General features: G+C 66.3%; 29 protein-coding genes and 2 tRNA genes (2 of these 31 running past the window's edge). 20 read left to right on the top strand and 11 right to left on the bottom strand.

Annotated elements, in window-relative coordinates; translation table 11 throughout:
- The 3 genes from LVJ94_46690 to LVJ94_46680 form a co-directional block, all read left to right on the top strand.
- Window positions 1–134 carry the final stretch of an SUMF1/EgtB/PvdO family nonheme iron enzyme gene (locus LVJ94_46690; protein WXB04379.1) on the top strand. The gene continues 1,081 nt to the left of window position 1, outside the view, so only the last 134 of its 1,215 coding nucleotides appear in the window; its start codon lies beyond the left edge, outside the window; it ends in the stop codon at window positions 132–134.
- A 142-nt stretch (window positions 135–276) separates the two neighbouring features.
- Window positions 277–2,043 (top strand): HAMP domain-containing histidine kinase, encoded by a 1,767-nt coding sequence (locus tag LVJ94_46685; protein WXB04378.1) that lies wholly within the window; start codon window positions 277–279, stop codon window positions 2,041–2,043.
- Window positions 2,044–2,057: 14 nt separating this feature from the next.
- Entirely contained in the window at window positions 2,058–2,774 is a 717-nt protein-coding gene (locus tag LVJ94_46680) for a hypothetical protein (protein WXB04377.1), read from the top strand.
- A gap of 179 nt (window positions 2,775–2,953) precedes the next feature.
- Here the strand turns inward: LVJ94_46680 and LVJ94_46675 are convergent, their stop codons facing one another.
- The 3 genes from LVJ94_46675 to LVJ94_46665 form a co-directional block, all read right to left on the bottom strand.
- Window positions 2,954–5,101 (bottom strand): glucan 1,4-alpha-glucosidase, encoded by a 2,148-nt coding sequence (locus LVJ94_46675; protein ID WXB04376.1) that lies wholly within the window; start codon window positions 5,099–5,101, stop codon window positions 2,954–2,956.
- Window positions 5,102–5,163: 62 nt separating this feature from the next.
- Window positions 5,164–6,693: a Tim44-like domain-containing protein gene (locus LVJ94_46670; protein ID WXB04375.1), complete on the bottom strand. Its 1,530-nt coding sequence runs from the start codon at window positions 6,691–6,693 to the stop codon at window positions 5,164–5,166.
- 29 nt (window positions 6,694–6,722) lie between these two features.
- Window positions 6,723–7,343 (bottom strand): hypothetical protein, encoded by a 621-nt coding sequence (locus tag LVJ94_46665; protein WXB04374.1) that lies wholly within the window; start codon window positions 7,341–7,343, stop codon window positions 6,723–6,725.
- 288 nt (window positions 7,344–7,631) lie between these two features.
- On the opposite strand from LVJ94_46665, the gene LVJ94_46660 reads away from it, so the two are divergent.
- A complete protein-coding gene (locus LVJ94_46660; GenBank protein ID WXB04373.1) occupies window positions 7,632–8,702 on the top strand; it encodes a hypothetical protein in 1,071 nt (356 codons plus the stop codon).
- A gap of 54 nt (window positions 8,703–8,756) precedes the next feature.
- Window positions 8,757–9,392, top strand: a complete 636-nt coding sequence (gene gstA / locus LVJ94_46655) for a glutathione transferase GstA (GenBank protein ID WXB04372.1) — start codon at window positions 8,757–8,759, stop codon at window positions 9,390–9,392.
- Here gstA and LVJ94_46650 read toward each other — a convergent pair.
- The 3 genes from LVJ94_46650 to LVJ94_46640 all read right to left on the bottom strand — a co-directional run bounded on the left by LVJ94_46650 (window position 9,389) and on the right by LVJ94_46640 (window position 14,235).
- Window positions 9,389–10,759, bottom strand: coding sequence for a hypothetical protein (locus LVJ94_46650; GenBank protein ID WXB04371.1), 1,371 nt, complete (start codon window positions 10,757–10,759; stop codon window positions 9,389–9,391). The two genes, gstA and LVJ94_46650, sit on opposite strands and share 4 nt — an antisense overlap.
- Window positions 10,760–10,808: 49 nt before the next feature.
- A complete protein-coding gene (locus LVJ94_46645; protein WXB04370.1) occupies window positions 10,809–11,423 on the bottom strand; it encodes a hypothetical protein in 615 nt (204 codons plus the stop codon).
- Between the two features lie 217 nt (window positions 11,424–11,640).
- Complete coding sequence (locus LVJ94_46640; GenBank protein WXB04369.1) at window positions 11,641–14,235, bottom strand: protein kinase; 2,595 nt, start codon at window positions 14,233–14,235, stop codon at window positions 11,641–11,643.
- 95 nt (window positions 14,236–14,330) lie between these two features.
- On the opposite strand from LVJ94_46640, the gene LVJ94_46635 reads away from it, so the two are divergent.
- The 3 genes from LVJ94_46635 to LVJ94_46625 are packed head-to-tail and all read left to right on the top strand — an operon-like array spanning window position 14,331 to window position 19,549.
- Window positions 14,331–15,206 (top strand): TrmB family transcriptional regulator, encoded by an 876-nt coding sequence (locus LVJ94_46635; protein ID WXB04368.1) that lies wholly within the window; start codon window positions 14,331–14,333, stop codon window positions 15,204–15,206.
- Between the two features lie 6 nt (window positions 15,207–15,212).
- Entirely contained in the window at window positions 15,213–16,094 is an 882-nt protein-coding gene (locus tag LVJ94_46630) for an ATP-binding cassette domain-containing protein (protein ID WXB04367.1), read from the top strand.
- Window positions 16,091–19,549 carry a hypothetical protein gene (locus LVJ94_46625; GenBank protein WXB04366.1) on the top strand — a complete coding sequence of 1,153 codons (3,459 nt, stop codon included), beginning with the start codon at window positions 16,091–16,093 and terminating at the stop codon, window positions 19,547–19,549. Before LVJ94_46630 ends, LVJ94_46625 begins: the two co-directional genes overlap by 4 nt.
- Here LVJ94_46625 and LVJ94_46620 read toward each other — a convergent pair.
- Complete coding sequence (locus LVJ94_46620; protein ID WXB04365.1) at window positions 19,519–20,055, bottom strand: YceI family protein; 537 nt, start codon at window positions 20,053–20,055, stop codon at window positions 19,519–19,521. The two genes, LVJ94_46625 and LVJ94_46620, sit on opposite strands and share 31 nt — an antisense overlap.
- 72 nt (window positions 20,056–20,127) lie before the next feature.
- Window positions 20,128–21,036, bottom strand: coding sequence for a LysR family transcriptional regulator (locus LVJ94_46615; protein WXB04364.1), 909 nt, complete (start codon window positions 21,034–21,036; stop codon window positions 20,128–20,130).
- 52 nt (window positions 21,037–21,088) lie between these two features.
- Here LVJ94_46615 and LVJ94_46610 point away from each other — a divergent pair.
- The 3 genes from LVJ94_46610 to LVJ94_46600 all read left to right on the top strand — a co-directional run bounded on the left by LVJ94_46610 (window position 21,089) and on the right by LVJ94_46600 (window position 28,376).
- A tRNA-Leu gene (locus LVJ94_46610) sits at window positions 21,089–21,170 on the top strand.
- A 786-nt stretch (window positions 21,171–21,956) separates the two neighbouring features.
- A complete protein-coding gene (locus LVJ94_46605; GenBank protein ID WXB04363.1) occupies window positions 21,957–25,874 on the top strand; it encodes a protein kinase in 3,918 nt (1,305 codons plus the stop codon).
- Between the two features lie 312 nt (window positions 25,875–26,186).
- Window positions 26,187–28,376 carry a prolyl oligopeptidase family serine peptidase gene (locus LVJ94_46600; GenBank protein ID WXB04362.1) on the top strand — a complete coding sequence of 730 codons (2,190 nt, stop codon included), beginning with the start codon at window positions 26,187–26,189 and terminating at the stop codon, window positions 28,374–28,376.
- A 74-nt stretch (window positions 28,377–28,450) separates the two neighbouring features.
- Here LVJ94_46600 and LVJ94_46595 read toward each other — a convergent pair whose 3' ends face one another.
- Complete coding sequence (locus tag LVJ94_46595; protein WXB04361.1) at window positions 28,451–29,521, bottom strand: ecdysteroid 22-kinase family protein; 1,071 nt, start codon at window positions 29,519–29,521, stop codon at window positions 28,451–28,453.
- A 141-nt stretch (window positions 29,522–29,662) separates the two neighbouring features.
- Here LVJ94_46595 and LVJ94_46590 point away from each other — a divergent pair, with 141 nt between their 5' ends.
- From LVJ94_46590 to LVJ94_46575, 4 genes are all read left to right on the top strand, one after another.
- Window positions 29,663–30,277, top strand: coding sequence for a hypothetical protein (locus tag LVJ94_46590; GenBank protein ID WXB04360.1), 615 nt, complete (start codon window positions 29,663–29,665; stop codon window positions 30,275–30,277).
- A 270-nt stretch (window positions 30,278–30,547) separates the two neighbouring features.
- Window positions 30,548–32,233, top strand: a complete 1,686-nt coding sequence (locus tag LVJ94_46585; GenBank protein ID WXB04359.1) for a hypothetical protein — start codon at window positions 30,548–30,550, stop codon at window positions 32,231–32,233.
- A gap of 33 nt (window positions 32,234–32,266) precedes the next feature.
- Window positions 32,267–33,655, top strand: coding sequence for a cytochrome P450 (locus LVJ94_46580; protein WXB04358.1), 1,389 nt, complete (start codon window positions 32,267–32,269; stop codon window positions 33,653–33,655).
- A 99-nt stretch (window positions 33,656–33,754) separates the two neighbouring features.
- Window positions 33,755–33,836: transfer RNA gene (locus LVJ94_46575), tRNA-Leu, on the top strand.
- 160 nt (window positions 33,837–33,996) lie between these two features.
- On the opposite strand, the gene LVJ94_46570 is transcribed toward LVJ94_46575, so the two are convergent.
- Window positions 33,997–34,755, bottom strand: a complete 759-nt coding sequence (locus tag LVJ94_46570) for a class I SAM-dependent methyltransferase (GenBank protein WXB04357.1) — start codon at window positions 34,753–34,755, stop codon at window positions 33,997–33,999.
- A 99-nt stretch (window positions 34,756–34,854) separates the two neighbouring features.
- Window positions 34,855–35,565 (bottom strand): hypothetical protein, encoded by a 711-nt coding sequence (locus LVJ94_46565; GenBank protein ID WXB04356.1) that lies wholly within the window; start codon window positions 35,563–35,565, stop codon window positions 34,855–34,857.
- Between the two features lie 85 nt (window positions 35,566–35,650).
- Between LVJ94_46565 and LVJ94_46560 the strand changes: the two genes are divergently transcribed.
- From LVJ94_46560 to LVJ94_46540, 5 genes are all read left to right on the top strand, one after another.
- On the top strand, window positions 35,651–36,133 hold the full coding sequence (locus LVJ94_46560) for a transcriptional repressor (protein ID WXB04355.1): 483 nt from the start codon (window positions 35,651–35,653) through the stop codon (window positions 36,131–36,133).
- A 69-nt stretch (window positions 36,134–36,202) separates the two neighbouring features.
- The gene (locus LVJ94_46555) at window positions 36,203–38,353 is read left to right on the top strand and encodes a TonB-dependent receptor (protein WXB04354.1); all 2,151 of its coding nucleotides are present in this window, start codon (window positions 36,203–36,205) and stop codon (window positions 38,351–38,353) included.
- A 114-nt stretch (window positions 38,354–38,467) separates the two neighbouring features.
- Window positions 38,468–38,701, top strand: a complete 234-nt coding sequence (locus LVJ94_46550) for an MbtH family NRPS accessory protein (GenBank protein ID WXB04353.1) — start codon at window positions 38,468–38,470, stop codon at window positions 38,699–38,701.
- A gap of 1 nt (window position 38,702) precedes the next feature.
- A complete protein-coding gene (locus LVJ94_46545; GenBank protein WXB04352.1) occupies window positions 38,703–40,181 on the top strand; it encodes a hypothetical protein in 1,479 nt (492 codons plus the stop codon).
- An 83-nt stretch (window positions 40,182–40,264) separates the two neighbouring features.
- Window positions 40,265–57,671, top strand: partial view of a non-ribosomal peptide synthase/polyketide synthase gene (locus tag LVJ94_46540; GenBank protein ID WXB04351.1) — the 5' portion only. 3,443 nt of this gene lie beyond the right edge of the window; only the first 17,407 of its 20,850 coding nucleotides appear in the window; the start codon lies at window positions 40,265–40,267; its stop codon lies off the right edge, out of view.

Raw genomic sequence — 57,671 nt, 5'->3', positions numbered from 1 at the left:
GCGATGCGGCGGAGGTCGTGCTGTTCGGCGATGCGCGCCACCTGCGCATGCGAGGGCTCGATCTCAAGGGGAGTTTCCTGCGGGAGATCCTCTATGCGTACGGTCGGGTGGACGTCGGACCCGTGAAGCGCTGAGTCCGTTTGGTCTGCGCCGAATGGCGCGACCCATACGCCAACGTGGGATACATCTTTCGGGAAGGATGTCCGATCCCCACGCGTCGATCCGAGACGGTCGCCGCAGTGGTACGCTTCGATCTGGCACAGAGGGCATAGGCCAATGGCGGAGACCGTCCCCACACCGAATAGGGCGCGCTCCTTGGGGGAGATTCAACGACGTGGCCCCGAGCGGATCTCGGTTGCGCCCATTTCCCGGCGCCAGCCAAACCGCACCGAGGATCCCGAGTTCAACCTGCGCCTGATGTGGCCCCTCGCACGCTACCTCGAGGACCGCGGCGGGCGGGAGGAGCTGGAGACGTTCGCGCAATCGTGCGGGCTCGATGCGGCCGATTTCGAAGGGAAAAATAAGTGGATCTCGTGGGAGCGGCTGGAGCTTTTGCTCGCCAATGCCCGGGCGGTTTTGGGCGACGACGAGACGTTGAAGGTGGCGTGCACCCATCGCATGGCCGAGGTGTACGGACCGGCGCGCCTGTTTCTCTGGGCGCCGGCGCCCAGCCTGGTCTTTCGCACCCTGGAGATGTCGAATCGCCTCTACACCCGGGTGGGCGAGTTCAAGTTGATCTCCCGGGGACGCAACCACGCGCGTGTGCGTTGGACGTCGTCACGGCCCGAGAGCCGGCTGGTGTGCATCTCGCGTCAGGCGCAAACCTGCAAGTTGCCCACGCTCTGGGGCATGCCCGAGGCGATGGTGCGCGAGTACTCGTGCGTCGCGCGTGGCGACAAATGCTGCGAGTACCACTTCTATTGGTACAGCGGCCGGACGGGTCTTTTCGCCGTGACAACGTTCGCATTGGTGGCTTTCGTCACCTGGCTCGCATCGCCCGGGCTGCTCGGCACCCCCATCGGGTGGACGTTGCCCGTCCTGTCGGGCGCGCTGGCTCATATGTACGACATGTTTCGCGGCGATCGTGCCGATCGCACCACGCGCGAAGAGGTGACGGACGCCCTGCGCCGCGTGGCCAACGAAGAAGCCGAGGCGAGGCGCGAGATTGTCCTTTTGCACCAGCGGCAGCGCGAGTGGACGCGGATGCTCGAGGAAGAGAACGTGGAACGCTCCGCCACCTTGGCGCAAATTGCCGAGCGCGTGGAACACTTGCAAGATGCACGTGAAAAGACGCTGCTCGGATTTTCTCATGATTTGCGCAATCCGCTGACGGCGATTCAATTCTCCGCGGACTTCCTGCGCGAAAATACCGACTTTCTCGACGCCGAGGGCCAGCTGGTGGTTCAAGATTTGGAGAGCGCGATCGCGCACATGCGGAGCATGCTCGCGGAGCTCATGGTGGTGGCCACCGCCCAGCGCAACATGATGACCCTGGCCCCGACGACCATCGACGTTGCCGGCCTGGTGGAGCGCCTCCGCCGCCGCGTGCGCGCCTTGGTGCACGGTCGCGACGATGTGCGCGCCACCGTCGTGGCCACGCGGGAGGCCCCGGGCTCGATCGAGATGGACCCGCTGCTGCTCGACCGGGTGCTGGACAACCTTCTGACGAATGCTGCAAAGTACACGGACCGTGGGGCCATCACCGTCGAAGTCGACGGCGTGCGCGGTTTTCTCGTGATTCGCGTGAGCGACACGGGGCGCGGCATCAAGTCGGACGATCTCGAGCGGACGTTCCGCGCCGGTGGCTCGGATCCGCACACGCGCGCGAAAAACAGCTATGGCGTGGGGTTGTCGGTGGTGGTGCAGCTTCTGGGGCGCATCGGCGGCACCTTGGAGGTGATGTCGAAGCCGGGGAAGGGCACCACGTTCTGGGTGCGGTTCCCCGTGAAGTTCGAAACCGAGAGTGGCCCGCGCCCTGCGGAAAACGATACGGGCGAAATGATGAATCGCGTGGTGAAGATCCGAAAAACGTCGAATACGTAAGTATAGTGCGGCCGATGGGTAGACGGCCGTATGGCGTGTTGGTTGCGTTGTCGTTGGCGGCGGCCGGCTGTGGAAGTGATGGCGAGGGCGCGAGCGATGGCCCGTTTTGCAAAGGCCGAACGGCGGGGCATCTGCTGTGTGCGGACTTCGACGAAGGGCCGGTGGAAAGCGGCTGGGATTCACTGGATTTGCGCAGTGGTGGGACGATCGACACGGTGACGGAGCCGGTGCGTTCCTCGCCCAACGCGGCACTGGTGCGGGCGTCGGCGGATGCCCGGGCGGTGGCCTACCTGGTGAAGACGTTGCAAGGACCGGTGACGCAAGTGCACGTGGCCTTCGATCTGCGGGTCGAGTCGGCGGGAAATGGCGATTCGGGGGCGACGATTCTCAAGTTGGAAACGTCGGCTGGTCACCAGGTGACCTTCAACGTGAACAACGCGGGTGATGCCCTGGGCTGCAGTGGGGCGGAGTTCGTGGCGGGCGCCGAGCCCAGCTCCGTGGTGTGCGCGACGCCGCTTTCGATGGCGACATGGACGCGCGTCGATATCGAGGCCAACTACGCCGAGGGGAGCGGCTACGTGGTGATTCGCGTGGGAGGGCGAAGCGAGGCACTGGTGGAGCTTCCACTGCATGCCTCGCTCGGGACGACGTTTGGCGTCGCGCTGGGCGTGCGCACCTATGTGGGGGGTGGCAGGTGGCAGGTGGCGTTTGACAATGTGACCATCGATTGAGACAGCTGGTCGACTCTTCGAGCACGAGCGCGTGCACGACTCACGACCACGATCACGATCACGATCACGATCACGATCACGATCACGATCACGATCACGATTAACGTGCACGTGATCGTGAGCGTCAGTCGTGCACGTGATCGTGCACGCGCACGCGCTCGTGCTCGATCCTCTAGCCGTTACCGCGCGTACCGTGCCGCCACCACCGAGGGTGTCTCCACGTTTTTCCCCGCGCTGATCGATACCGCGAGGCGGACGAACTGCGCCATCGACCAGGCCAGCGGGGTCGCCGAATCGGTGCCTTTGCCAAAGACGAAGCCGTTGGCATCGGGGCGATCCCAGGCTTGCTCCGGAATGAGGTAGCCCTGGTTCGCGCTGCCGGCCATCGTGGCCAAGTACGACGTGGCGCTGCGGCCGTTGGCGATTTCGTATTCGCCGCGCTCCCCGGAGAAGATGGGCCAGAGTCGGCCTCGTCCCGTGCCGGTGTACGGGCCGCCGTCGTCGGCCTCGCCGTAGCCGTCGTGGTTGTAGCGGTACCACATGGCGCCCACGGGGGTGTTCACTCGGATGGAGCGGTCGACCACCGCGAGGGACGCGGCGATGTTCGCATCGCTCGGGCGCTTGACCCCGAGGCGAATCAACTCGAGAAAGCCCGCATCGACGACGTCGCGCTCGTCGTGGCATCCGCCGCCGTTGGCGATGCACAGATTGTGACCATCGTTGGGATTCCCGTTGTCGTCGATGCGCACGTAATACGGATTGCCATCGAGGTGCCCGCTTCGGGTGAGGGTCCACGCTTCCACGTTTTGCTGCCAGGCATCGGCCGTGGCGAGGAACGTGTTTGCCGCCGCCGTGTCACCGTTTTTCTGCGCGATGTCGGACGCGCAGACCAGGCCTGCGATTTCGGCGGCGAGCGTCGACGGCGAGTAGCCTCCGGCTTCCTCCCACCGCTCCTGCGGCGTCGACGGCCCGTGGGCCACCAGGAAATTCGCCGAGGCCTTGATCTTCGCGTACGCCGCCGCGTCCGTCCGTCCGAGCTGCCATGCGAGGATGCTCGGAAACGCCACCTCGTCGAGCTGTAGGCTTCCCCACACCGGCGTTCCATCGAGCCGCGTGTTCTGGGGATACGACCCATCGGGGCGCTGTTGCACGTTGAAGAGGTAATCGAGCGCACGATTCGCCGCGGCCCGATCGCCAATGGCGATTTCCGCCGTGCCCATTTCGTAAAGGTCGCGCGCCCACACCGCGTGGTAACCGGCGGTGTTGCTGTTGTCGGCGTTGATGGCCTGTCCCCACGGCACGGTGAGGGAGGCGACGAATGCACCGGTGTACGTTTTGTCCTCGTGGGCCTTCAAGGTCATAGCCGCCACGTGGAACTGCGTGGTCATGCCGGAGACGCTGGCCGGCGGGGCCGAAAGGGAGGCCAGGTAATTGCGCCATCCCGTCTTGTAGGACGATTCGACGGCGGAAAACCCGCGGTCGAGGGAAGCTTGTGCGGCCTGCGCGGCCTGCGTGCGGTCGGCGCCGAATGCCAGCGCCAAGGTGAAGCTCGTGTCGGTACCCACGGGGATCTGGGCCGTTTGGACGAGGTTTCCCGGGCTCGAGGCGGCATCGTAAATACCGGACAAGCGATGGTCGTCGTGGAGTTGGTTGTACCCGTCGCTCGAGGTGCCGCTGTATCCATTGGTGGCGCTGGAGAATCCCGTGGAGGCGGCGAGCGCGCTCGCCACCGGCCCGTCGCTCGCCACGAGCTTTCCGTTCACGGTCGCGCCGGTGTCGCCCATGCCGCTGTTGTTGAGCGATGGATTGAAAAGTACGTAGAGCTGGAGCGCCCCACCCGAGAGCACTTGAAAGCGTGTACGAATCAACATCGTGGCCCGTTCAGGGTCGGTCACGTACGTTTTCGTAATGCGGTATCGGCCGCTCTTGGCGGTATTGATTTGCCGATACTCTAGAGCCTTGGGATCGACCAATTGCACATCGTGCGTGGTGGCGTCGCGCTCCAGCTCCATGAACGACGAGCCATCGGTCACCACGTATTGCAGGTCTTGCACGTTCGCGGTGTCGACCTGCGGGTAATAGATCTCGTGGGTAATGCCTTGTCCAATCGTGTACCAAATCTTCGATGCGGCCGTAGTCGACGTGCCCAGTCCCTGTTTGGCGCCGGTGGTCCAGGCGGACGCGATGCCCGGCGCACCCGGCGCGGCCGCATCCGCGCGCAGCGCCTGCCCTTCGTCGCCCCCCGAATCGTGTGCGGCGCTGCTACAGCCCAAAAAGGCGAGGGTGACGAGTCCGAGCGAAATGCGAATTCGGGTGGCATGCGGCATGCGGGCAAATCCTCCATCGGCCAACCTTGACCAGGCGGACTCCGTCTTACGCCGATATCGTCTTACCCGGAATACGATTCGTCCTGCTCGATGCGGGAAAGGACCCAATCGAATTCACCGGCTGTCACTTTGGCGCGGCAGAACTGGCAATTTCCGACCATGCTGATGTCGAGTGGCGCGCCACAATTCGGACATGCCGCGTCGGTGCGTGCGGGACCCTGGCGCTGGCTTCCGCGGATGAACGTCCAATATTCGCTATAGGTTCGTTCGCGGGTTCGGCTTCCCGAGAGGACCTTGCCGTCGTCGGAAATCGTGTAGTCCGCGCCTGCGGCGAAGATGCGTACCGTGATGGCGTCGTACACCGTGTCCGAGAGGACGTTGGCCAGGTCGATGCGCAGGATGCGCGCGTTGTCGTTCATGTTGCGGCACTTGGCCTGCAGGTACAAATCGATCCAATAGACCATGGACTGGAACAGATTGTCCGAGACGTACGGGCGAATGCGCGCGGCTTCGCGCCCGGACCATGCGCCCTGCAGCGCACCGAAAATGTGGGCGGCGCGGCCGGTGAAGGCGTCCCAGTTGAAGGCGGGATCGCGCTGCTCGATGGCGTGGATGCGCGGTACGGCTTGCGGATCCACCAGGGTGGGGTCGTTGGTGCCGGTTTCCTGCACATCGCCGGTGAGCAAGGGGCCGCGGCGCTCCTTGGTCATGGTGGAGAGGTAGCCGACGTTCCAATCGAAGCGGCCGCCGCCCACGTCTTGTTGGCAATAAGCACATTGGGTGCCGCGCAGGTTTTCGAGCGGAGCGCCGCAGTTGGGGCAATCGAGGGTGCGGGCCCGGGCCGGCGGGCGCGATTTCGCGCCCTGCGCGCGAGAGAGCCCCATGCGATCCGTCACGTAGAAGCGTTGCTCGCCGCCTTGCCGGTTGACCTCGACGTAGTTCACCTCGAACTCGATTTCCACGGAGACGGTGGCGCTATGGCTTCCTGAAAAGCCGGTAAGTCGCATGGCCCCGATGACGATGCCGCGCACGTCGGCGAGGGCCGCGGCGCCTGCCGCCTCGGCTTGAATGTTCTGCGCGAGTTGCGGAGAGAGGAATGCGGCGATGCTGGCCAATCGGCCCGCGCCCGAGCGCGCGCGTTGGATTTCGGCATAGAGCAGGTAGACGAAGTCCTCGAACAGGACGACGGAGAACTCGGGATCGACGGCACGAAGCGCATCCAAGGCGGAACGCGGGATCGTGGACATTACCTGGGGAGGAGGAGAGGGTGCCTCGACGCGTTGGACGCGTTGGACGCTCTGCGGGGTGGCCGCAGTTGACCATTCCTGGACTTTGTTGCCGAGCATCGCGCGGCCGACGAAAAAGACGACCACGACGAGCACCACGGGAATACCGATTCCGGGGTGGCGAAATACGAGCCATACGAGCAGTTCGACGAGGAACCCGCCATCGCCACCGCCGCTGCCACTCCCACCACCAGACGACGACCGGCTGCGGCTTCCTCCGGAATACGATTGTCCCCCGCCGGGCCGAGCGAACGCCACGGCAACGACGCAGACGAGGCAGAGGACCGCCAGAGCGAATCCACTCATTAATAGAATGCTGCGGCGCGTGCGCGGCGTCATTGGACCTCGTCGGGGAGTTCGTTGACGTCGTCTTCGCGGCGCGGCATCGCCGTGCCCAAGATCGGGCCCAATTGCTCGAGGGCTATGAGAAACGCGTTGAAATCCATTTGGTAGGTGGCCCGTTGGAGGCGGTCGCACGCAAGCCTGTACTCTGCACCCAGTTGATCCGCCTGGATCCCAATGTCGGGGACGATGACGCAGGTGCGCTCGAACGCGGACACGAAGACGAGTATTCCGTTGCGTCCGCTCGTGTTGGAAATGCCTAATTCGTAAAAGGCTGCGCGGCCTGCGCGCAGGACGTTGTCCGCCAGGGTGTTCTTTCGAACCAGCCAACGGCGAACGGCGCTCACCTTCGCGGACAAAAGCGCACCGAGGGCAAAGGCGCAGACACCTTCCAACGCGATCGTCCCAAACGTGAAAACCGTAGGAGAGACGAGCATGTAGGCCACGAGAACGCCCATGATGGCGAATCCCGCGTGGTAGTCGGCCGCTCGGTAATGCCCCGAGGCACGCCGCGCTGCGACGACGATCTCCGCCGACGTCCAGGCCTCGACGGCTTTGACCGCGGCCGACGTTCGGGCCTTCGCGTCGTCTGAAAAGAACGAAGCAAGCGTCATGTGGTGAACTCTACTCTCTGCTCTTCTTTGACCTGAAACCAAAAAGCGATGATGAAATCACTTGCAAGATTTGATAAAAAAGTCGGATCGACTGGGCGATTTTTGTTCGCGCGCGCTATTCTAAGGGGGGTGGGTGATTCACAAGGAAGGTCCCGACACACAGTCGCACGTGCGTGTGCAACGAATCGCACGTTCATGGTGCCGCGTGTGTCTTGATGGGGGGTTCGGGGCTTGCAGGACCTCTCGTTGCCGAAGTGCTGCAGTCCGCTCGAGGGCGAAGTAATGAGCATGGCGAAGAAGAAGGAAGAAGGACTCGACACGCCTCGACCTCCCTCGGCAAAGGATGCTTCCGGCCGTGGGGTCGCGCCTCCGTTTCCCGACGGGGCTCGGTACCGTGAGTCCACGCCAAGTGGTGTGCAGATCTCCGCGGGAGTCGCGGCGAACGTGACGGCACGCCCATTGGCCGCGCCGCGGCGTTCGGGCGTTGCGGAATCCGAAGCGTCGTCCAAGTCCGGTATCACGAGGGCGGAAACATTGGCGAAACAGGAGGCCGCTGCAGGAGCGCCGTCGTCGGGTGGTTCCGCCAAACGAGCCTCGCGCAACATGCCGCCGGAGCGTCCGGAGCTTTCGGCGAGCGACGTCGAATGGTGGGCCGAGTCGTCGCTGAACTCGACGTTGAACAAGGCCGGCTCCGCAGACGTGCCCCCGGCTTGGGTCGAAACCTCGCAGATCGTCGCCATCGAAGATGCCGCGTCGATCGACGATCCGAACGATCCGAATTACGGCGACCGCATCACGCCCATATTCATGGAATCCATCACCCCGGTCTTTCCCGAGTCGAAAGTCCGCGAGGTAATGGCCCTTGCCGACCAGGTCGAGAAGGCCAGGGCGAGCGCGGCCAAGACGGCGCCGCCTCCCGCCACCCCGCGCGTGATGCCGCCACCGGTTCAAGAGCACGCTCGTCCAACCGTGCCCGCGGTCACGACGCACGCCGTGAAGTTCGCGGTCGAGGGTCCGGTTTGGGACGTGCCCGTGGTCGATGGGCCGAGGTCGTCTCCCTCGCCTTCGCATGCGCGTCCGGTCGCGCCGCCGCTGCCGCCTGCGCGCGCGGCGGCGCCGGTTGTGGTTCCCGCGGTCGTTCCGCCTCGGCCTCCCATGGCGGCGCCGGTTCCGTTCGCACCGTCGGCTGGCGCGCGAAAACTGCCATCGTTGCCCGGCGTTTTCGAGGACGAGGGCGCGGAAGACGAGCTCCATGCGGTGTCGCTCGCTTCGGCCGGCGCCCACGTGGGGATGGCCATTTGGGTCGCTATCGGCCTCATCCTCATCATGGTCGCGGCCACGATGGCGACCGTCGGGTAGCTTCTTTTTAGGAAGCTGCTTGACGAAAGAGAGGCCGCTCCCAAATTAGCGGTCATGAAACTCTACGTGTCTCCGGGTGCCTGTTCGCTTTCTCCGCACATCGTGTTTCGTGAGGCCGGCCTGAACGTCGAGGTTGAGGACGTGAGCCTCGCCAGCAAGAAGACGAAGTCGGGCGACGATTTCAAAGCCATCAATCCGAAGGGCAAGGTTCCGACCCTTCGCCTCGACGACGGGAGAGTCCTCACCGAGGGCGCGGCCATCGTTCAGTACCTCGCCGATCTCGCGCCGGCTTCGAACCTCGCCCCCAAGGCGGGCACGTTCGAGCGCGTGCGCGTTCAGGAGTGGCTCAATTACGTAGCCTCCGAGGTCCACAAAGGCTTTTCGCCGCTCTTCTATCCGACGACGCCCGAGCAAACGAAGCAGACGACCATCGCGAACCTCTCGCGTGCGTTCGACTTCCTCAGCACCTCGCTCGCCGAAGGGCCGTTCCTCCTCGGCTCCACGTTCACCGTGGCCGATGCGTACCTGTACACGATCCTTCTCTGGACGAAGCATTTCGGTGGCGATCTCGATTTGGCCAAATGGCCGGTGCTGCAAGGGTACGTCGCGCGCATCACCGAGCGCCCGGCCGTGCGCGCCACGCTCGACTTCGAGGCGGAGCTCAAGAAAGCCGGCGCCGCGAAGAGCTAGTGCGGGCACTCGACGGCGTGTGCCGTGATTTCGCCGCCATCCAACGTGATGGCGAGCACACGGCCCGCCGCCGGGTCGAGGTTGAGGAGCTTGACCGCCGCCGCCTTTCCGCTGCCCGGTACATCGAGCACGGGGGTGCGCGGCTTCAACGCCGCGTCGAGGACCACGAGCTTGACGCTCTTGGCATCTCCGCCGCCCCCCTTGGCTTCGACGAAGGCGAGCACCGAATCGGCGCCGCTCCGCACGAGGCTCAGCGAACTGCGTTCCCCCGCGCCGGCTTTGTCCGTCTCGACGTTGACGACGGCCGGCTTGGGCGACGTGGCCTCGATGGGGAAGGTCACGCCGTAGAGATCCGGCTTTCCCGCGATGGGAGCGAGGACCGTCACCGAGCGATCCGCCGCGGCCACCGCGGGCATGCCCGAGGCCGCGTTGAACCAGGACAGCGAGAGCTCCGATGCCGCGTCCGACTCCTCGCCGCGGCGGGTGAGGGCGAGGTTGCCATTGAAGCGCCCCGCGAACACGTAGCCCGCGTCCCCTTCGTGCACGCTCGCCGGAAGGTCGAAATTGTACCGTTCGAGCGTCGGATCGGGGACGTTGCGTGAGCCCAACGTGGTCTCGTGGACGGTGCCGTCGCTTCCCACGAGGTGAAAGGCCCAGCGGCTCGCGCGCTTGCTGCCGTCGGCCCCGGTCGAACCCCACGACGAAAGGGCCCACACGTTCTTCCCGTCGGTGAAGCTGCGGCAGTTGCGAATGAGGGACGAGCTGACGCCCGCCAACGCCGGATCGGCGGTGGACGAGCCGATGATCCGGTCCGCATCGGCGAATCCGCAACGGATACGTTTCGATTTGTCCTGCGCGGTGACCGAGGCGTCGACCAAGACGCGCATCTTCAATTCGGTGGCGGCAAAGGGCGTGACCCGGTGAAGGGATAACGTGCTCCCCTTTTCGATCGGACCGAGATCTTTCGTGACGGTGCTCGCGTCGACATCCACGGCGGTGGCGGTTTGGGCGCCCAGATCGACGACCGACGCGCGGGGTGAGGAGCCCACGGCATAGCCGACCACGATGCGCCCATCCGACAGGCGTGCGGGGGTGGCGCCCGTGTCCGAGCGGGCGCCTTTGGCGATGGAAATGCTGGGCCCGACGACGGAGCAGCCAACGGGACCAGCCGGGGAGGCGGACGGCGCCGCCGGCGCGGCGGAAACCGCGGGGGCTGGCGCCGGGGCCGCCGTCACCGTGTTGGACGACGCGGCGTGCGTGTCCGGCGCGGGGGTCGATTTGGACGGGCAGCCGGTGAGGATGCCAAAGCCCAATAAGGAAAGGGCAAAGAACGATGTGCGTGAGGCATCGAGCGGATGGGCGAACATGGTAGGGACCTCTCCTCCCTGTTCGGCCAAGCCCGCGGCCAGGTTGCGTTCAGGCCGTGTCGCCGAGAAGCGCGCGCGCTTCGGCGCGGAATTCCTCGTCGGTTGCGGTGATGGCCCGCAGCGAATCGAGGAGGACCCGCCGAAACTCGCGTCGCGCGAAGCCGAGGCGATTCGTGATCTCGGTGATGGATACCGCAAATTCCGTCGCCAGCTCGGCGTATGAGGGCGCGCCTGCCGGGTGCAGGTAGAAGCGCTCGAAGATGCGATAATGAAGGTTCTTGCCCTTGCTGGAACATTCGGTCTCCAGCTTCTCCACGGCCAAGCCAAGCAGGTGCCGCATCCACTCGCCGTCGAAGAAGACGTCGAACGGATCGTTCACTTCGGTGGCAAAGGTCAATTCTTCCTCGGCGCGCGCGAAGTCGACGGATAGCGGCGGCGTGTTGCCTCCGCGTTTCAAAGCATTGGCGATGCGCCCTCGGTCCACCACGAACCGATCGAGGCACACGCGCACGAACGTGCGAAAGCGACCCTTGTTGGGGTCGTACGTCGCAAATAGATCTCGCTCAACTACCTTGAGAAAGAAATCTTGCGTGATGTCTTGCGTCTCCTCCGGGCTGAATCGCCAGCGAAGTCGCAAGTATTTGTATACGGGCTTCCAATACACGAGGCAGATTTGCTCGTTGCTTCGTGTGCGTCTTTGGCCGTCGTGACTGCGGACGCCCAAAACGATCGATGCGCAGGTCGTCGGGAATCGATCGCCCTGTCCAAGTTGATTATCGGTCGGCATTCGTACCCGCATCGACCATAAGTCCTTTGCGGAGAGAGCACCATTGGATCACGGTGCGCCCGGTCGCCGTAAACGAATCGTTTACAGCTTGTTTTCAGCCGCGGCGATCGATGGCACAACCGAGGTCGCGGCTGCGTGCGCGGGCGGCCGCGGCCGTCGAGGATTCCGGTTTGGAATCGCCCCAATGGCGGAGGACGGTGCTGTAGGCATCGCAGGCACCGGCGATGTCGCCGGTGCGCTCTTTGGCCTCACCGAGCCATTGATGTGCGCGGATTTGCGCAAACGGAGCTTCGAGCATGCGACACGTTCTCGTTGCCGGTTCCAAGAGTGACATGGCCTCGTTGGCCTCGCCTGCGCGAAGTGCGATATGTCCCTCGCTCAGGCCCACGGGTGAGGCCATGCCCCATCCACCGGGCAAGCCGGCGTCGCTCGGCGGCGGGCGATTCCGCCAGGCTTCTTCCGCGATGCCGGGCCGATCGGCCACCGGTTCGAAGCGGTAGGCCCACGCATCGCGGGCGCCCATGATTTTCCGCGCGCGCTTGTCCCAGGCCTCCGTCGAGGGCTCCCAGGGATCGGCGGCCTCGCCGGCGCGGAAGAGCGCGGCGAGCATCGAGGGCTCGTGGCCAAAGCCCATGTCTTGATTTTCCGACCGCGTATCCAGATCGGCACCGGTCCAGGCATCTTTCAAATGGAGGAACGTTTGCGCCGTGGTTGCGGCCTGGGCTTGGCGCCCGGTTTCCGCATAGAGCTCGACCAAGGTTTCGGCGGCGCGCTGGTGCGGGGCCAGGGACGGATCCGAGGCCACCTCGCGGGCCAGCTCGGTGGCGAAGTTCTCCGCGTCGTCGAAGCGGCCGTACGACACGGAGAGGCGCGCGAGATCGTGAAGGCGCGCGGCCTTGCGCGAGGCCTCGGGCAGGAGCATCCAGTAATCGCGGAGCGCCGCGTGCACGTCGTCCTCGGGCGCGCCGGCTGCGGCGAGCGCATAGGCGAGCTGCCGGTGCGCGCGGCGGCTGGTGAGAACCTTGGAAATCGCATGGCGTGCTTCGTCGGCGGCCTCGGTGCATTCTCCGGCGCTGGAGAGCAGGCTGCTGCGATCGGCGATGCAATCGGCCGAGCCGGGCGACAGCTCGAGGCACTTGTCCAAGGCCACGCGCGCTTCGTCGACGCGGCGAAGCCGCCACGCGGCCGCGCTTTGCACCTGCCAGGCATTGGCGCTTTTCGGATCGATGGCACTGGCCTGGCGCGCGAGCGCGAGCCCCCGCTCGACGGAGATCGCATCGCTCCCGGAATGCACGCGGACCGCGGCCGCCAAGGCGAGAAGCTCGGCGTCGTGCGGAAACTGGCGCACACCCTCGTCCAGCGCGCGCACGGCGGCCTCGCGATCCGGCGGCTCGGACACGACGATGGATGTCCACGCATCGAGCACGAGCGCTTCGCGTTCGCTCAAGGCCTCGCGAAGGCGCTGCGCGCGCTGCACTTGCTCACGTTCCTCGACGATGGGGTAATACGCCTCGCCGGTGACCACGAGGTAAAGGCGCGCCGGGGCGCACGAGGGATCGGCCGCCACGGCCTTTTCGAACGCGTCGTGCGCCGGACCCCAATTGGCGTCGCGCATGGACGAGAGGCCTTCAGCGACGAGCTCGTGCGCGCCACGCGTGCACGCCGACGGCGTGGCCACGCGCCGTGCCGCCGTGGGGGCGGGCGGTTTTCGCAGAAGGCCGAGGCCGTGGACGAGCACCATGACGACCAGCAGCGCCATGAGCGAGCGCGTTGGATCGCGGCGCTTGGGCGCGCGGGGGCGCGGCGCCGGCACGGGCGCCTCCAACGCGGCCAAGAGATCGCGCATCGAGGCGAATCGCTCCGCCGGGCGCATGGACAGCGCGCGGTCGAGTACGGCGGCGATGTGCGGCGGCACGGCGTCACCCAGGGGCTTCGGTGCGCCGTAATCGGTGTCTTGGTCGCCCGGCACCTTCTTCCAGGGCATCTCGCCGGAAAAGGCCTCGTAGGCCGTCACCGCCCAAGCGAATTGATCGGCGCGCGCGTCGATCCATTCGCCGCGATTCTGCTCCGGCGGCATGTAGCCCGGCGTGCCCACGATCCACGTGCTCGTCTCGTCTTCGCCGTAACGCGCAATGCCGAAGTCGAGCACTTTGACCTCGCCCTGGCGCGTGATCATCACGTTTTCCGGCTTGATGTCGCGGTGGATCAACCCGCGCGCATGAGCGGCCTCGAGCACCTGGGCGACGTGCTTCATCCAGCGCAAACGCACCTCGAAGGGCGCCAGGTTCTTGCGCACGGAAGCCGCCAGCGAGTCGCCGGGCACGTACTCCATGGCCATGAAGGCGATCCCATCGTGTTCGCCCACGTCGTGGATGGTCACCACGTTCCAGTGCGTGAGGGCGGCGGCCGCGCGGGCCTCGCGCAAGATGCGCGTTCGCGGGTTCGACTCGAGGCTCCACCCGGTGTCGGTGTGCAAAATCTTCAGCGCGATCTGCCGTTCGAGGTGCATGTCGAAGGCGCGGAACAACAGCCCCATGCCGCCCTTGCCCAGGCAACCCTGGATGACGTAGCGGTCTGCGAACACCGTACCGGGCTCGAGCGATTCGTCGTGTGCGGCCGCCCGCAAACGGAGAACGGCATCCTCGCGCAATATGGGCACTTCCCTTCGTGTCGTGCGCTCCGGCGCCATGTCTCTCTGCCCTTAAGTGTTCGCACCGGGCCGTTCCGATCACGAAATGCACCAAAGGTGGACGTATTAGTAGCTCATGCTACTAACACGATGCGATGACGCGGGATCTCTGCATCGAGGCGCTGGTCGACTTGGGTTTCACTGCATTGGAGGCGGAGGTGTACGTCACCTTGGTGGAGCACTCGCCGGCGACGGCCTACAAGGTGGCCCAGGAGGTCGGAAAGGCCGCAGCCAACGTCTACAAGGCCGTCGAGTCGCTTCAACGCAAAGGCGCCATCCTGGTGGAGGAGAGCTCGGGGCGGCTTTGCCGTGCGGTGCCGCCGGCGGAGTTGATCGGGCAACTGCAGCACCAGTTCGCCCAGGCGCGCACGCGGGCCGAGCAGGCGCTGGCCAAGCTTCGAGGCCCGGCGCCGGACGAGCGCGTGTACCAACTCGCCGCGCGCGATCAGGTGCTTGCGCGCGCACGGGCGATGCTCGAGCGCGGGAAGAAGGTGCTGCTCTGCGACTTGTTTCCCGAGTCGGTCGAGGCCCTGCGGCCCGATTTGGAGCGGGCCGCCCGGCGCGGGGTCACGGTGTGCGTGCAGACCTATGCGCCGGCAACGTTCCCCGCGGGCATTCACGTCTTCGAGAACCCCGAGGGCGTGCGCCAGCTCGAAGCCTGGCCGGGCGGACAATGGCTCAACGTGGTGGCCGATGCGCGCGAGTACCTGTTCGCGTTGCTCCGCACGGGCGGCGATGGGCTGCACCAAGCCGTGTGGAGCGAGAGCCCGTGCCTCGCCGTCGTGCACCATAGCGGCATCAAAGCCGAGATGACCGTGGTGGCCTTTCAGCGCCTTATCGAGGCCAAGGCCGATGCGGCGGCGTTCGCCGAAGCGTTCACGCGGACGCAGCAACTCTTGGGGGCGGCGGATCTACCGGGCTACGCCGCGCTCCGTCAACGTTTGGGTCCGGGCTTGGATTCGGGAGGCTAACGGAACATGTTGCGCATCGAATCGCTGACCAAGATTCACCCCGGCGGCGTGGCCGCGCTCACCGACGTGTCGCTCGAGATCGGGCGGGGCATGTTCGGTCTTCTCGGCCCCAACGGCGCGGGCAAGTCCACCTTGATGAAGATCCTCACCGGCTTGCTCGCGCCCAGCGCCGGCTCCGTGCACCTGGACGACGTGGACATCGTGGCGCGGCCGGAGTTCGTGCGCGAGAAACTCGGGTACCTACCGCAGGAATTCGGGCTCTATCCGCACCTCACCGGGCGGCAGATGCTTCAATTCTTCCTCGACCTGAAAGGCATTGCCGGCGCCGGCGTCGCCGATGCGCTGCTCGCCGAGGTGAACTTGTTGGCGGTGGCCGATCGCAAGGTGGGCACGTACTCCGGGGGCATGCGGCAGCGCCTCGGGCTTGCGCAGGCCATGGCGGGCGAGCCTCGTTTGGTCGTGGTCGACGAGCCGACGGCCGGACTCGACCCGCAAGAGCGGCAGCGCGTGTATCGGCTTTTGTCCGAGCTGGGAAAGAAGAGCACCGTCCTTCTCTCGACGCACCTCGTGGAGGACGTGGCCGTCCTCTGCCCGCGCTTTGCGGTGCTGCGGCAAGGGCGCGTGGTGCGTGTCACCAGCCCGGGCGAGGCACGGCGTGCGCTCGCGGGGTGCATCTTCGAAGGGCGCATGCACGAGGAGGAGCTGGAGAACGCAGGGGATCGCTTCACGGTGACGCAGGCGTTCCTCGTCGAGGGTGCGATGCACGTGCGCTTGTTCACGCATGCCGGCGAGGCGCCGGAGCCGCGCTTTCAATCGGTGCCGCCGACCCTCGAGGATGCCTTCGTGCTGATGATGAACGACACGACCGACGTCACGAGGGCCGCGTGAGCCCCAGCGTCCGCCGGATGGGTATCTTGATGCGCGCAGACTTCGCCGAGTACCGGCGCCGCCCGCTGTTTTGGATTTGGGGCGCGGTGCTCCTGGTCATCTCCTGGCTTTATGGGCGCGGGGCACTGGCCATCAGTGCGGGTGATGGCTCTGCGGGGGTGACCAAAGCCTGGGTGACGTCGGAGTTCGCCACCGCGCACTTCTTCGGCATCGGCACCTTGCTGGCCCACGGGTTTTTCGTGGCGATTGCCTGCGGAATGCCGCTGGTGCGCGAAGAACGGGCGCGCATCGGGGACATGCTGGCCACGACGCCGCTCCGCCGCCACGAGCACGTCTGGGCCAAATACGGTGCGGCCGTCCTCGCGTGTTTGCTCCTGTTGGCCTTGCACACCGTGCTCGTGATGGCCTGCAATCACCTTGGGCCCGCGCCGGCTTCGGGCATTCGCGGTCCCTTTTCGGTGAGCCAATACGCCATTCCTATTTCGGTATTGGCCCTGCCCACCGTCGTGTTCCTCTCTGGTGTGGCCTTCGCGCTGGGGTCGTGGTCGGGGCGAGCCCTCGCCGTGTTCGTGCTTCCGGTGGCGCTGCTGTTGCTTTGCAATTTCGTGCTCTGGGAGTGGTACCCGTCGAATCTCGGCCCCGGCGTGCGCGCGTGGCTGATGGTGCTCGACCCCACCGGGTTTCGCTGGCTGGAGCAGACGTACCTCGACGTGGACCGCGGGGCGGCGTTTTACAATGGAGCGCGGGTGGTGTGGGGCGCGGATTTTCTCGCCTCGCGCATGGCGTGGAGCGCTCTGGGCCTCGCCGCGGTGGCGTGGGTGGCACGGCGGCCCCGCGCCCCGCGGCGCGAGAAAGCACGCACCGAGGAGACGGCCGCCGTGGCGCCGTCCAAGATGGCGCTGCGGGAAATGCGGCAGGTGCGTCGTCCCGTGGCCTGGATGCTCGGGCGTCTCGTTCGGACGGAGCTTTCTGCGCTGGTTCGGCAGGCGGGGCTTTACCTGTTCGTGCCGGTCATCTTGATAGCCATCGTGCCGGGCGTGCTCGATGCCACGGGGCCGTTCGAGAGCAACCTGCTGCCCACGCCCGGGATGCTCGCACGCAAATGCGGCCCGGGTTTGCTCCTGGGCACCGCGGCGATGCTCTTCTTCTACACGGTGGAATCGATGGGCCGCGACGCGCGCACGCGCATCGCGGACATCGTGAGCACCACGCCGGTCTCCGCGGGCACGCGCATGCTGGGCGCGGTGCTGGCCAACCTCGTGCTGGGGGCGTTGATCCTGGCGGTGGCCTGGCTGGTCTGCCTGTTGGTGCTCGTGGTGCGCGGCGCACCCTCGCTGGCGATGGGGCCGTTCGTGCTGTCGTGGTTCGTCTTGGGCATGCCCACGCTCGCCTTCTTCTGTGCTTTCGCCACCATGGTGTACGGCCGCACGCGCAGCCGATCGATCACCTACGTTGCGGGCGTTCTCTTGCTCGCCGCCACCGCGTGGCTCGGTGTCAAAGGCTACATGACCTGGACGACGAATTGGCTACTTTGGAAAAGCGTTCCCTGGAGCGATATCAGCGTTCTGGAATGGGACCGCACGGTGCTGATTCTCAATCGGCTTTTCGTCGTGTCTCTGACCCTTCTGTTCTTGCGCGTGGCGGTGGGGTTGCGTGGCCGCTTTTACCTTGCACCGTATTGGGCGCCGGCGCTCGGGCTTGGCCTGGCCGTGTGGGCGTGCGTGGCGTCGGGCTACCAAGGTGATGCCACCAAGCGGGCCGACAAGGACTATTGGAAGCAAAACGTCGCCACGTACCGCGACGTGCCGCTTCCCGATATGACCTTCGTGGACCTCGACATCGAGCTTACGCCTGCCACGAGCTCGATGCGCGTGCGCGGAACGTACGAGCTGGAGAATCACACGGAGGCGCCGATCCGGCGCATTCCGCTGACCACGGCGTGGCACATGCACGATCTGGAGTTCACCTTGAACGGGGCGCCCTACGCGCCGGAGAATCGCTCGAACCTGCGCATTTTTACGCCGGATGCCCCGCTGATGCCGCAGGCAACGGCGAAAATCGGCTTTTCGTACACGGCGCGCGTGCCCGATGGGGCGAGTGCCAACGGCGGGCGCGTGCACCAATTCATCTTGCCCTCGAGCGTGGTGCTCTCCAACCTGGACGCCACCTTCGTTCCGGCGCTCGGATTCCGCGATGACATCGGCATCACCGACGACAACCGCGCCGAGGCGCGCGTCTACGAACCGGACTTCTACGCGGGGACGACGAAAGCGGCCATGCCCGGAGCCAATCGACCCTTTCGAACGCGCATCCGCGTGACCACGCCTGAGGACTTCATGGCCAATTCGGTGGGAACGAAAACGGCCGAATCGACCGCGGGCGGAAAGCGAATGGCGATTTGGGAAAGCGACGAACCCCTTTACTACTTCAATATCGTGGGGGGCCGCTGGAAGGTGGAACATGCGGGCGATACCGAAGTGTATTATTCGCCCGAACATGCCACGAACGTCGCGGAGGTGGCGCTGGCCCTGCAGAGTGCGAAGAAATATTACTCGGAGTGGTTTTACCCGTATCCGTGGCAAAGCTTGAAGCTCAGCGAATTTGCCGGGCTCGATGGGTACGCGGAAGGCTTCTCCACGAACATCTCGTTTTCGGAGAGCATCGGTTTTCTCGCCGAGCCGGGCGGGCGCGATCCTTTGCCGTTTTGGATCACGGCGCACGAGGTAGCGCACCAATGGTGGCCGGGGTTGGTCATGTTCGGCGATGGACCGGGCGCCAATGTGCTGGCCGAAGGCCTTTCGCACTTCAGCGCGATGCTGTTGCTCGAGGCGGTCAAGGGCAAGGAGGCGCGCATCGCCTTCGCCGATCGCATCGAGCGCCACTACGCGCGCACGCGCCGCGCCGATTCGGAGCAGCCGCTGGTGCGCTCCGACACGGTGGAGGGGCGGCAGGGACTCGCGGCGGTGTGGTACGCGCGCGGCGGTTGGGCCTTTTGGATGCTCATGAACACGACGGGGCGCGAGGAGTTCCTTCGCGGGCTGCATGCCTTCGTGGCGAAGTACCGCGGCCACGCCGACCATCCGGCGCTTCACGATCTTTTCGAGACGATGCGCCCGTTTGCCAAGGACGCCGGCGCGTTCGACGCCTTCGTGGCCGAGTGGTTCGAAGCGGTCACCCTACCGCGCTTTCGCGTGGCCTCGGTGCAATGCAAGGGTGCGGGGGCGCGCTGGCGCGTGCATGGCACCCTCGAAAATGTGGGTACGGGTCGGGTGCTGGTCGACGTGGCGGTGACCTCGGCCCAAGGAAGCGCACGGGTGCAGGTGCATGCCACCCCCGATGCACCTGCCGAGTTCGAGATCGACACGGACTTCCCGCCGGAGCGGATCGTCGTCGATCCCGATCGGATGGTGCTGCAGTTGGAACGTCAGGCCGCTGCCGCTGCCTGCACGACTTGAACCTCGGCCTCGATCTCGACCTTGTCGCTGACCAACACGCCGCCGGCCTCGAGCGCCTGGTTCCATTTCAAGCCAAAATCGCTGCGCAAAATGGTCGTCTTGGCGTTGAAGCCGAGACGGTCGTTGCCCCACGGATCTTTGCCCTGGCCGGTCTGCTCCACCTCCAAGGTCACTTCGTTGGTCACGCCGTGGATGGTGAGATCGCCGGCGAGCTTGTAGCGGCCCTTGCCGCTCGACTCGATGCGCTTGCTGGCAAAGGTGATCTTGGCGAACTTCTCGGTATCGAGGAAGTCGCCGGAGCGAAGGTGACCGTCGCGCTGGGCTTCGTGCGTGTCGATGCTGGCAGCGTCGATCTCGACCTGGACCTTCGAGGCTGCCGGACTCCCTGCATCGTACGTGAGCGTCGCACTCCAGGTTCTGAATTGGCCCCGCACCTTGGCGAACATCATGTGACGGACGGTGAATGCAATTTCCGAGTGGGTCGTATCAATCGAGTACGTGGCCATGGGAAGAGACCTCCTGCGCCAGAGGTTAGGGGCCGGTTTCCATCGATGTAACCGACGAAAAATCGATACGTATCATCTGTTTCGTCGATGCTCCTGGATCAGGCTTGCGAGCCGATCCAGGACCCAGCGGTGTGCCGGTCCGAACATGGATCCCGGCCGATACACCGCATGAAAGGTGACGCGGAGATCGATGCCGACCCACGCCTGGGGGCGGATGCGCACGAGCTTTCGGGAACGAAGGTCGTTGCGCACCAGATGTTCGGGCATGTTGCCCCACCCCAAGTTGGCGCGCAAAAGGGCGTGCTTGGTGTGCAAATCGGCGACGCGCCAGGTGCGCGGCGAGAGGACGGCCTGATCCGCGATGCCGGCGTCGCGTCGCTCGGAGAGGACGACTTGCACGGCGTCCGCCAAGCGCGCCGCGGGAATCGGTCCGCGGAGGGAAGCAAGCGGATGTTTCGGTCCGGTGACCGGGATCATCTCGATGCGGCCGAGAAAGGTGCGTTCCAGATCGCCGGCGACGGCGGGCGGTGCGACGACGCCGATGGTCGCGGCGCCGGAGACGACCCGCTCGGTGACGGCCGAGAGCACCTGGATGTCGACCCGCAGGTCGACGGAGGGGAATTCCTTGGCGAACCCCTCGCAAAGCGAGACAAGGGCACTCAGGGGAAAGAGGGCATCGACGCAGAGCGAGACCTGCGCTTCGAGGCCCATGACCATGTCGCTTGTGAGCCGTTTGAGCGAATCGACCTCGAGCAGCACCCTGCGGGCTGCGGCCAGCACGGCGTGCCCCTGCTCGGTGAGCCGCGCCACCTTCGTGGAGCGATCCCAGAGGGGGACGCCGAGCTGGTTTTCCAGATTGCTCATGGCGGTGCTCACGGCCGACTGCACCCGCCGCAGTTTGCGCGCAGCTGCGGAAAAGCTGCCTTCCTCCACGACGGTCACGAGCGCACGGAGCTGGTCGAGCGTGATGGGGTCGAACATGGGGCGCTCTAGTTTCGCCGACGAAGGCCCGCTATAGTAGGCCGTCAACCGAGCACGGGTGGCGAAACTGGCAGACGCACCGGATTTAGGTTCCGGCGCCGCAAGGCGTAGGGGTTCGACTCCCCTCCCGTGCACCCCGGTGGTTAGGGCTCGCCGTAACGGCGGTTCCCAACTGCTTTGCCCACCGTCGCCGTGACTGTACTGCGCTCGCTGGGGCTCGCTTCGTACAGTAACGGTCGACCGCTTCGCGTGGACGGCCGCGCCGATCCTTTGGTCGCGTAAACCCGGCATGCCTCGGGCAGGAACGGATACTGCGACGTTGCATGAGCAACATCGGGCGTTGCAGCGCTATTCCACTCCGCTCGTTCCGCGCAGGCCCCAACTGAATACCGAATCACCCACCGCCTCTGCGATTCAATCCTCGTTGCGGAATTGAGATGCCCTGCCTGTCGGATTGTGTCTGCAGCAGACGATTCAATCGAGATGTACACCTACATTCGTGACCAGCCGAATGCGGAATATCTGCAGGTAGGGAGCCCGCTGCACATAGACCCGAGGAGCATCGAGCAGAATGTGTGCGACGGTTACTTCAAGGTGAACAATCCGTCCCCCGGAGAGGTAATCCGTCTTCTCAATCCATGGCGCTGCGCTACATGCGGCGCATACAACTGCGGTTTTGGGGCCACTTCTCGAATACCAAGTAGTCGCATGTTCGCCCAAAAGGCCACGTTGCGAATCTCACGTGGCCGCGGTCGAGCTCACCGAGGTTGAGCTCAGCCATGTTGCGGGCGGCTTCGCGGGCCATGGTTGCGTCAGCCACGAGGGATTCGCGCGCGGGTTCACGATTTGTTCGCCGGGGCCTCCCACGGCTCGTACGATCCTAACTCGAGAGCACAGATCATACGGACTCGAGAGGTGGCATGAGCGAGGAGACGCTCGCACTCAAGAAGATCTTCGCCGACCGATTCGTCGTGGAAGAGGTGGCAGGTTCCGGTGGGATGGCCATTGTCTACCGTGCCAGCGACCTAAAGCGTGACGGCGCGACGGTGGCACTCAAGGTGCTTCGCCGGCTCGTCCACGTGCACGACATTCACGAGCGGTTCACGCGGGAGGCGCTCGTCCTGTCGCAGTTGCGGCATCCGGGAATCGTGTCGTATATCGATCATGGCATCACCCCACAAGGGGATGCATTTCTCGTCATGGAATGGCTCGAGGGCGAGGACCTTGGCCATCGTATGGACCGAGAAGGCTTGTCGCTCGCTGAAACGGTGACCCTGTTTCGAGCGGTCGCCGAAGCCCTTTCGGTCGCGCACAGGCACGGGATCGTGCACCGCGACCTCAAGCCCGAAAACATCTTCCTTCTCGAGGGCCGACCGGATCGCGTGTCGTTGCTCGACTTCGGCGTGGCACGGCTGATCTCGTCCGAGCTCACGGCGGCTGGCTTGGCGCTCGGCACGCCTCGCTACATGGCGCCCGAGCAGGCGCGCGGGGAGGCCATCGGTGCGACCGCCGATGTGTTCGCGCTCGGGTGCGTGATGTTCCGATGCCTGACCGGACGAGTGCTCTTCGATGGATCGCACCCGACCATCGTCATGGCAGGCATTCTGTTCCAAGAGGCTCCGAAGCTGCGCACGCTGCGACCGACGATGCCGAAAGACGTGGAGGCGCTGCTCGCACGGATGCTCGAGAAGGATCCGCAGCGGCGTCCCAAGGATGCGGGCGCGCTCCTCGATGCGCTGAATCAGCTCGCCTCGCTCTCGGACGAACCCGCCCCCGACGACGTCATGGTCCACTCTGCCCCCCTCTCCGAAGAGCAACAACTCGCGAGCGTCATCTTGTCGATTGCGGACGGCACCGATGAGGACGAGCATGACAAGGCGTCTCGCCAGACCCTTGGGGACGCACTGCGAGGCCGCTTTGGCGTGCGGGTCGAACGGCTCGTGGACGGATCGATGGTTGCGACGCTCGCGCAGACCGGGAGCATGACCGCGACCGACCAAGCCATCCAGGCAGCACGGTGCGCACTCTTCCTCCGCAACGACACTCCTTCGCAGCGCGTCGTGCTTGCGACCGGCCGAGGCATCGTGGGCGAGCATCTGCCGGACGGAGAGGTCATGGATCGCGCGGGCAAGTTGGTGCAGGCGTCCAAGACCTCGGAACGGACACTGGCCACCGGTGGCGTATGGATCGACGACATTACGGCGCAACTGCTCGACGCGCGCTTTCACATGCGTCGACCGGAGTCCGGGATCTGCATCTTGGAGGAGGAGCTCCAAACCGAGGAGAGGCGGCTATTGCTCGGCAAACCGACGCCTTGTGTCGGTCGTCATCGGGAGCTCGCACAGCTGCAAATGATTCTAGACGAGTGCTGCGAGGATTCGATCGCTCGCGCCATCGTGGTGCTCGCACTGCCCGGAATCGGTAAATCGCACCTGCGGCGCGAATTCGTCCGGCAGGTGCAGCACGACGCCGCGAGGACCGTCGAGGTGTGGCTTGGGCGCGGTGATCCCACGCGATCGGGTGCGCCCTACGGCCTGCTCTGGGATGCCTTGCGCAGGCTCATCGACGTGCATGATGGCGAGGAACTCGCCGTGCAGCAGCGCCACCTCCAGGAGCGGGTGTCGCTCCATGTGCCTGCGAGCGAAGCACCCTTTGTCACCGAATTCCTCGGCGAGCTCTGTAGGATCCCTTTCCCATCGGATACCCGGCCAAAGCCCCGGAACGCGCGCGCCGAGTCGCCCACCATGGCCGATCAGGTGAGCGCTGCATTCGTCTCCTTCTTACGCGCAGAATCCAGCGCGCACCCGGTGCTGCTCGTCCTCGAGGATCTTCATTGGGGTGACGGGCTAACGGTGCGTCTGGTCGACGACCTGCTGCGCGAGTGCAGCGACAAGCCGATCATGGTTCTGGCCACCGCGCGCCCCGAGGTCGAAGAACGCCACCCGAAGCTTTGGGCCGGACGCAAACGCGAGGTCCTCAGGCTCCATGGGTTGACGAAAAAGGCAAGCACCCAGCTCGTGACCCATGTCCTCGGCACGCAGGTCGCGCCCGTGGTCGTGGAACGAATCGTCGACCAGGCGGAGGGCAATGCGCTCTTTTTGGAGGAGCTGATTCGTTTCGTTGCCGAAGACGCGTCCGGGGTCATGCCGGACACCGTGATCGCGATGTTGCAAGCACGGCTCCAGCGCCTCGAGCCGGGACTGCGCCGGGTGCTGCGCGCCGCCAGCGTTTACGGTGCAACCTTTTGGCGTGCGGGGCTGCTCGCGCTGCTCGGGGAGCATGATTCGGCGGCGAGCCTCGACGACCGGCTGGAGGCGCTGCTCGATCAGGAGCTCGTCTCGCGAAATGCCGCAAGCCGCTTTCTCGGAGATATTCAGTATTCGTTCCGGCACGCGCTATTGCGGGAGGCCGCTCACAGCACCCTGACCGACGCGGATCGCTCGGTGGGACACCGCGCGGCCGCCACCTTCCTCGAATCGATGGGCGAATGCGATCCCGGCGTTCTCGCCGAACATTTCGCCCTCGGTGGCGACATGGGGCGCGCGGCGGTCTACTACGCACGGGCGGCCGCCGAGGCGCTCAATCACAATGAGCTTGCGACCTTGGCGAGCCTGACCGAGCGAGGCATCGCGTGCGGGGCGAAAAGCGAAGTCCTCGGCGCGCTCCTGACTGCCCGCGCGCGCGGGAGTTTTTTCCTTTATCAGTATGCGGACGCCCACGCCCTCCTCCAAGAGGCACTGCCTCTGCTCCGCCGCGGGAGCGCCGACTGGTGGCTCGCCGCGGGCACCTTGGTGCTGGTCGCGGCGTGCCTCCTTCGTTGGGACGAGGTTCTCCAGTGGGGGGAGAAGCTGCGAACCGCGCCTTTCGAGCGGAAAGCCGCGGGGATGCGCATGCGAGCCCTGTCGCTCACCGTGATGCGGTTGGTCTGGTCCGGACGGCCTTCGCAGATTACGCCCTACCTCACGGAAATGGACGACATGCTTCTCCCCGTCGAGGATGTCCATGGAAAGGCCTGGTGGGAATTCGGGCACTTCGTCGTCGCCTTGTGGTCTCAGCCGAATCCTTGGCGCGCCTTGATGGCGGCTGCGCGCGCCGAAACGTTGTTCGAGCAATCCGATTACCCGCGTCTCCTTGCGCTCGTAAGGACCTATCAGGGCTATACGCTCGTTCACCTCGGTTGTTTCGCCGCGGGCGAGTCGAAATTGCGCGCCAGCTTCGAGGTGGCTCGGCGCACCCGAGAATGGCTCTTATCGTTCGCGGCGCCGTACCTCGCGGTGACGCTCGTCGACAAGGGAGATGTCGCGTCGCTCGACGAAGCCGAGGGCATTCTGCGCGAATATTTGGAAGTACCGGCCGACCCCAGCATGCAAGGCCTTGCGAATGCGGTGCTGGGCCAGATTTACCTCACACGCGGCGAACTCGAACCTGCAGAGCGACAGGCTCGACTCGCCCTCCGCACGATTACGGATCTCTTGGTGCTCCGGTCGTATGCGGACACCGTACTGACGACCGTCCTCTGGCGCGCCGGTCGCCATGCCGAAGCCTGCGAGCACGCCGATGCCGCGCTCGATTGGGTCGTTTCGGTTGGGGCGTGCGGCATCTTCGAGGTGCGACTTCGCGTCGCGGCGTTCGAGGCCCACGTTGCGGCAGGCAGCCCGGCGGCTCCCCGCATTTTGGAGGGCGCCATCGAACAAATCCGCATTCGCGCCGAAGGCATCCCCGATGCGGGCCTTCGCGCGCGCTTCCTCATGAAAAACCCGACGAACCGACGCGCGCTCGAGGAAGCGCGAAAGCGGCTGCCCGCCTCGGCCCTCGCGTTTTGCGAGTTGATCACCTAGTTCGCGGACTGGCGGTGACCATGAGCCCGCACGCCGGCGCTCCCTATCGGCCTCGAGCGCGAATGCGATCGGAGCCGCCGTTCACGTCCAGCCTGTCCGCGTCCATGACGAGAACCGTTGAAACGTTTCTTTGTGTGCAACGCATGCATCGAGCATCCATATGTCACCGATGCATGGGGTCGAGTAACGACCAGTCGTACCACGCGGAGAAAGCGCGATCGTTTGTCTCGCGACGGCCCCGTGGATCCAGCTAAATAGCTAAAGTCAGAGGTCAACCGTTTCAACGCACTTCGATGTGCTTCATGGAGATCCATGGAACGATCCACGTTGGTGAATGAATGGACGTGCATCCGCGCGTGCCTCCTATTCATCGCGCTTGGCAGCGCGGTGGCGTGCAGTTCGGAGAGCGATCGCCCTTCGGACGACTCACGCGACGATGCCGGCAATGCGTATCCGGCCAGTCGGCGCGAAAATGTCGCCGACACGTATTGGGGTGTTCAAGTTCCGGATCCGTACCGATGGCTCGAGGATGCGTCGAGTTCGGAGGTCCAGTCATGGATGAGCGCGCAAGATGGTTATGCGCGGCAAAGACTCGCGGCCATTCCGAATCGCGACGCATGGCTCGATCGGCTACGGCCCCTTTTTCGGACCAATGCCGACGATGCGCCGATACGGCGCCAGGAGCGCTACTTTTGGAACCGACGTCTCGCCGACAGGAACAAAGCGATCGTGTATTGGAAAGACGGCAGAAATGGCGCCGAGAAGGTGCTGTTCGACCCCAATGCATGGAGCGCCGATGGCTCGGCAGCCCTTGGACTGTGGACCCCGAGCCCGAATGGGAAATTCGTGGCCTACCAGGTCCACGAAAACAACGGTGACGATGGCGTGATGCACATGTTCGATGTGGAGAACGGCAGGGAAACCGGCGACGTGATCCCGGGGACGGGGTACAGCGGGGACGCGGGGTGGACGCCTGACAACAGCGGATTCTATTACACCTGGATGCCACCCATCGGCGGAGAGGTCACGGCGCCCACGCGCTTTGGCTTCGCGGAAATAAGGTTTCATCGACTCGGCACCGATCCGACCAACGATGCCATCGTTCATCCCGCGACGCACGATCCGGAGACAGGGCTCGGGGCCGACCTATCGCCAGACGGCCGTTGGCTCGCCGCGTTTATTTTTCATGGCGCCTCGGGGGCCTCCGAAGTGTTCATTCAGGACCGCACGGCGGCCGCGAGGGTATGGACGCCCATCACGGGGCCGAGTGATGGGCAGACGCTATTCCCCCAGGGGCTCGTCCAGAACGACGGCGTGTACCTGCGGACGAACCTCGATGCGCCGCGCTTCCGCATCGTGAAGGTGGATCCGCTGCATCCCGAACGAGCAAACTGGAAAGAGGTCGTGCCCCAGGATCCTGAAGCCACGATCCACACGTTCGCTGTCCTCGGCGGGCATCTGGTGGTCAATTCCATGCGCAAGGCCACGACGGAGCTCACGGTGCGCAGGCTCGATGGCACGTTCGTCCGCAACATCGCCTTGCCGGACCGGGGGTCGTCCGACATCCTCGTGGGAGCGGCGGACGACGATACCGCGTATTTCAACTTCGAATCGTTCACCACGCCCGAGGTCCAGTTCGAGACGTCGATTGCTCAAGGGACCGTTCGCGAATATTCGCGCAACACAGCCCCCTTCGACGCGTCAGCGTACGTCACGGACCAAGTCACGTATCCGTCCAAGGACGGCACACCGGTCACCATGTTCGTCGCCCACCGCAGGGACGTCACCCCGAATGGGCACAATCCTACGATTCTCTATGGCTACGGCGGATTCAACCAGAACATGACACCATCGTTTAGCCGATCGATGGCGGCCTGGATGGCATCGGGCGGTGTGTACGCGCTCCCGAACCTTCGCGGCGGCGGCGAATATGGAGAGCCCTGGCACCAAGCGGGAATGCTCCTGCAGAAGCAAAACGTGTTCGATGACTTCATTGCCGCCGCACGCTGGCTCATCGACAACCAATGGACGAATGCCAACCAGTTGGCCATTCGTGGAGGTTCGAACGGTGGCCTGCTGGTCGGAGCGACCATGACCCAGGCGCCCGAGCTTTTCGATGCCGTGATCTGCGAAGTCCCTCTGCTCGATATGCTGCGCTATCACCGATTCGGCTTGGGGCGGCTGTGGATTCCCGAGTACGGGTCGGTCGACGACGCGCAGCAGTTCAACGCGCTTTATGCGTATTCACCCTACCATCGCGTCGAACGACGTGAATACCCTGCGCTGCTGATGCTCTCCAGCGACAGCGACGACCGCGTCGACCCGTTGCATGCACGCAAATTCATCGCCGAGATGCAATGGGCCAACACATCGAATGCGCCCGCCTGGCTCCGCATCGAGAGGAATGCAGGTCATGGCGGGGCGGACTCGGTGCAAGCCTCCCTCGAGCAGGCGGCCGACATTCTCCAATTCGTGTCCGCGCAGTTCGCCGATCCACGGTGAGCCCTCGAGATCGAGCCCGTGCCAGAAAACGGGCACGGGCTCGATCGTCCGATTTTAGAACGAGGGACAGGCCCCTAGCGCAGCACTTCGAGTGCTCCGGAGTCTTCGATGGCCGCGATGGAACGGTCGAGCATCCCTTGCAGGAGCTGAAGCTGGCGTTCGGTCTTGATCTCGGCCGATCCCACCACAGCCACCGGGTAGAGGAAGCACCACGCCACCGTCCGCTTGTAATCCCGCATCAATTGGTCGCGTGGATACTCGACGCCGTGGGCGGCGAGCCCGTGGGTGTATCGGTCGATCAGCCGTTTCTCGTTCGCACGCCGGTCCTCCGCCGTGAGACTCTGGCTGATGAAGTACCCGAGATCGTACGCGCCCCGGCCGCGAAAGCAGATCGGCCAGTCCACGATCGTCATCGGCGCGTGCTCTTTCTTCGTCCTGAAGAGGAAGTTGTCGAGCCGGAAATCGCCGTGACAGAACGTCACGGGCTCCGCCGAGATCTCGTCCAGATAGGGCTGGACGATACGCTCGAAGTGGTCACCGAAATCGCGAATCGGCTCGGGCATGCGGGCCCCGAAGATTTCGCGCGCGCGCGGCCATCCCCGCTCGAACATTCCGCCCCAGGCCTGCGGATAGGGTGAGTCACAATACTTCGGCAACCACGGATAGGTGGAAGCCTGCAGCGCCGCCCAAGAATGCGCATGAAGCGCGACCATCGCGTCGATCGCGGTGTCGGCGTCGGCGTTCGAACAGCCGGCGATCTGGTCCGCCATCCGTCGGTCGCTGCAGTCCTCGAATACGAGCACGAAGTCATCGGTCGCCGGATCGAACTCTGCGAAGTGAACCTTGGGGGTGGCGACGGGAACGGCGCGGGCCGCCTCCTGGTAGAAGCTGACTTCCCTTTCGTAGAAGTGCATGGGCTTCATGATGTTCGCGCGTGCGCGTTGGTCGAGCGTCGGCATCTTCAAGACGACGCTCGAGGGCGTGCTTGCGTCACCGCTCAACGTCAACCGGTACATGCGTCCCAGAAGACCGACGCCCATCCCAATCTGTTCGACCTCGAAGGCCGACACCGGTGCACCGACGGCATCCGCCAGCCAACCTGTCGTGATTCCCTCCGGCCCCCTCGGAAATGTTCCCCGCCCCATCTCGCCTCATCCCCCTGCACGAGCACCGTTTGCAACGCGCGACGTTAAGGGTAAGGCGGATTCGGGGGCGCGGAAGCTCAAATTCGCAAGCGCGACGGTGGAGCGGAGAGGATTGGCGGACTGATGTAGTATGGCAAACGCATGCTCCTCGTCATGGCCATTTTCGCGGTCGTTGCGTTGACCACGGGGTATGTCGTGGCCCCTCGCTGGTGGTGGCGACAATCCGTTCTGCACGCGCCACCGCGTGCCTTGTTCGCCAACTGGCGCATCTTCTCGCGCGCGCATGGACTTCGCTTGGAGGAGCCTGGGATGCGTGTCGAGACCCGTATGCCCTTCATGCATGGTCGATTGGGCGACTGCGAAATTGGGCTGGCCGTCATTCCCGGTAGTGGGAGCGGTTTCGAAACGCGGCTCACCGCCCGTGGGTCGAACACCCTCGAAGTGTGCCTTTACCTCGAGGGGCGCAATGCGCCGAGCAGCTCGGCATTTCCTCCTTTCGACACTGCGGACGTCGCCTTCGACAGCGTCTTTCGCGCGACCGCCGACAATGCTGCGTGCGCAGGAAGACTTCTCGATGAAACCGTGCGCGGTGCCCTCCTCGCCGTCGCGGGATATCCGGGTATCGAGATCAAATACGAAAAAGGTGAAATCGAAATGACGTGGGATGGGGGAGAGGGCGATCCGGAGGCTCTCGGTGCCGCACTCTCCGCAGGCGTCGCATTGAGCACTTGGCGTGCAGCAGTGGGCTATCGCTGAAGATCGGATAACCCAGGTCGTAATTCACCCGGGTCACGTGTCGACCCCGTGTTGCCGGCGGGGCGATGGATTCGGGAGCGACATCCATTGATGAATTGCGCGCGACGCAAGCACTCTTTCGTGGCTGCCGTCGATTGACTCTGGAACTGCCCCGACCCAGGTTCCTTGCGCCTAATTGGGAATCATAGGCGCGTTTCCCGATGTCGATTGCGAATCAATCCCGACGTTGACGACGAACGGCCATCGAAACCGGTGGCGGAGGGTGGAGCTATGGCGATGTTGGAGCCGCTGAAGAATTTGCTCGATAAAGGGCCGGACCTGCCCGCGCCCGCGGATCTCGCGGAGGCACTTCGGAAGAGGTTCATGTCCGTCATGCCGGCTGGGTCCGAGAAGTATCTCGATCAGATGAGAAGGGAATACCCCGAGGAGATGGCTTGGGTGGATCCCACTCCTCTGGATGGTGGCCCCTTGATGCTGCGCGAGCTCTACTGGCGAAAAGTGACGGCTGCGGTCGTTCGGAAGAACAACGTCATCCAGGCGCGACGTGAACCATCGGATGCCGATCGCGTCACGCCCATGCTGATTGGAAAACGCTACCCAGGGCTCACCGGGGCGAAGGTCTTCGTCTCCGAGAACACGCCGGCGGGGGAGGCTCAGAGTCCGATTGCTCAGTTGGTTTTGAAGTGGGTTCTGTTTCAAAAAGAAATCATCGGCATGAGTCAGTTCTACAAGGATCCGTGGAAGGGCACGGGCGTGCCTTATCCACCGGAGTTTCAGGCGCTGAAGCCAGCGCCGGAGGTGCCCGAAGACTTCCGCCGGGGCGCGGACAAATTGGCCGGTGTTGCACGACGGGGGCCCTTCTCCATCTATACGAAGAAGGACGGGCAGGATTACATCGTCGATCTGCGGAAGATCGAAGCGCTCGAGACGCGCTCTCCCTTCGTTCGGACGGGCGGGCTGGCTCGGTTCTCCCGCGGCAGCAACGGTGGCCTTTCCACCGTGAGCGTCGAGTTTCAAGGAAAGACGTATCGCCCGGGCGGGAACGCCGAGTGGGCGATGGCCGAAAAGCGCTTTCTCGTGGGGCTCAACTCGTTCGGCACCTTGGCCGATCACCTCACGCACATGCACATCGTCGGAGCGGGCACGTGGACGATTTGCACGCGTCTCGCGCTCCCGGCGCGGCATGCACTGCGCGTCGTTCTGGAGCCCTTCGTCGTCGAGACGATGAGGGTGAACAACGACAACATCGATGGCTTGATCCTCAGCGAAAATAGCAATGTCCCATCGTATACTGGGTATACGCTCGCGACGGTTCATGGCGCCATGCGCGACGTGATATCCAACTTCGATATTCGCTGGCTCGATGCCGAATATCGCGCCAAAGAGCAAGGCCTGCTCGATGATCCCGCGTTTCCCACCATGCAGAGTGCCGTCGATCTCTTTCGCATCTTCCGGAGATTTACCAGCGCGTGGTGCAAGGAATTCGTCCCCACGGTCGATACGGATTCGCGGAATTTTTGCCAGGAACTGCATAGCCGCGTTCCGAACGGCGTGTTCAAGCTCCTTGGGATCGACGGCATCGAGCAGCTCATGCCCGAGCACGTCGCCCATCTGGTCGCGATTGGTATGTTCAGTGAATCGATATGGCACTGCATCGTGGCCAACATGGTTCGCGACTACGAAATGCAGTTCGATATCATGCCGCCGGCCATCAACGCCGAAGGCCATCCGACGCTCGGCCTCGTCCTCGAAAAGCGAAACTCGATCACCATCGCCGATCTGCTTCGGTACAAGCTCGTGGACGATCGCGTTCCCCTCCCGACGGAGGCGATGAAGCAGTGTTGGGCAAAGTTCCAGTCCGACCTGAAGAGCTACGAGGCGGACGTCCGCAAGGACGCCTCGACGCAACGTTACCGCGTGATCCCCAGCGAGGTGCCCGGATCCATTCACGCCTGAAATATCGCTTTTGCCATCGCCAAGGAGTGGGGAATGAAAAATCCGATGATGCAAACGAAGGCGTTTTCACATCCGTCCAACGCGGTTTCGTCGGGGCCGACGTGTCCGTTTCCCCATGCCGCCGATGGCATGACGCAAACGCCGGATGCGGTGGCGCGAGCGGCAGGGGTCGCCCCTTCTGCGTACGGGACGCGTCGGCCCGTGCGCAAGGAGGGCGGCCTCGTTCGCCGTGCCATCAATGCCGGCTCGTATTTGGGAATACTCGCGCTCAAGCCGCTCAAGATTTACGCGTACCGAACGCGCTTCACGTTCATCAAGCGTGCGATTCTGGAGGTGACCACGCCCATCGATTGGTCCCTCATTTTTCTCAATATTCAGAATCCGACGATGCTCCTTCACGAGAAAGCGTATGGCGGAAATTTCCTTTTCGGGAAGGGCGTCATGGTGATCGACCACCGCCAGACCGAGGAGGAGATCGCGAAACCGGCGCCGCGCTGCAACGACTTCATGGGCGTGAGCTTCGCCACCAGCGACAGCATCACCTTTGCGACCAACACGGCCAGCGTGAACCAGTGTCCGCCGGCTCGCTCGGTCACCCGCGACTACATCGAGACGAAGATCTTCAAGCCGGAGGTGCGCGCGATCGAGCTCGACTATGGAAAAATTCGCGCGGATTGTGCGGAAATCCTCAGCGAGTGGAAGCGGGCCGACGATATGGCGACCATGTTCGGCATTCGCGGGGCGGCGACCCGTATCCTGCTGAAGGTCCTCTCCGGCAAGACCATTCCGAAGAAGGAGGCCGACGAGGTTACGCACGAATACATCCGCCGATTCCTCGAGGCGTCGCTGTTCAGCCGATATGCGACGTTCATGAATGGGCTTTTGGGGACGCACGAAAGCATGCGGCGCAACGTCTACCAGAGGCTGAGGGATGACGGTTTCGACGGCATCCTCATCGAGATGGTCATGTTTGCCGGCATGTTCAGCGTCGGGTCGATCGTGATGCGCTGCGTGGAAGACATCCAGCGATTCGAGATTCGCTACGACGAGCTGACCTACGAGGAGAAGCGAAACTTCGTCATCGAGGCGCAGCGCCTCTTTCCCACGGTCACCACGGTTCACCGCATCTTGGAAAAGGACGAAGTCGTCAAAATTGGACGCAAACCGATCAAGCTCCAGGTCGGCGATCAGATCGTGTACCCGTTCGCGTGCTCGAATCGGGATCCGAGTCAGTTCCACGATCCTGAAATGCTTCGCCTCGATCGACCACGGGAAGAATACGACAAGGTCCTGAGCTGGTCGAAAGGCCCCCACGGGTGTCCGGCGAGGGATCTCTCGATCACGGTGGTGGTCAATATGCTCGACACCCTGGCCGAGAGGTACGACCTGTCGGAGTTGAAAATCTTCAACATGCAAATCTAGCCTCCATCCGCCCCTGCGGCTCGCGCACGCCCGGACTCGGCGGACCGTGCGCGAGCGGCTGGTTTCGCGGCCGAAGGCCCGCTATAGTGCTCCGTCCGAGCACGGGTGGCGAAACTGGCAGACGCACCGGATTTAGGTTCCGGCGCCGCAAGGCGTAGGGGTTCAACTCCCCTCCCGTGCACCCCCAGCGGTTAGATCTCGTCGTAAGGGCGGTTTCTAACTGCTTCGCCCACCGTTGCCGTTACTGTACTGCGCTCGCTGGGCTCGCTTTGTACAGTAACGGTCGACGGCTTCCATCGCGGGCTTTGACGTAGGGCGCGCTGTCGAGCTCGGGCTTGAAACTAGGGGAGGGGGCGTTTTTTGGCGACGAGGAGGACGTTGTAGGCGTACGACTCGCCGAAGTCCTTCGAGTACTCCCACTGATTGATCTTGGCGAGGGTGCGGTAGACGGGATGGTCGTAGCGACTGCGCCGGGAGAAGGGGAAGCTGAGGATGTCGCAGACCGGTGCGAGCACGGCCGCGCGCCATCGCACCGTGGTGATTTCGAAGTACGGCTCGAAGAGGGCGCGTAGCTCCTCGAGCGAAAAGTGATGGTGCCAAACGATGCCGTGCTTTTGACCTTCGAAGCCCCGGTCGCGCCCGGGGCCGCCGATCCGCGAGGAAACGACGGCGAAGAGGCCTTGGAAGCGGAGTCGCAGGTTGGCCGGATCCAGCGCGGCGAACATGCCGGCAGCCGGAACGGTGAAAACGAGGGTGCCGTCGTCGCGCAGAACACGGTGGATTTCGCGCACGACGTTGGGACGCAGCTCGCTGGGCACGTGTTCCATTACCTCGGTGCAGATGGCCACATCGGCGATGTCCGCCTCGAAGGGCAGCTTGTCGATCGAACCGTGCGCGAGGGTGCAATCGGGGTCGCCGGCGAACTTCTTGCGTGCCGCGTCCACCGCATGCTGGTTGATGTCGATGCCGTACAGGCGCTTGGCGCCGAGCGAGCGCGCAGCCACGAGCGCGTCGCCGACATTGCACCCGACGTCGATCACCGCCTCCGAAGTGGAAGGAACGAAGTGCATCGGATGCCAATTCGGAAAGGTCTGGTTCATATCGTCGACTCCGGAGAATAGCCCTCCGCCTCGGTCGTCGTTTGCGGGAGCGCTCGGTAGGGAATTCGGCAGGATAGCCGAAACCGCCACCCTCGATCGTTACAAGGCCGAGATCGCAAAATTGTCAACGTGGATGTCGCTGGGGGTTCCCGGATCGGGGAAGGCGGCGCCGAGGTAGAACACGCCCCGCTCGAAGGTGGAGCGCGGAACGGGCTGGGCGTTGGCGATGCGTCGGTTCCCGTCGACGAAAACGTCGATGTGGCCGGCGTCACCGAAGATGACGTCCACGCGCACGTGTTGGAAGCTGCTCGTGGCGGTGCCGATGGATCCGTCGGCCCAGCACCCCGAGCGGGCGCAGATGGCGAATTCCATGTGATCGGCCAGGTGCCTCACCTCGATGGATTCGTCGCTTTGATCGAAGCTGAAAGACCAGATGGTGCGCGGCACCGGCGGTGCGGTCACCAGCAGGACATCGAACTCGATGCGCATGCGGTCGATCTTCGGCAGCGTCTTTTGCAGATGGCAGACCCGATCCTTGCCGCACTGCAGGCGCAACGAGTTCGGCGAAGAGACCGACTTCGTCGTGTCGATCGAGATGGCCGACCCGGGCGGGGGCGGTGCATCGTCCCACTTCACATAGGGTTGTGCGCCGTCGAAGTCGTCGCAGAAAATCGACGCCTTGCACCCCGGTGCGCCGTCCGAGCCCGCGTCCGCCACGGGGTCACGACCGAACTCGGCGGAGAACTGGGAGAGGGAGCACGCCGCCGCCGCCATCGCGCTTGCCAAGCTGATAACTGCGAAGCGACGCATCCCGGTCGGACTTTAACACGGTTTCCCGCGGCGTTCGCCTCGAGTGGGCTTGACCCGCGCGAGGGGCAGGCTAGATCCTCGGGTTGTGGCTCACGTCGTAACAGCGAGCTGCCCGGAAGAACGCATCGTCCGTGCGGTGGAGCGCTTTCGGGCGGTGCTCTACGGGCGCGACCTTCGTATGACGTCGGTGCGCGAAGCGATCGTGCGGGCCGCGCTGGAATACGACGGCCACTTTCACGTGCAGGAGCTTGCGCGGGTGCTGCAGGAGCGCGGTCTGCGCGATGCCTCCGTGGCCACGGTCTATCGCGCGATGCCCCTGCTGGTGGAAGCTGGCATCGTGCAGCCGGCGCTGGTGTCCGCCGGCGACGAACAGCGCTACGAGGCCGCCTTCGAGCGTCCGCACCATGACCATTTGGTGTGCACGCAATGCGGGGACGTCGTCGAGTTTCACGACGAGGTGCTCGAGACGCTTCAACGGGTCATCGCCGAGAGATACGGCTACGAGCTCACCGGCCACGTCCACGAGCTGCTCGGCTGTTGCCCGAAGTGCCGCAAAAAGAAGCGCTGAGCGCACGCTGAGTACAACGAGGGTGCATCCGCGCCCGGATTGTGCTGGAACGCCTCCTCAAGCACGCGAATGAGATCGAAACGGCGCCTCGCGCTCGTCCTGCACCTGCTCGTCGCACTCGCCGCACGCCATGCTGCGGCGCAGACCGCGTCGTCGCAAGAGCAGGAGCCGCCGAAGGAACCGAAGGAAAAAGCGCCGACGGACGTCACGGTGCGCGGAAAGGGCAGCCCCGCCCAACGGCTCGTGCGCTCCGCCGAGTCGGTCACCGTGGTCGATCTGCGCCGCGCGAAAGAGCAGACCGTGGACATGGGCGAGGTGCTCGCGCGCACGCAGGGCGTCGCCATCGCGCGCGATGGCGGCCTGGGAAGCAGCACGCGCTTTTCGCTGAATGGCCTCGCGGACGAGCAAATCCGTTTCTTCCTCGACGGTGTTCCTCTCGCCTCGGCGGGCTTTCCGTTCGGCATTGCCAACGTTCCCGTGAACCTGATCGAGCGCGTCGAAGTCTATCGCGGGGTCGTGCCCCTTCGCTTCGGGGCCGATGCGCTGGGCGGCGCCCTCAACCTGGTGACCCTCGATTCGAACTACGCCCCGCGCCTCGCGGCGAGCTACCAAACCGGCTCGAATGGCATCCATCGGCTCTCGGTCGATGGCCGCACCCGCGACGTAGACTCCGGGCTCGTGTTCGGCGCCACGGCGTTTCTCGACCGGGCGAAGAACAACTACGACGTCGACGTTACCGTGGACAACGCGGTCGGGACCCCGCAGCCGGTCACCGTTCCCCGCTTTCACGATGGCTATTGGGCCCTCGGTGGCGCCGTCGAGGCGGGCGTCGTCGATCGACCCTGGGCGCGGCGTCTCACCGCGCGCCTTTTCGCGACGGGCTTCGACAAGGACGTCCAGAGCAACCTCGTCATGTCCAACCCGCCTTACGGCGATGTCACGCGCAAGGAACGCGTGTACGGCGGCACCTTGCGCTACGAGCAACCCCTCGCGAAGAACCTGGAGCTCGAGACCCTGGCGAACTACGCGCGCCGGTTCATGCATTTCACCGACGTGGGGACGTCGGTTTACGACTGGTACGGCCGGCGCATCCGAACGCGTCTGCCGTCGTCCGGCGAGGTGGACAACACCCCGCGCGATCAGGCCTTCTGGCAGGACACCGTCTACACGCGCGCGTTGATGACATGGGCCGTGGCCAAGGACCATGTGCTGCGCTTCGCCGTGACGCCCTCCTATACGGTGCGCCCCGGCGAAGCGCGCGCCCGGTCGGAGCGCCGAGACATCGCGACCGGCAAGCTCTTCGCCATGAACAGCGGCGTCGAGTACGAGATGAACCTGCTCGAGGGACGCTTTCAGAACATCTTCTTCGTGAAGGACTACCTGTACCGCGCCTCGTCCGCCGACGACCTTGGACGGATCTTCGACGTCGACCAGCACCGTTTCGGCATCGGCAATGCGGTTCGCTACCGCGTAAACGACTGGCTCTACGCCAAGGCCTCCTACGAGCGGACCACCCGTCTACCCAGTGCCGACGAGACGTTCGGCGACGGCGCGCTCATCGGACCGAACCCGCAGCTCGAGCCCGAGTCGAGCCACAACGTCAACGTCGGACCGCACATCGAGGTGCGCCGCAAGCGCATCGGCGATGTCACCCTGGACGTGAACGGCTTCTTCCGCGACACCGACAACCTGATCAACGTGTTCCCGGCGACGAATCGAAGCACGTACCAAAACATCTTCCGTGCGCGCTCGATCGGCGTCGAAGCCGGGGGCGCGTGGACGGTGCCGGGCCGGTTCCTCACGCTCGATGGCAGCGTCACGTACAACGACTTTCGCAACACGGCCACCGAAGAACCGTACGCCCGGTACAACGGCGATCGCGTACCCGCCCGGCCGTACCTCTTCGGAAGTTGGGGGGCGCGCTTTCGCGTCCGCGGCCTTCCGGGACCCAACGACTCCCTCGAGCCGTACTACTTCGGTCGCTACGTGCACTCCTTCTTCGTCGGGTGGGAGAGCCAGGGTGTCACGGCCCTCAAGCAGGTCGTCGATGCGCAGGTCACGCATGCGGCGGGGATCACCTGGGCCGTCTTCGCAGGAGACACTCGCGTGGCGAGCACGTTCGAAATCGACAACCTGACCGATGCGCGTGTGTTTGACATCTTCGGGGCGCAGAGACCCGGGCGGCAATTCTTCGTCAAAGTTGCGGCGGAGATGCGCTGACCAAGCGGTCCAGGCCTTACACGCGGGTCAACACAACCGAAAAGAAGTTGAGAATCATTATCAGGAAGAGGTAAAAGGACACTTCCACGTCCGGATAAGTGTGGGAGGTCTGACATGAGCTGGGGTGACGACGACACGACGTTCGACGTCGTGATCAACGACGAAGAGCAGTATTCGATTTGGCCGAGCTACAAGGCGATCCCCGCGGGCTGGAAGGCCGTCGGCAAGCAGGGAAAAAAGGCCGAATGCCTTGCGTACATCGATGTGACTTGGACGGACATGCGCCCTCTGAGTCTGCGAAAAGCGTTGGCCCAAGAGGAAGCCGAACGTCAGAGCAGGATGTCCTGACGTGGGCGCCGTAGATCCGCAAAGTCCGAAGAGGACGTTCGCGTTCGACGACTGGGATGGACACGCGCGCGGTGCGACCGAGGGGATCCGTCAATTTGCTGCACACGAGGCGCTTCGCAGCGCCATGGTGGAAGAGCTGGAGCTCGACGACGAGTTTCACCGCCGCGCCGCGCGGCCCGAGGATCTCGCGTTCATCAAGTTTTCGCGGCCCGTCACCCCCGACACGGTGACGCAGCTCCCGTTTCTCGCTTCGCAGCGCATCCTGCTCTCGCTCCACGAGTTGAGCATCGCCGGCCTGCCGCGTGACGGCTCCGCCGAAAGCTTCGATCGCGTCGCGCGCTTCTACGACGAAGAGCACCGCATGCTCGGGGCGCAGATTCTGCCCTTCTTGGAGGCATTCTCCTTCGACTTTCTCGAGCGCGGATCCTCGAGCGCCCCGAGCACGGGCGCGGCCCGCAAGGACGAGCTTCTGAACCGCGTGCGCGTGCTGGTGCGCACCGAGGCGGCGTTCTGGGGCTCGGTGTTCGAGCGGTTCGCCGAGATGGGCTACGTCGAAGAAGGCACGCGCTTCGCGCTGATTCAAACGTGGGCGCTCGCGCCTTCGAAGCGGGCCGCCTTGGCGCGGGCCACCGCGTCGCGCTTCTTCGAGCCCCTCGGCCCGAGCCTCGCGCCGCGCTTGGTCACGCATGCGCCGTCCGATGCGGACGTGCGCCGCCTCGCCCACCGCGTCGGCGTCAAACGGCAGCAGCACTCGTACTGGCAATTCTACCTGTCGACGAGCCTCGCCTCGTGCAACTTTCTCCACGCGCTCGCCCGGCGCCCCGACCGCGCCCTTCGCCTCTACGGCGCAGCCTTCGCGGCGGAGGCCGAGTGGCTCGCCTTCGGATGCTTCACGGGCATGGCCGGCGCCAAGCTTGGGTTGGAGGGCGCGAATGACGTCAACGATGACGGAATGACGCGTTCGCTGGTCGACGACCTGGCGCACCGTTTCGAGCAGACCTTGGACATCGTCGAACGCCGGTGGGGCGCGCGCGGACTCGACGAGGTCGAGCGCGGGCTGGGCATGGCGGAGGCTCTCGGCACCTCGGTGCGACGCAACCTCGGCGAGCAGTTCCGCTGGCTCTCGTCGGTGGAGGTCTACAAGGAGATTGCCCGCCGCATCGACGCACGCATCCGTGCCGAGCGGCCGGACATCGATCGCGAGACCTTCGTGGAGCCGCGTGAAATGTGCTCCACCACGCACGTGCACGACGACCACCGCTTGGTGGTGATCGAGACGGGCAACATGATCTTCTGGGGCAACCTCGGCATGGAGCTGCGGCTCGCGCCGGGGGAGATGGTGCTCGTACCGATGGGCCGCCTGCACGGCTCGTCCATCGAGTCGGACGAGTGCATCTACCACCAGCCGATCATTCCCGAAGATTGGGTGCAGTCCCTCGTCGCGGACTTGGATCCGCGCGGCGCCGCGATCCGGATCTAGACCCGGGCGGCCACTTCTTACTTCGCGTTCTTCGGTCGCTCCGTCGCTCTCGGCGTTGCGGCGACGAAAAAAAGGCATCCACCATGTCGATGAGCACCAAAGAGGGCGCACCGCGAAGGCGGAGTCCCGCCCCGAGTTCCTGGACGAGCCGTGTGATCGTCGGCGAACGCCTCGGGGTCGAGAACCCGCCGGAGTGGTTCGTTCGGTCGTACGAGGAGTTCCGCAAGAACGTCATCGATCCCGCGTTTCCGTGCTTCTTCGGGACCACGGCGGAGCGTCGCGGCGAGATGTTCTACGCGTTCGTGAACGGCGACGATTGGGCGCACCTCGCCGCGACCATGGCGCACTTTTCCGCGCTGTCGCGCATGCCGCAGCACCAGCGGTGCAACTTCGCGCTGTTCTTCGAACCGCGCGAGGTGCCGCTCGACCACGCCGCGTACCGCACCTTCTGCTGGAAGGTGTTGCAGCACCTGCACGACGCCGACGCTGGGGAATTGGAGCTCGACGTCGACCCGACGGATCCGGCGTGGGAGTTCGCCGCGTTCGGGCAGCAGATGTTCGTCGTGGGGTGCAGCCCCTCGTACAAGAACCGCCGGAGCCGCAACCTCGGTCCGGGCATCGTGATGCTCTTCCAGCCGCGGGCCGTGTTCATCGACCAGGTGACCAAGCGGGCCATCGGTGAGGAGGCGCGCGCGGAGGTCCGGCGGCGGCTGCTCGCGTGGGACGACTTCCCGCACCACCCCGACATGGGGGTGTACGGCGATCCGACGAATCTGGAGTGGCGGCAGTACTTCATCGACGACGCGAACGATCCCGAGGTGGGCGTGTGCCCCTTCCGGCAGCGCCGGAAGACCACGCCGCGGCCGCGCGATCTCGCCAGCACGCTGCGCGAGCGCGCACGCACGATGCCGGAGCGCGTGGCGGCGCAGTTCATTCCCGATGCGGGCGGACCCGCCGTGCCGCTGACGTATGCGGAGCTCGACGCGCATGCGCGGCGGCTGGCCATGGGGCTGCTCGCGCAGGCCGAGCCGGGCGATCGCGCGCTCGTCTTGGCGCCGAGCGGGCTCGAATACGTCACCGCGATGTTCGCCTGCTTCTACGCAGGGATCATCGCGGTTCCCGGCTACCCCGTGACGCGGGGCAACGCGCAGCATTTCCAGCGGCTCGTGGGCATGATGCGCGATGCGCGCCCGCGCCTGCTGCTCGTGGACGCGGCGAGCGAAGCGCACCTCGCGAACTTCGAGCCGGCGTTGCTCGAGGGCACGGTGACGGTGGTGGTGCGAAGCGATGGGCCGGCGGTGAGTGCGTGGGAGCCGCCGGCGCTCGACCCGGCGTCGATCGCGTTCTTGCAGTACACCTCGGGCTCCACGGGTCTGCCCAAGGGCGTCATGGTCAGCCATGCGAACCTGATGGCCAACTGCACGGCGCTCACGTTCGGGATGGCGCTCGGGGCCGACGATGTGATGGTGAGCTGGCTGCCGCTGTTCCACGACATGGGCCTCATCGGGACGATGCTCTGCTCCGTGCATGCGGGCATCCCGTTCGTGTTCATGTCCCCGCACCGGGTGATGCAGAGCCCCACGCTGTGGCTGAAGGCCATCGCGGAATACGGAGGCACGGTCAGCGGCGGTCCGAACTTCGCGTACCAGCTCTGCGTCGATCGCGCGAAGGACGCGGTCCTGGCCGGGCTCGATCTGCGCCGCTGGCGTCTGGCGTTCTGCGGCTCGGAGCCGATTCGGGCGGCGACGATGGAGGCGTTCGTGCAACGCTTCGAACCGTGCGGCTTCGGTGCGCGGGCGCTGGCACCGGCGTACGGCCTCGCCGAGGCCACCCTGGTCGTGTCGGTCTCGCCAGCGGGCTCGGGGATGCGCACGTCGCCGCTTCCTCTAGGGGGACCGCTCGTCGAATGCGGGCCCGTGGTGCCGGGCCACCGCGTGCGCATTGCCGATCCGGTGACCGGGCGCGAGTGCGAGGAGGGGAGCACCGGGGAGATTTGGGTCTCGGGGCCGAGCGTCACGGCGGGCTACTGGAAGAACGCCGAGGCGACGGCGAAGATTTTCCGCACCGTGGTGCACGAGGATGGCGTCGAGGAGCGCTTCCTGCGCACGAGCGACTTGGGGTTCGTGCAGCGGGGACGCCTCTTCGTCAATGGGCGCGTGAAGGACACGCTCGTGGTGCGCGGGCAGAACGTCTACCCGCAGGACATCGAGCAGACGATTTACGAGCGCGTGCCCAGCGTCCGCAAAGGACGCGCGTCGGTGTTTCCCTTCGTCGTCGACGGTATCGAGGGGATCGGCTTCGCGGTGGAGGCCAGCCCGGCGCAGGTGGCCTCGCGCGGGGCGGACGAGATCCTGCGCGCGATTGCGCGGGCCATTTCGGGCGAGCACCAGATGCCCGTGGAGCTCGGGTTGCTTCTTCGCCCGGGGGCCTTGCCGCGGACGTCGAGCGGGAAGCTGCGCCGCTCGGCCTGCGTCCCCGAATGGCACGCGGGCGCGATGGCGCCGCTCTCCGTGTACCGGCGCGAGGAGGTCGAGGAGCCCGCCCAGGCGGCCCGCGTGGCCCCGCGCACGGCGACGGAGCATGCGCTGGCGAGCCTCTGGAGCGAGATCCTCGGCCTGCGCAACCCCAGCGTGCACGCGGACTTTTTCGAAGCGGGCGGCGACTCGCTGCGGGCAGCTCGGCTACTCGCGCGCATCCAGGGGATCTTTCCCGTGGAGCTTGCGATGGAGGCGGTCTTCGAGGCGCGCACCATCGCCGAGCAGGCGGCGCGCATCGACGCACCGTCCACGCCGCGGAGGCAGCCGATCGCGCGACGCACCGACGCGCGTGCGCCGCTCTCGCATGGCCAGCGTGCGCTGTGGTTTCTCTGGAAGCTTCACCCGGCGAGCACGGCGTACACCCTGAGCGCGACGTTGCGGTTGATCGGACCGCTGGACGCGGAGGCGCTGCGTGCGGCGTTCGCTATGGTGCTCGAGCGGCACGAGGTGCTGCGCGCCCGCTTCGAAGAGATCGACGGCGTGCCGTGGCAGGTGACCGCGCAGGACGCGCCGCTGCCGTGGGAAGCGTACGAGCTGGGGGAAACTTCGGCGTCGGTCGCGGGGTCGTTCGATCTGGAGCGCGGTCCGGTGGCGCGTGCGGCCTTGGTGCAGGTTGCGCCCGAGGAGCATGAGCTGCGGCTCGCCGTGCACCACATCGTGGCGGACGGCTGGTCCGTGGGGACGATCTGGCGCGAGCTTTCCGCGTTCTATGCCTCGGAGCGGGACGGCGTGGCGCCGTCGATCGACGCGTTGCCGATCCAGTTCGGCGACTATGCGGCGTGGGAGCGAAGCGAGGAGCGCACGGCGGAGCACGAGGCGCAGCTCGCGTATTGGCGCGGCGCGCTCGCGGAGGTTCGTCCCACGGAGGCACCGGGGCGAAGGTCCTCGCAGGGGGCGGGCGATGCGATGGGCCGGGCGGTGGCCTTGGTGCCGCCGGAGGCGACGCTTGCCGTGCGGCGGCTGGCGCAGCGCGCGGGGGCCACGTTGTCGGTGGCCCTGCTGGCGGCGCTCGACGTGCTTCTCCATCGGTACAGCGGTGAGCGCGAGATCGTCGTCGGTGTGGCCACCGCCGGACGACGCAGGCCCGAGACGGAGTCGCTCGTGGGCTACTTCGTGAACACGGTGGTGCACCGCGCGACGGTGCCCCCGGCGGCGACGTTCGCAGAGGTGCTCGCGCATGTCCTCGTGCGCGCGGGCGAGGAACGTGCGAACCAGGACGTGCCCTTCGAGCGGGTGGTGGCCGCATTGCAACCGCAGCGCCGTCACGGCGAGGCTCCGTTCTTCGACGTGGTGTTCAACCATCTGCCCGCGGATGTGGAGGCCGTGCGCCTTCCGGGGCTCGGCGTGGCGGTGGAGCAGCTCGACGCGGGGGCGCCGTTCGATTGGACCTTGCACGCGCGCGAATCGGGCGAGGCTCTGGCGCTTTCCCTCGAGTACCGCGCGGGGCGGTACGATGGCGCCGTGGCCGAGCAGGTGCTCGGCGACTACGTGGCGCTGCTCGAGCAGGCGGTGGCCGATGCGGGCACGTACGCTGGCGGCTTTCGCCTGACGAGCGTCACGGAAGTGTCGATGGCGCCCCCGTTTCGTAGCGTGCTCGATCGCTTCGCGGACCAAGTTCGCGATCGAGGCGATGCGCTGGCCGTGACGTGCGAAGGTGCCTCCATCGACTACCGGCGCCTGGCGGGGTGGTCGCATCGCCTCGCGGCACGGCTCGAGGCCGCGGGCGTGCGCCCGGACGAATGCGTGGGTCTGTGCGTGGGGCGATCCATCGCGGTCGTGGCCGGGATGCTGGGCATCCAGCACGCGGGGGCGGCCTTCGTTCCTCTGGATCCGGCGTATCCCGTCGAGCGCCTGCGGGCGATGCTCGACGATGCCAGCGTGCGGTGCGTGGTGGCCGACGCCGCGAGCGCGCAGGGCCTTCGCGAGGTGCTCGAAGGCCGGATCCTCGTTTCCGTGACGGACGGCGATGGCGAGGACGCCACGGTCCATGGCGTTTCGGTGCATCCGGAGCAGCTCGCGTACGTGATGTTCACCTCGGGTTCCAGCGGCCGGCCGAAGGGCGTGGAGGTCTCGCACCGCGCACTGGCGCTGCACCTCGACGACTACACGGCGGCCTTCGAGCTGGGGGCGCGCGATGTGGTGCTCCAGTTTTCCACGATCAGCTTCGACGCGGCCGTGGAGCAGATCTTCCCCGCGCTGGCTGCAGGGGCGCGCTTGGTCATGCGTGGGCCCGAGATTTGGAGTTGGGCCGAGCTGAATGCGACCTTGGAACGCGAGCGCGTCTCGCTGGCGTTTCTGGCCACCGGGTACTGGCAGCAGTGGCTGCACCATCTGCCGGCGCACCCGCCCGCGTCGCTACGTCGAGTTCGCGTTGGCGGTGAGGCGCTCGGCGGCGATGCCGTGGGGCGTTGGCGCGCGAGCTCGTTCGGTGCCGTGCGGCTCGACAACTGCTACGGCCCGACGGAGTGCGCCGTCTCCACGTCGGCCCACGCGACGGGCGCGGACGACGTGCTCGAGACGGCGGTGCCCATCGGAAAGAGCTTCACCGGGCGCTGCGCCTACGTGCTCGATCCCGACGGGAACGACGTTCCGCCGGGGGGCATCGGCGAGCTATGCCTCGGCGGCGCGAGCCTCGCCCGCGGCTACGCGGGGCAACCGTCGCTGACCGCGCTCCGCTTCGCGCCGGAGCCTGCGCGCCCCGGCGTGGAAGCCGGCGGGCGCGTCTATCGAACCGGGGATCGTTGCCGGCGCCGGCTCGATGGGACCTTGGAGTTTCTCGGGCGGCTCGACGACCAGGTCAAACTGCGCGGCTACCGGATCGAGCTCGGCGAAATCGAGACCGCCTTGCGCGCGGCGGCGGGCGTGACCGACGCGGTGGCCGTGCTTCACGGCGAAGGCGAGCGTCGCTTCCTCGTGGCCTACGTGGTGGGTGGCGCCGAGCCGGAGGCGATGCGCCGCGCGCTCGCGCGAGTGCTGCCCGCGCACATGGTTCCGCAGGTCCTCGTGCCGCTGGCATCGCTCCCGCGGCTGCCCAACGGCAAGCTCGATCGCCGCGCGCTGCCGGCACCGGACATGCCTCGCGCCGAGGACACGGTGGCCCCCCGCACGGAGCGCGAGGAGGCGTTGCTCGCCATCTGGAAGCAGGTGCTCGGTCGCGACGACGTCGGCACGGGCGACGACTTCTTCGCGCTGGGCGGGGACTCGATCGCGAGCCTGCAGGTGGTGGCGCGCGCCCGGGATGCCGGCCTTTCCATTTCGGTGCGGCAGGTGTTCGAGCGCCCCACGGTGGCCGAGCTCGCGGTGGCGGCGCGCGCATGCGACGGCATCGGGAAATCGGTCGAGGAGTCCGCGGCCGACGTGTACCCGGCGACGCCGGTGCAAGAGGGGCTTCTGTTCCACGACGCCTTCGAGGAATCGGGCGGCGTGTACGTGTCGCAGGGCTGTCTCACGTTGCGGGGAGAGCTCGATCGCGCGGCGCTGCGCAGTGCGTGGGAGGCGGCGGTCGCGCGCCACGAGGTGCTGCGGACGTCGTTTGCATGGCAGCCCGAGGGCGGTGCCTCGCAAACCGTGCACCGGGACGTCGTGCTGCCGTACGACGAGCGGGATGCGTCGGGGCTTTCGATGGACGCGTACGCGGAGCTCGCGGCGGAGGCTCGCGCCGGCGACGTGGCGCGAGGGTTCGAGCTGGGGGCCGCCCCGTTGATGCGCATCACCGGGTTGGTGCGCCCCGACGGGGGTTACGATCTGGTGTGGACGTACCACCACGCGCTGCTTGATGGATGGAGCGCGTCGCGCATCGTGGCCGAGGTCCTCGAGGACCACGCATCGCGCGGCGAGGTGCAACGGGAGCCGGCGCCCCCGTACCGTCACTATGTTGCGTGGCTTCGCGGCCGTCCGAGCGGCGAAGCCTGGTGGCGCACCGAGCTCGCACGGTGGGATGCGCCGGCCACGGTGGGGGCGGGGTTCGGCCGCGTGCGGCAGCGGGAGCCTGGGACGCACCACATGCGCCGCACGCCCGGCGCCTCGCGCTCGGAGGCCTTGAAGGCGGCGGCGGCCCGCGCGAAGGTCACCGTGAACACGTTGATGCAAGGCGCGTGGGCGATCGTGCTGGCGCGCCATGCGGATCGGGCCCAAGCCGTGTTTGGCGTCACGGTGGCCGGACGCCCTTCCGAGCTTGCAGGGGTCGAGCGCATGGTGGGCCTGTTCATCAACACGCTGCCCATGTGCCTGGAGACGCCCCCGGAGGCGCGCCTCGACGCGTGGCTGCGCACCGTGCAACAGCGCGCCGTGAGCCTGCGCGAGCACGAAGATACGCGGGCCGCCGACGTGCAGAAGTGGGCCGGCCGCACCGGCGAGCCGCTCTTCGACAGCGTGCTCGTGTACGAGAACCACCCGCTGTTCGACGTGCTCGGTGCGCGCTCGGGCGGGCTGGCGATCGAAAACGTCGCCACCATGGACCGCACGCACTACCCGCTGACGTTGACGGTCTATCCGCGGCGGGACTTCGAGCTCGAGTGGGAGTGGGACGGCGCGCGGATGGAGCGCGCTTGGATCGAGCGCCTCGCCGCGGGCTACCTGGAGGTGTTGTCCCAGATCTCCGAGGGCGGGGACCTGTGCCTTGGCGAATTGGTGATGGGGCAGGCTCGCGCGCAGACGGTGCTCGCGTACCGATTCGACGCGGTGGGGGAGCGTGTAAGCCGTGCGTCGCGTGAGCACGGGGAGAAAGAGGCGGTGTGGTGCGAGGGCACGGTCGCGACGTACGGAGAGCTGGAGAGGTGGTCGAACCGGGTGGGCCATGCGCTGGTGAGGCGCGGCGTGAAGCGGGACGAGCTGGTGGGCTTGTGCGTGGAGCGGTCGGTGGGGTTGGTGGCGGGTCTTCTGGGGGTGTGGAAATCGGGCGGGGCGTTCGTGCCGCTGGATCCGACGTACCCGGAGGAGCGGCTGCGGGAGATGCTGAGCGGGATTCGCGTGGTGGTGTGCGACGGGGCGACGGCCGGTCGATTCGCGGATGCCGAGGTGGTTCGGATCGACGAGGTTGGGATGGAGGCGGGGGAGGGGACGTGGGGGACGCCGCATTCGGAGCAGCTGGCGTACGTGATCTACACGTCGGGATCGACGGGGCGTCCGAAGGGGGTGGGGGTGAGCCACCGGTCACTGAGCCTGCACGTGGACGACTTCGTGGAGACGTATGGGATAGGGGCGGAAGACCGGGTGTTGTTCTCGTCGACGATCAACTTCGATGTGTCACTGCACGAATTGTTGCCCGTGTTGACGCGTGGCGGTCGTTCGGTGATGCGGGGAAAGGAGGCGTGGGAGCTGGAGCAGCTGACGACGACGTTGCGCGAGCAAGGGGTGACGTTCGCGCGGGTGTCGACGGCGTACTGGCAGCAGTGGGTGCATCGGTTGCCGGAGGCGTTGCCGAAGCTGCGGCAGGTGACGGTGGGCGGAGAGGGGTTGGCGGGGGATGCCCTCGCGCGCTGGTTTGCGGGGCCGTTGTCGACGGTGAAGCTGGACAACCTGTACGGCCCGACGGAGACGACGGTGGCCTCGCACCGTCACCGGACGCAGGCGGCCGACGGCGGGGAGACGATCGTCCCGATCGGGCAGACGTTCCCAGGGCGAACGTCGTACGTGATGGACCGGTGGGGGAATGGGGTTCCTCCTGGGGGAGTGGGGGAGCTGTGCATCGGCGGAGCGAGCGTGGCGCGGGGGTATTTGGAGCGTCCGAGCCTGACGGCGGAGCGGTTCGTGCCGGATCCGCAGGGGGAGGGGGGGCGGTTGTACCGAAGCGGGGACGTGTGCCGAGAACGAGCGGACGGCGTGCTGGAATTTCTGGGGCGAGGGGACGCGCAGATCAAACTGCGGGGTTACCGGATCGAGCTGGGAGAAATCGAAACGGCGCTGCGTCGGTGCGAAGGTGTGACGGACGCGGTGGTGGAGGTGAAGGGGGAAGGGGAGTCGCGTCGTCTGGTGGGGTACGTGACGGGGACGGCGAGCATCGAAGCGCTCCGAGCGGCCGCGGAGCAAAAGCTGCCGTCGTACATGGTGCCGTCGGCGTTCGTCGTGGTGGACGCGTTGCCGCTGCTGCCGAACGGCAAGGTGAATCGCCGCGCCTTGCCCGAGCCCGACGTCACGGACACGGACGCCTACGTGGCACCGCGCACCGTGCTCGAGGCCACGCTGCAGACGATCTGGCAGGCAGTGCTGAAGCGCGAACCGATCGGGGTCACCGCGAATTTTTTCGACCTGGGGGGTGACTCGATCCTGAGCCTCCAGATCATCGCACGCGCACGCGAAGCGGGATGGAAGCTCACGCCGAGGCAGCTCTTCGAGCAGCCCACCATCGCGTCGTGCGCACGGGCCGCGCGGCCGCATCGAGAGTCCCATACCGCGTTGCACGAGGTGTTGCGCGGCGACATTCCGCTCACCCCGATTCAAGCGCGCTTCTTCGAGCGGCACCCCTCGGGGCCCGCGCACTGGAACCAGTCGATCCTTCTGCGCGTCCGCAACGAGCTTCGGTCCGAGGCTCTGGAGCAAGCGCTGGTCACCCTCGTGGCTCGCCACGATGCGCTGCGCCTGCGGTTCACGCGTCACGGGACGAGCTGGACCCAGCGTGTCGCCGAGCACGAGACGAACACGCTCTCCGAGGTCATCGACCTCCTCGATCCCGCGCACCTGGCCGTCGAGGGCGAGCGCCTTCAGCGAAGCTTGAACCTTCAGCAAGGTCCACTGCTGCGCGCGGCCTATTTCCGTTTGCCGGACGGTGAGCGGCGTCTTCTCCTGGTCGTGCACCACCTCGCGGTGGATGGCGTCTCCTGGCGCATTCTGCTCGACGAGCTCGCGTACGCCTACCCGGCCATCGTCCAACGAGCCGTGCCGGAGCCCCCGCCACCGAGCGCGCCATGGAGCATCTGGGCCTCCCGTTTGCGCGAGTACGCGACAAGCGATGCGGTGACCGCCGAGCTTCCCTGGTGGCATCGCAGCCTCGCGCCGGCCACGCGCTTTCCGCGCGACGCGGAGGGCGACCGGACCTACGCGGCAAGCCGCGAGATCGTGTGGACGCTGAACGCGGCGGAGACGCAACGCCTCTTCGACGCGGCGCCGCGCGCCTATCGGATGCGCGTGGACGAAGTCCTGCTCACCGCGCTCGTCCAAGCCATCGCGTCGCACACTGGCGATGCGGGGGCGCTCGTAGAGCTCGAAGGGCACGGCCGCGAAGACGTGATCGCGGGCGTCGACGTCAGCCGCACCCTCGGGTGGTTCACCACGCGCTACCCCGTTTGGATCGAGGCCGCCGGCGACGCCGGTACCGCCCTCGTGGACGTGAAGGAGCGACTCCGCGCCGTTCCGCAAAAGGGCCTCCGCTGGGGCCTGTTGGACACGGGGCACCTCGAGGTGCCGCGGCCGGCCATCGGCTTCAATTACCTCGGCCGATTCGACGGCGAGGTCGGGGCGCTCTTCACGCTCGCCGACGAGTTCGCAGGGGATCCCATCGATCCGGCGACCGAGATGGGGCGCCCGCTCGATCTCAATGCGATGGCTCAGGGCGGATCACTCCGCGTGAGTTGGCGTTTTCTCCCGGCCGTGATCGGAGAGGACGCCGTGCGCGGGCTCGTGGCGGCGTTCGAGGCGAGGCTGCGCGTGCTCGTCGATCACGCGGCGATCGCGCCGCCCGCGTGGACGGCCTCGGATTTTCCGCTGGCGCGGCTCACGCAGGCCTCGCTCGAGGCGATGACGTTGCCGCTCGCCGAGGTGCAGGACATCTACCCGGCCACGCCGGTTCAGCAGGGACTCGTCTTCGAGAGCCTCGTGGACCCGTCGCGTGGGGCGTACATCAACCAGCTCCGCGTGACGCTGCGCGGTCCGCTCGACGTGAACGCCTTCCGCGCGGCATGGACGTCCGCGGTCGCGCGGCACGATATCTTGCGCACGCACTTCGAGTTTCGGCATGGCGGGCAGGCATTGCAGGTGGTTCACCGCGCGGCGGGGCTGCCTTTCGCCGAGCACGATTGGTCCGAGACGCACGACTACGAGGCACGCCTTCAGGCGTTCTGCGCGTCCGATCTCGCGCGTGGTTTTGCGACGGACGCGGCGCCGCTGCTGCGCATCCACCTTTTCCGGCGGCCGGATGGCGCTCACGACTTGGTTCGTACGAGTCACCACGCGCTGTCCGACGGCTGGAGCGCGCAGCGCTTGTTCGGCGAGATCTTCACGGAGTACGCGGCACGACGTGCGGGGCGCTCGATCGAGCTGCCGGCGCCGGTTCCCTACCGCGACTACGTGGTGTGGTTGCAGGCGCGTCCGAGCCCGCGGGCCTTCTGGGAGGCGAAGTTTCGCGATGTCGTCGACCCTGCGAGCGTGTCGACGATTCTGCAGCGCTCGACCCTGGGCGGAGAAGCGCCCGGCCCCATCGAAGGGCGCCTGGACGCTTCGCTGGCCCGTCGCGTGCGCGAAGCGGCGCGGCAACACCAGATCACGTTGAACACGCTGGTGCAGGCGGCGTGGGCCCTGGTGCTCGCAAGGATGGCCGGTGCCCGGCAAGCGCTCTTTGGCGCCACCGTTTCCGGGCGGCCGCCGGAGCTCGACGGGGTCGAGCGGATGCTCGGGTTGTTCATCAACACGTTGCCGGTGGTGGTCGACCTCCCCGCTGAGATGCCCGTCGGCGCATGGCTGCAACGTCTTCAGCGCGAGGCGACCGAGCTTGCCGAGTACGAGCACACGCCGCTGCAGGATTTGCAACAGTGGGTGCATCGGACGGGTGATGCGCTGTTCGACAGCATCGTGGTCTTCGAGAACTACCCGGTGGGCGAGGGGCCGCTGGCCGGCGGCACGGGCCTCACGATCGAGCATGTGCAGGTGGTGGACCGCACCCACTACCCACTGACGCTGACCGTGGTTCCGCGCGGCGAGGACATCGCGATCGTGTGGTCGTGGGATCCGCGCAAGGTGTTGCGGTCGCGTGTGGCGGCCATGGCCGATGCGTATACGGCGATCCTCGGGCAGCTCGCCGGCGAAGGAGAACGGGGTCTCGATGCGATTCGGGTGGGTAAGCACCCCCACCCCAGCCCTCCCCCGGGGGGGGAGGGAGCTGTAACGGCGAGCGCCAGGGCTTCGTCCCCGGAGGGAGCCGAAACGGCGAGCGCCAGGGCCCAGGGTGGGGAAATGGCGCGTGTCATGAACGCCAGGGCTCCCTCCCCCGCGGAGGTCCGCGGCTCGCCGCGGCCGACGTTCAACGCAGCGGGAGGGTTGGGGTGGGGGGGCTTGTTGCTCCCGCAACAAATTGCCGAGCGGGTGCAGCTGCAGCCTCACGCCGAGGCGATCTCCTGCGAAGGCGAGCGCCTCACCTACGCAGAGCTCGACGCGCTGGCGAATCGGATCGCGCGCAAGCTCGGAAACGCGAGGGGCGAGCGCATCGGCGTCCGCGTCGAGCGCTCGGTGGCGATGGTGGCAGCGTGCCTGGGCATCTGGAAGGCAGGCGGCGCGTACGTGCCGCTGGATCCGAGCTACCCGGAGGAGCGGCTGCGCGCGATGGTGCAGGCCGGCGGGGTTCGACGCGTGCTCGCGGAGCTGGATCTCGACGGCATCTCGGACGCGCCCGTGTCGACGGAGGTGCACCCGGAGGAGCTCGCGTACGTGATGTTCACGTCAGGCTCCACGGGCGAACCCAAGGCGGTGGGCATCCGCCACCGCGCCCTGGCGCTGCACGCGGCGGACTTCGTGGCGACCTACGCCCTCGACCCCCACGACGTGGTGTACCAGTTCGCCACGATCAACTTCGACACGTCGGTGGAGCAGATCTTCCCAACGCTGGCTGCCGGCGCCCGCATCGTGATGCGCGGTCCGTCGGTAGCCGACTGGACGAGCCTGCACGAAGTGCTCGCGGCAGAAGGCGTCACGGTGTTGAACCTGTCGACGGCGTACTGGGCGCAGGCCATCGCGCACATGCGCGAGCCGCTGCCCGCGCTGCGGGTGATGCTCATTGGCGGCGAAGCGGCGACGCCGGACATGGTGCAACGCTGGCACGCCAGCGCACTGGCACCGGTGCGCCTGACCAACGGGTACGGCCCGACGGAAATCACGGTGACGTGCACCGTGCACGAAACGACGGAGGCGGACGGCGCCCGCGCGGTGGTTCCCATCGGGCGCGCGCACGCGAGCCGGCGCATCTACGTGCTCGACGCAGACGGCGGCCCTGTGCCGCTGTACGGCATCGGAGAACTCTGCGTGGGAGGCGACATGCTCGCCCGTGGCTACCTCGAACGCCCCGGCGCCACGGCGGCAGTCTTCGTGCCGGACCCGTTCGTCCCCGGCGCCCGCATCTACCGCACCGGCGACATCTGCCGCGTGCTCGAGGACGGAGTCTTCGAGTTCCTCGGCCGCCGCGACGACCAGATCAAACTGCGCGGCCACCGCATCGAACTCGGCGAGGTCGAATTTGCCCTCCGTCGCGTCCCCGGCGTACGCGAGGCAGCGGCCCTGGTTCGAGGCGCAGGCGATCGCCGCCGTCTCGTGGGCTACGTGGCGGGAACCGTGAACACGGACACAGTGATCCGCGCCTTGAAGGAGCACCTCCCCCCGTACATGGTGCCCTCGGCGGTCGTCGCCCTGCCCTCGATGCCCCTGCGCCCCAATGGCAAGGTGGATCGTGACGCATTGCCCGAGCCGGAGATGCGTGAGGCGCCGACCTCCGTCGCGCCGCGCACGGACATCGAGCGCCAGCTCGCGGGCATCTGGCGCGACGTCTTGCAGCGCGCCGACCTCGGCGTCACCGACGACTTTTTCGCACTGGGCGGCGACTCCATTGCCAGCCTTCGCGTCGTTGCCCGCGCGCGCGAACTCGGCCTGGGCCTCACACCCAAGCAGGTGCTCGAGCACCCCACCATCGCGGAACTCGCGTTGGCCGCAGGCCGCACACGCGATGCCGAGCACCGCGAGATCCACGATGCGCTCCCCCTCACCCCGATCCAAGCGTGGTTCTTCGAAGAGCACCCCGCGGGCGAGTCGCACTACAACCAGGCCGTCCTCCTTCGCACGACCGAAGACCTCTCGTCCGCCGCCCTGGAGCGGGCCCTCGATGCATTGGTCGCGCGCCACGACGCGCTCCGTCTGCGCTTCCAGGTGCACGAGGGCGTCTGGCACCAGCGCGTCGCACCGGAGGATCGGCACACGCGTCTCGAGGTGTGCGATTTCCGCCAAGAGACCGACTGGGCCGCCCGCCTCGAGGTCGAGGGCGAGCGCCTGCAGAAGAGTCTGAACCTGCAGGACGGCCCACTCCTTCGCGCCGCCCACTGCCGCGTGGGCGAGCACGAAGGGCGCCTGCTGATCGTCGTGCACCACCTGGCGGTGGACGGCGTGTCGTGGCGGGTGCTTCTCGACGAGCTGGCGACGGCGTACCGTCAGGCCGCGCGCGGCGAAGCGATGGCGCTGCCCAAGGCGAGCACGCCGTGGAGCGCATGGGCGAAGGCTCTCACCGAGTATGCGGCGCGCGCCGAGGTGACGAACGAGGCCGCCTTTTGGCAGACGTCGCTCGCCCCATCGTCCGGAGCCCTGGCCTCCGATGGAACGGGGACCGTCGGGGCGAGCCGGGAGGCCACCCTCGAGTTCGACGCCGCCTGGACCCGCCGTCTGCTCGACGTCGCCGCGCGCACCTTTCGGATGCGCGTCGACGAAGTGCTGATCACCGCCCTGGTGCGCACGCTCGCGCAGCCCGGTGCCGGCTTGCTCGTGGACCTCGAAGGCCACGGACGCGAGGACGTCCTCGACGGTGTCGATGCGAGCCGCACGCTGGGCTGGTTCACCACGCAGTACCCCGTCTGGTTGGAGGCGCCCGCCGAGGAAACGGCCGCCCTTCGTGCCGTCAAAGAGCGTTTGCGCGCGGTGCCCCATCGCGGCATGCACTTCGGCCTCTTGCGCCATGGCGCGGATCCGGCCACCCGCGAAGCGATGCGCGCGCTGCCCCGTCCCGAGGTGAATTTCAACTACCTCGGGCAGTTCGATGCGGTGGAAGGTCCCTTCGCCTTCGCGCGCGAAAGCTTTGGCCCGGCGGTGGCGGTGTCGAGCCGCCTTCCGCACCCGCTCGAAGTGAACGCGCTGGTGACCGGTGGCGTGCTCCAGGTGAGCTTCCGCTACGATCCCGAGCGCCTCGAGGCCGCAGACGCCATGGTCGCGCGGTTCGATGCCGCGCTGCGCGCGCTCGTTTCGCACGCCGCGACGTCCGGTGTCCTCACCAGCGCGACGGATTTTCCGCTGGCAAGCATCGCGCACGTCGAGTTGGACGCACTCGGGCTCGACCTGGCCAACGTGGAGGACATCTACCCCGCCACGCCGCTGCAGCAGGGGCTCCTCTTCCACACGCTGCTCGACCCGGAGGCGTACATCAACGAGCTGCGCGTGACCATTCGCGGCCCGCTGGACCACGACGCCTTCCGTGCAGCGTGGCGCGCGGCCGTGTCGCGGCATCCCATTCTGCGAACGCACTTCGAGTGGCGGCACGGTGGCGAGCCGCTGCAGATCGTGCACCGGCATGTCGAACTCCCGTGGAACGAGGCCCAGCCCGCGGCGATCGATCTGGCGCGCGCGCCGCTGATGCGCGCGGGCCTGTCGGCGCGATCCGGAGAAGACGTGCACGACTTCGTGTGGACCTCGCACCACGTGCTGCTCGATGGGTGGAGCGTGGCGCGGCTGTTCGGGGAGGTCATCGCCGAATACCGCGGCGAGCCACCGGCGCAGACGCCGCCTCCGTTCCGGCAGTACGTGGCGTGGCTTCGCCCGCGGGCGAACGCAGGGGAGGGCGCGGAGAAGGCATGGTGGCGTGCGAAGCTCGGGGGCGTGGGGGACGCCGCGGGGCTCCTCGACAGCCTTGGCGCGTCCGACGACCGTGAGGCGGGGCGCCATGAACAGCGACTCGACGGCGCGCTCACTGCGCGCATCGTCGCCTTTGCGCAGCGCCATCGCGTCACGTTGAACACCGTGATGCAGGCGGCGTGGGCGCTGGTGTTGAGCCGTCACGCGGACAACACGAACGTCCTCTTCGGCACCACCGTGGCGGGGCGGCCCGCGGAGCTGCCCGGTGTGGAAGCGATGCTCGGGCTCTTCATCAACACGGTGCCCGTGCCCATCACCGTGTCCGACGCCGCGCCCGTCCCGGTGTGGCTGCGCGGGCTGCAAGATGCGATGGTGGAGCTCGCGCAGCACGAACACACACCGCTGCACGAGCTTCAGCGGTGGGCCGGTCGCCCGGGCGCGGCGCTGTTCGACACGTTGCTCGTGTTCGAGAACTACCCGCTGCACGAGTCGGCGCGCTCCTCGCAGGACCTCGTCTTCGAAGACGCAACCCTCGACGATCGCACGCACTACCCGCTAACCCTGTCGGTCACCTCCGGTGCTGCACTCGAGGTGACGTGGGCCTGGCAGAAAGGCTCGCTCGATCGCCCGGCCGTCGAACGGCTCGCCGCACACCTCGCAGACGTTCTCGCGCAGCTTGCGCAAGGGGACGACGTTCGCGTTCGTGATGTGCGGCTCGCGTCGACCCATGCCACCGCGACGGCGTTCGCCGGGTACGCGTTCCAATCCGTTCCCGCGCGCGTGCACGCGCAGGCGGTGCGCCAGCCGGAGGCCGTGGCCGTGAGCTCGGGCGGAAGGTATCTCACCTACGCGCAGCTCGTGGCGTGGTCCGCGCGCATCGCGCATCGTCTCGCCGGTGCGGCCCGCGAAGAGCGCATTGGCCTCTGCGTCGAGCGCGGTGTGGCCCTTCCCGCGGCGCTCTTGGGGGTGCTCGAGGCGGGGGCTGCGTACGTTCCGCTCGATCCGTCGTACCCGGTCGAGCGGCTCGCGTACATGCTCGAGGATGCGCGCATCGGCACCGTCGTGGCCGATCGGGCGAGTGCAGCGGACCTGGCCGCGCTCTTCGCGGGCCGGCGTGTGCTCATCGTCGAAGAGGAGGACGGTGCGGGGGCACCTGTCCAAGGTGCCGCCGTGCAGCCCGCGCAGATCGCTTACGTGCTGTACACCTCCGGCTCGACGGGGGCGCCGAAGGGCGTCGCGGTCAGCCACGAGGCGCTGGATCGGTTCCTCGCTAGCACCGGGGAGCGGCCAGGGCTCGCGGCGGACGACGTGTGGCTCAGTGTCACGTCGCCCTCGTTCGACATCTCCGCGCTCGAGATCTACCTGCCGCTCATCACCGGCGCCCGCGTGGAGATCGCTCCGCGCGAGGCCCTGGCCGACGGTGCCGTGTTGACGGCGTTGCTCGGGACGAGCGGCGCCACCGTGATGCAGGCCACGCCGACGACCTGGCGTACCTTGGTCGACACGGGATGGCGCGGCGAGGCGAAGCTCGTGGCCCTTTCGGGTGGCGAGGCGCTGCCCGAGGACCTTGCGCGTGCCCTTCTCGAGCGGGGCGTGACCCTCTGGAACATGTACGGCCCCACGGAAACGACAATCTGGTCGAGCGCGGCGCGGCTCGAGCCGGGGCGGCGCATCACCTTGGGCGAGCCCCTTCACGACACCGTGCTGCGCATCCTCGATGCGCGCGGCGAACCGGTGCCCGTCGGCGGCGTGGGAGAGCTCTGCATCGGCGGAACGAACCTGGCCCGCGGCTACCTCGGGCGCCCGGCCATGACCGCCGACCGCTTCGTGCCCGATCCACTGGCCCGCGGCCGCCTGTACCGCACCGGTGATCGATGCCGGCTGCGCGCAGACGGCACCGCGGAGTTTCTCGGCCGGCTCGATCTCCAGGTGAAGCTGCGCGGTCACCGCATCGAACTCGGCGAGGTCGAGTCCGCCTTGCGCGCGCTGCCCGGCGTCGATGACGCCGTGGTCGTCGTGAAGGGCGAAGGCGATCGCGCCCGCCTCGTGGGCTACGTCACGGGCAGCGGCGAGCCGCAGGCCCTGCGCGCCGCGCTGGCCGAGAAGCTCCCATCGATCATGGTGCCCTCGGTGCTCGTGCCGCTCGAGG

The organism is Sorangiineae bacterium MSr11367, assembly GCA_037157805.1.
In the GTDB taxonomy this organism is placed as follows: Bacteria; Myxococcota_A; Polyangia; order Polyangiales; family Polyangiaceae; genus Pendulispora; species Pendulispora rubella.
The sequence above is the reverse complement of the archived record's forward strand: the minus strand, read 5'-3'. Positions and strand labels throughout refer to the sequence as shown.

Bases quoted from the DNA above. Each gene is read 5' to 3' on its own strand.
- LVJ94_46675 (WXB04376.1), bottom strand. From the start codon at position 5,101: ATGCCGCATGCCACCCGAATTCGCATTTCGCTCGGACTCGTCACCCTC.
- LVJ94_46615 (WXB04364.1), bottom strand. From the start codon at position 21,036: ATGTTCGACCCCATCACGCTCGACCAGCTCCGTGCGCTCGTGACCGTC.
- LVJ94_46620 (WXB04365.1), bottom strand. From the start codon at position 20,055: ATGGCCACGTACTCGATTGATACGACCCACTCGGAAATTGCATTCACC.
- LVJ94_46680 (WXB04377.1), top strand. From the start codon at position 2,058: ATGGGTAGACGGCCGTATGGCGTGTTGGTTGCGTTGTCGTTGGCGGCG.
- LVJ94_46670 (WXB04375.1), bottom strand. From the start codon at position 6,693: ATGAGTGGATTCGCTCTGGCGGTCCTCTGCCTCGTCTGCGTCGTTGCC.
- LVJ94_46685 (WXB04378.1), top strand. From the start codon at position 277: ATGGCGGAGACCGTCCCCACACCGAATAGGGCGCGCTCCTTGGGGGAG.
- LVJ94_46660 (WXB04373.1), top strand. From the start codon at position 7,632: ATGGCGAAGAAGAAGGAAGAAGGACTCGACACGCCTCGACCTCCCTCG.
- LVJ94_46640 (WXB04369.1), bottom strand. From the start codon at position 14,235: ATGGCGCCGGAGCGCACGACACGAAGGGAAGTGCCCATATTGCGCGAG.
- LVJ94_46565 (WXB04356.1), bottom strand. From the start codon at position 35,565: ATGCGTCGCTTCGCAGTTATCAGCTTGGCAAGCGCGATGGCGGCGGCG.
- LVJ94_46650 (WXB04371.1), bottom strand. From the start codon at position 10,759: ATGTTCGCCCATCCGCTCGATGCCTCACGCACATCGTTCTTTGCCCTT.
- LVJ94_46595 (WXB04361.1), bottom strand. From the start codon at position 29,521: ATGGGGCGGGGAACATTTCCGAGGGGGCCGGAGGGAATCACGACAGGT.
- LVJ94_46590 (WXB04360.1), top strand. From the start codon at position 29,663: ATGCTCCTCGTCATGGCCATTTTCGCGGTCGTTGCGTTGACCACGGGG.
- LVJ94_46555 (WXB04354.1), top strand. From the start codon at position 36,203: ATGAGATCGAAACGGCGCCTCGCGCTCGTCCTGCACCTGCTCGTCGCA.
- LVJ94_46635 (WXB04368.1), top strand. From the start codon at position 14,331: ATGACGCGGGATCTCTGCATCGAGGCGCTGGTCGACTTGGGTTTCACT.
- LVJ94_46550 (WXB04353.1), top strand. From the start codon at position 38,468: ATGAGCTGGGGTGACGACGACACGACGTTCGACGTCGTGATCAACGAC.
- LVJ94_46605 (WXB04363.1), top strand. From the start codon at position 21,957: ATGAGCGAGGAGACGCTCGCACTCAAGAAGATCTTCGCCGACCGATTC.
- LVJ94_46630 (WXB04367.1), top strand. From the start codon at position 15,213: ATGTTGCGCATCGAATCGCTGACCAAGATTCACCCCGGCGGCGTGGCC.
- LVJ94_46580 (WXB04358.1), top strand. From the start codon at position 32,267: ATGAAAAATCCGATGATGCAAACGAAGGCGTTTTCACATCCGTCCAAC.
- gstA (WXB04372.1), top strand. From the start codon at position 8,757: ATGAAACTCTACGTGTCTCCGGGTGCCTGTTCGCTTTCTCCGCACATC.
- LVJ94_46570 (WXB04357.1), bottom strand. From the start codon at position 34,755: ATGAACCAGACCTTTCCGAATTGGCATCCGATGCACTTCGTTCCTTCC.
- LVJ94_46665 (WXB04374.1), bottom strand. From the start codon at position 7,343: ATGACGCTTGCTTCGTTCTTTTCAGACGACGCGAAGGCCCGAACGTCG.
- LVJ94_46600 (WXB04362.1), top strand. From the start codon at position 26,187: ATGGAACGATCCACGTTGGTGAATGAATGGACGTGCATCCGCGCGTGC.
- LVJ94_46585 (WXB04359.1), top strand. From the start codon at position 30,548: ATGGCGATGTTGGAGCCGCTGAAGAATTTGCTCGATAAAGGGCCGGAC.